The 55,748-nt window shown below is 59.1% G+C and carries 60 protein-coding genes (2 of these 60 running past the window's edge); 25 read left to right on the top strand and 35 right to left on the bottom strand.

Annotated elements, in window-relative coordinates:
- A protein-coding gene (locus tag BMZ42_RS12315; RefSeq protein ID WP_091522783.1) for an NAD-glutamate dehydrogenase crosses the window boundary here: on the bottom strand, positions 1-3,220 show its 5' portion. Its footprint begins 1,547 nt before the window's first position; the window shows 3,220 of its 4,767 coding nt (coding positions 1-3,220); the start codon lies at positions 3,218-3,220; its stop codon lies off the left edge, out of view.
- A gap of 170 nt (positions 3,221-3,390) precedes the next feature.
- Between BMZ42_RS12315 and BMZ42_RS12310 the strand changes: the two genes are divergently transcribed.
- The gene (locus BMZ42_RS12310) at positions 3,391-3,957 is read left to right on the top strand and encodes a peroxidase-related enzyme (protein ID WP_091522780.1); all 567 of its coding nucleotides are present in this window, start codon (positions 3,391-3,393) and stop codon (positions 3,955-3,957) included.
- A gap of 60 nt (positions 3,958-4,017) precedes the next feature.
- Here BMZ42_RS12310 and BMZ42_RS12305 read toward each other — a convergent pair whose 3' ends face one another.
- The 3 genes from BMZ42_RS12305 to BMZ42_RS12295 all read right to left on the bottom strand — a co-directional run bounded on the left by BMZ42_RS12305 (position 4,018) and on the right by BMZ42_RS12295 (position 7,330).
- Positions 4,018-4,413: a VOC family protein gene (locus BMZ42_RS12305; protein WP_091522777.1), complete on the bottom strand. Its 396-nt coding sequence runs from the start codon at positions 4,411-4,413 to the stop codon at positions 4,018-4,020.
- A gap of 90 nt (positions 4,414-4,503) precedes the next feature.
- Complete coding sequence (gene typA / locus BMZ42_RS12300; protein WP_091522776.1) at positions 4,504-6,327, bottom strand: translational GTPase TypA; 1,824 nt, start codon at positions 6,325-6,327, stop codon at positions 4,504-4,506.
- 106 nt (positions 6,328-6,433) lie between these two features.
- Positions 6,434-7,330: a LysR family transcriptional regulator gene (locus tag BMZ42_RS12295; protein WP_091522829.1), complete on the bottom strand. Its 897-nt coding sequence runs from the start codon at positions 7,328-7,330 to the stop codon at positions 6,434-6,436.
- 93 nt (positions 7,331-7,423) lie between these two features.
- Between BMZ42_RS12295 and BMZ42_RS12290 the strand changes: the two genes are divergently transcribed.
- Both BMZ42_RS12290 and BMZ42_RS12285 read left to right on the top strand, forming a co-directional pair.
- The gene (locus tag BMZ42_RS12290; RefSeq protein WP_091522773.1) at positions 7,424-7,918 is read left to right on the top strand and encodes an SRPBCC domain-containing protein; all 495 of its coding nucleotides are present in this window, start codon (positions 7,424-7,426) and stop codon (positions 7,916-7,918) included.
- Positions 7,919-8,312: 394 nt separating this feature from the next.
- Positions 8,313-8,564, top strand: a complete 252-nt coding sequence (locus BMZ42_RS12285; protein WP_091522771.1) for a hypothetical protein — start codon at positions 8,313-8,315, stop codon at positions 8,562-8,564.
- A gap of 154 nt (positions 8,565-8,718) precedes the next feature.
- Here the strand turns inward: BMZ42_RS12285 and BMZ42_RS12280 are convergent, their stop codons facing one another.
- Complete coding sequence (locus tag BMZ42_RS12280) at positions 8,719-10,773, bottom strand: M3 family metallopeptidase (protein WP_091522769.1); 2,055 nt, start codon at positions 10,771-10,773, stop codon at positions 8,719-8,721.
- Positions 10,774-10,904: 131 nt separating this feature from the next.
- Here BMZ42_RS12280 and BMZ42_RS12275 point away from each other — a divergent pair, with 131 nt between their 5' ends.
- Positions 10,905-11,378 (top strand): MarR family winged helix-turn-helix transcriptional regulator, encoded by a 474-nt coding sequence (locus tag BMZ42_RS12275; RefSeq protein WP_091522766.1) that lies wholly within the window; start codon positions 10,905-10,907, stop codon positions 11,376-11,378.
- A complete protein-coding gene (locus tag BMZ42_RS12270) occupies positions 11,375-12,640 on the top strand; it encodes a multidrug effflux MFS transporter (RefSeq protein ID WP_091522763.1) in 1,266 nt (421 codons plus the stop codon). Before BMZ42_RS12275 ends, BMZ42_RS12270 begins: the two co-directional genes overlap by 4 nt.
- Positions 12,641-12,663: 23 nt before the next feature.
- Here BMZ42_RS12270 and BMZ42_RS12265 read toward each other — a convergent pair whose 3' ends face one another.
- From BMZ42_RS12265 to BMZ42_RS12255, 3 genes are all read right to left on the bottom strand, one after another.
- Positions 12,664-13,308, bottom strand: coding sequence for a carbonic anhydrase (locus BMZ42_RS12265; RefSeq protein WP_091522761.1), 645 nt, complete (start codon positions 13,306-13,308; stop codon positions 12,664-12,666).
- A gap of 111 nt (positions 13,309-13,419) precedes the next feature.
- Positions 13,420-14,307, bottom strand: a complete 888-nt coding sequence (gene pdxY / locus BMZ42_RS12260; RefSeq protein ID WP_091522758.1) for a pyridoxal kinase PdxY — start codon at positions 14,305-14,307, stop codon at positions 13,420-13,422.
- 4 nt (positions 14,308-14,311) lie between these two features.
- Positions 14,312-14,698, bottom strand: coding sequence for a hypothetical protein (locus tag BMZ42_RS12255; RefSeq protein ID WP_139207916.1), 387 nt, complete (start codon positions 14,696-14,698; stop codon positions 14,312-14,314).
- Between the two features lie 15 nt (positions 14,699-14,713).
- Between BMZ42_RS12255 and BMZ42_RS12250 the strand changes: the two genes are divergently transcribed.
- Entirely contained in the window at positions 14,714-15,220 is a 507-nt protein-coding gene (locus tag BMZ42_RS12250) for a GNAT family N-acetyltransferase (protein WP_091522753.1), read from the top strand.
- A gap of 92 nt (positions 15,221-15,312) precedes the next feature.
- Positions 15,313-15,840 (top strand): inorganic diphosphatase, encoded by a 528-nt coding sequence (gene ppa / locus BMZ42_RS12245; protein WP_091522751.1) that lies wholly within the window; start codon positions 15,313-15,315, stop codon positions 15,838-15,840.
- 49 nt (positions 15,841-15,889) lie between these two features.
- On the opposite strand, the gene BMZ42_RS12240 is transcribed toward ppa, so the two are convergent.
- The 3 genes from BMZ42_RS12240 to BMZ42_RS12230 all read right to left on the bottom strand — a co-directional run bounded on the left by BMZ42_RS12240 (position 15,890) and on the right by BMZ42_RS12230 (position 17,580).
- Positions 15,890-16,240 (bottom strand): DUF167 family protein, encoded by a 351-nt coding sequence (locus BMZ42_RS12240; protein ID WP_091522748.1) that lies wholly within the window; start codon positions 16,238-16,240, stop codon positions 15,890-15,892.
- Positions 16,240-16,533: a YggT family protein gene (locus BMZ42_RS12235; protein WP_091522745.1), complete on the bottom strand. Its 294-nt coding sequence runs from the start codon at positions 16,531-16,533 to the stop codon at positions 16,240-16,242. Before BMZ42_RS12235 ends, BMZ42_RS12240 begins: the two co-directional genes overlap by 1 nt.
- Before the next feature lie 93 nt (positions 16,534-16,626).
- Complete coding sequence (locus BMZ42_RS12230) at positions 16,627-17,580, bottom strand: nucleoside hydrolase (protein WP_091522744.1); 954 nt, start codon at positions 17,578-17,580, stop codon at positions 16,627-16,629.
- A gap of 144 nt (positions 17,581-17,724) precedes the next feature.
- Here BMZ42_RS12230 and BMZ42_RS12225 point away from each other — a divergent pair, with 144 nt between their 5' ends.
- A complete protein-coding gene (locus BMZ42_RS12225; RefSeq protein ID WP_091522827.1) occupies positions 17,725-19,590 on the top strand; it encodes an adenine deaminase in 1,866 nt (621 codons plus the stop codon).
- Between the two features lie 127 nt (positions 19,591-19,717).
- On the top strand, positions 19,718-20,347 hold the full coding sequence (mobA, locus tag BMZ42_RS12220; RefSeq protein ID WP_091522741.1) for a molybdenum cofactor guanylyltransferase MobA: 630 nt from the start codon (positions 19,718-19,720) through the stop codon (positions 20,345-20,347).
- A 59-nt stretch (positions 20,348-20,406) separates the two neighbouring features.
- Here mobA and BMZ42_RS12215 read toward each other — a convergent pair whose 3' ends face one another.
- From BMZ42_RS12215 to ligM, 4 genes are all read right to left on the bottom strand, one after another.
- Positions 20,407-21,363, bottom strand: a complete 957-nt coding sequence (locus tag BMZ42_RS12215) for a catechol 2,3-dioxygenase (RefSeq protein WP_091522739.1) — start codon at positions 21,361-21,363, stop codon at positions 20,407-20,409.
- 39 nt (positions 21,364-21,402) lie between these two features.
- Positions 21,403-22,287, bottom strand: a complete 885-nt coding sequence (locus BMZ42_RS12210; protein WP_091522737.1) for an NAD(P)-dependent oxidoreductase — start codon at positions 22,285-22,287, stop codon at positions 21,403-21,405.
- A gap of 54 nt (positions 22,288-22,341) precedes the next feature.
- Positions 22,342-23,250, bottom strand: coding sequence for a methylenetetrahydrofolate reductase (locus BMZ42_RS12205; protein ID WP_420492467.1), 909 nt, complete (start codon positions 23,248-23,250; stop codon positions 22,342-22,344).
- Positions 23,251-23,495: 245 nt separating this feature from the next.
- A complete protein-coding gene (ligM, locus tag BMZ42_RS12200; protein WP_091522732.1) occupies positions 23,496-24,902 on the bottom strand; it encodes a vanillate/3-O-methylgallate O-demethylase in 1,407 nt (468 codons plus the stop codon).
- Between the two features lie 494 nt (positions 24,903-25,396).
- Here ligM and BMZ42_RS12195 point away from each other — a divergent pair, with 494 nt between their 5' ends.
- The 5 genes from BMZ42_RS12195 to BMZ42_RS12175 all read left to right on the top strand — a co-directional run bounded on the left by BMZ42_RS12195 (position 25,397) and on the right by BMZ42_RS12175 (position 30,015).
- Positions 25,397-26,563: an ABC transporter substrate-binding protein gene (locus BMZ42_RS12195; protein WP_244523243.1), complete on the top strand. Its 1,167-nt coding sequence runs from the start codon at positions 25,397-25,399 to the stop codon at positions 26,561-26,563.
- A 130-nt stretch (positions 26,564-26,693) separates the two neighbouring features.
- Entirely contained in the window at positions 26,694-27,545 is an 852-nt protein-coding gene (locus BMZ42_RS12190) for a branched-chain amino acid ABC transporter permease (protein ID WP_210185220.1), read from the top strand.
- Positions 27,546-27,553: 8 nt separating this feature from the next.
- On the top strand, positions 27,554-28,555 hold the full coding sequence (locus tag BMZ42_RS12185; RefSeq protein WP_244523242.1) for a branched-chain amino acid ABC transporter permease: 1,002 nt from the start codon (positions 27,554-27,556) through the stop codon (positions 28,553-28,555).
- The gene (locus BMZ42_RS12180; RefSeq protein ID WP_091522728.1) at positions 28,548-29,312 is read left to right on the top strand and encodes an ABC transporter ATP-binding protein; all 765 of its coding nucleotides are present in this window, start codon (positions 28,548-28,550) and stop codon (positions 29,310-29,312) included. The genes BMZ42_RS12185 and BMZ42_RS12180 overlap by 8 nt, the downstream gene beginning before the upstream one ends.
- Positions 29,305-30,015, top strand: coding sequence for an ABC transporter ATP-binding protein (locus tag BMZ42_RS12175; RefSeq protein ID WP_091522726.1), 711 nt, complete (start codon positions 29,305-29,307; stop codon positions 30,013-30,015). Before BMZ42_RS12180 ends, BMZ42_RS12175 begins: the two co-directional genes overlap by 8 nt.
- Positions 30,016-30,017: 2 nt before the next feature.
- Here the strand turns inward: BMZ42_RS12175 and olsB are convergent, their stop codons facing one another.
- The 10 genes from olsB to sppA form a co-directional block, all read right to left on the bottom strand.
- The gene (gene olsB, locus BMZ42_RS12170; protein WP_244523246.1) at positions 30,018-30,824 is read right to left on the bottom strand and encodes a l-ornithine N(alpha)-acyltransferase; all 807 of its coding nucleotides are present in this window, start codon (positions 30,822-30,824) and stop codon (positions 30,018-30,020) included.
- 174 nt (positions 30,825-30,998) lie between these two features.
- Positions 30,999-33,278, bottom strand: a complete 2,280-nt coding sequence (locus tag BMZ42_RS12165) for a response regulator (protein ID WP_244523241.1) — start codon at positions 33,276-33,278, stop codon at positions 30,999-31,001.
- Positions 33,279-33,351: 73 nt separating this feature from the next.
- Entirely contained in the window at positions 33,352-34,344 is a 993-nt protein-coding gene (acuI, locus tag BMZ42_RS12160) for an acrylyl-CoA reductase (NADPH) (RefSeq protein WP_091522719.1), read from the bottom strand.
- A 55-nt stretch (positions 34,345-34,399) separates the two neighbouring features.
- Positions 34,400-34,903 carry a signal peptidase II gene (gene lspA, locus BMZ42_RS12155; RefSeq protein WP_244523240.1) on the bottom strand — a complete coding sequence of 168 codons (504 nt, stop codon included), beginning with the start codon at positions 34,901-34,903 and terminating at the stop codon, positions 34,400-34,402.
- A gap of 1 nt (position 34,904) precedes the next feature.
- Positions 34,905-35,747, bottom strand: a complete 843-nt coding sequence (locus BMZ42_RS12150; RefSeq protein WP_091522716.1) for a TrmH family RNA methyltransferase — start codon at positions 35,745-35,747, stop codon at positions 34,905-34,907.
- Between the two features lie 2 nt (positions 35,748-35,749).
- Positions 35,750-36,745 (bottom strand): class I SAM-dependent rRNA methyltransferase, encoded by a 996-nt coding sequence (locus BMZ42_RS12145; protein WP_091522714.1) that lies wholly within the window; start codon positions 36,743-36,745, stop codon positions 35,750-35,752.
- Between the two features lie 105 nt (positions 36,746-36,850).
- Positions 36,851-37,816, bottom strand: a complete 966-nt coding sequence (lhpI, locus tag BMZ42_RS12140) for a bifunctional Delta(1)-pyrroline-2-carboxylate/Delta(1)-piperideine-2-carboxylate reductase (protein WP_091522712.1) — start codon at positions 37,814-37,816, stop codon at positions 36,851-36,853.
- A gap of 22 nt (positions 37,817-37,838) precedes the next feature.
- Positions 37,839-38,177: a LapA family protein gene (locus BMZ42_RS12135; protein WP_091522709.1), complete on the bottom strand. Its 339-nt coding sequence runs from the start codon at positions 38,175-38,177 to the stop codon at positions 37,839-37,841.
- 28 nt (positions 38,178-38,205) lie between these two features.
- Positions 38,206-38,499 carry an integration host factor subunit beta gene (locus BMZ42_RS12130; RefSeq protein ID WP_091522707.1) on the bottom strand — a complete coding sequence of 98 codons (294 nt, stop codon included), beginning with the start codon at positions 38,497-38,499 and terminating at the stop codon, positions 38,206-38,208.
- Positions 38,500-38,554: 55 nt separating this feature from the next.
- Entirely contained in the window at positions 38,555-39,526 is a 972-nt protein-coding gene (sppA, locus tag BMZ42_RS12125; RefSeq protein WP_091522704.1) for a signal peptide peptidase SppA, read from the bottom strand.
- A gap of 391 nt (positions 39,527-39,917) precedes the next feature.
- On the opposite strand from sppA, the gene lptC reads away from it, so the two are divergent.
- The 6 genes from lptC to ptsN all read left to right on the top strand — a co-directional run bounded on the left by lptC (position 39,918) and on the right by ptsN (position 44,873).
- Positions 39,918-40,511 (top strand): LPS export ABC transporter periplasmic protein LptC, encoded by a 594-nt coding sequence (gene lptC / locus BMZ42_RS12120; RefSeq protein ID WP_175556706.1) that lies wholly within the window; start codon positions 39,918-39,920, stop codon positions 40,509-40,511.
- On the top strand, positions 40,501-41,055 hold the full coding sequence (locus tag BMZ42_RS12115) for an LptA/OstA family protein (protein WP_091522700.1): 555 nt from the start codon (positions 40,501-40,503) through the stop codon (positions 41,053-41,055). Before lptC ends, BMZ42_RS12115 begins: the two co-directional genes overlap by 11 nt.
- A 56-nt stretch (positions 41,056-41,111) precedes the next feature.
- Positions 41,112-41,864, top strand: a complete 753-nt coding sequence (lptB, locus tag BMZ42_RS12110; RefSeq protein ID WP_091522819.1) for an LPS export ABC transporter ATP-binding protein — start codon at positions 41,112-41,114, stop codon at positions 41,862-41,864.
- A 132-nt stretch (positions 41,865-41,996) separates the two neighbouring features.
- Positions 41,997-43,517: an RNA polymerase factor sigma-54 gene (rpoN, locus tag BMZ42_RS12105; protein WP_091522697.1), complete on the top strand. Its 1,521-nt coding sequence runs from the start codon at positions 41,997-41,999 to the stop codon at positions 43,515-43,517.
- A gap of 241 nt (positions 43,518-43,758) precedes the next feature.
- Positions 43,759-44,337: a ribosome hibernation-promoting factor, HPF/YfiA family gene (gene hpf / locus BMZ42_RS12100; RefSeq protein ID WP_091522695.1), complete on the top strand. Its 579-nt coding sequence runs from the start codon at positions 43,759-43,761 to the stop codon at positions 44,335-44,337.
- Between the two features lie 71 nt (positions 44,338-44,408).
- Positions 44,409-44,873 (top strand): PTS IIA-like nitrogen regulatory protein PtsN, encoded by a 465-nt coding sequence (ptsN, locus tag BMZ42_RS12095; RefSeq protein WP_091522692.1) that lies wholly within the window; start codon positions 44,409-44,411, stop codon positions 44,871-44,873.
- A gap of 117 nt (positions 44,874-44,990) precedes the next feature.
- Here the strand turns inward: ptsN and BMZ42_RS12090 are convergent, their stop codons facing one another.
- Together BMZ42_RS12090 and BMZ42_RS12085 are read right to left on the bottom strand one after the other, a co-directional pair.
- Positions 44,991-45,245, bottom strand: coding sequence for a BQ00720 family protein (locus tag BMZ42_RS12090; protein WP_091522689.1), 255 nt, complete (start codon positions 45,243-45,245; stop codon positions 44,991-44,993).
- 81 nt (positions 45,246-45,326) lie between these two features.
- Complete coding sequence (locus tag BMZ42_RS12085) at positions 45,327-45,752, bottom strand: Hsp20 family protein (protein WP_091522687.1); 426 nt, start codon at positions 45,750-45,752, stop codon at positions 45,327-45,329.
- 115 nt (positions 45,753-45,867) lie between these two features.
- Between BMZ42_RS12085 and BMZ42_RS12080 the strand changes: the two genes are divergently transcribed.
- Positions 45,868-46,809, top strand: a complete 942-nt coding sequence (locus BMZ42_RS12080; protein WP_091522684.1) for a nucleoside hydrolase — start codon at positions 45,868-45,870, stop codon at positions 46,807-46,809.
- Here the strand turns inward: BMZ42_RS12080 and BMZ42_RS12075 are convergent, their stop codons facing one another.
- The 4 genes from BMZ42_RS12075 to BMZ42_RS12060 all read right to left on the bottom strand — a co-directional run bounded on the left by BMZ42_RS12075 (position 46,810) and on the right by BMZ42_RS12060 (position 49,631).
- Complete coding sequence (locus tag BMZ42_RS12075) at positions 46,810-47,157, bottom strand: winged helix-turn-helix domain-containing protein (protein WP_091522682.1); 348 nt, start codon at positions 47,155-47,157, stop codon at positions 46,810-46,812.
- 79 nt (positions 47,158-47,236) lie between these two features.
- Positions 47,237-48,139, bottom strand: coding sequence for a ribokinase (locus tag BMZ42_RS12070; RefSeq protein WP_091522679.1), 903 nt, complete (start codon positions 48,137-48,139; stop codon positions 47,237-47,239).
- A 65-nt stretch (positions 48,140-48,204) separates the two neighbouring features.
- Positions 48,205-49,083, bottom strand: coding sequence for a methylated-DNA--[protein]-cysteine S-methyltransferase (locus tag BMZ42_RS12065; RefSeq protein WP_091522677.1), 879 nt, complete (start codon positions 49,081-49,083; stop codon positions 48,205-48,207).
- 62 nt (positions 49,084-49,145) lie between these two features.
- The gene (locus BMZ42_RS12060; RefSeq protein ID WP_091522674.1) at positions 49,146-49,631 is read right to left on the bottom strand and encodes a DUF2244 domain-containing protein; all 486 of its coding nucleotides are present in this window, start codon (positions 49,629-49,631) and stop codon (positions 49,146-49,148) included.
- Between the two features lie 21 nt (positions 49,632-49,652).
- Between BMZ42_RS12060 and nth the strand changes: the two genes are divergently transcribed.
- On the top strand, positions 49,653-50,420 hold the full coding sequence (gene nth, locus BMZ42_RS12055; protein ID WP_091522672.1) for an endonuclease III: 768 nt from the start codon (positions 49,653-49,655) through the stop codon (positions 50,418-50,420).
- 3 nt (positions 50,421-50,423) lie between these two features.
- On the opposite strand, the gene BMZ42_RS12050 is transcribed toward nth, so the two are convergent.
- Positions 50,424-51,131, bottom strand: a complete 708-nt coding sequence (locus BMZ42_RS12050) for a sulfate transporter family protein (protein WP_091522670.1) — start codon at positions 51,129-51,131, stop codon at positions 50,424-50,426.
- 182 nt (positions 51,132-51,313) lie between these two features.
- Here BMZ42_RS12050 and BMZ42_RS12045 point away from each other — a divergent pair, with 182 nt between their 5' ends.
- Complete coding sequence (locus BMZ42_RS12045) at positions 51,314-52,306, top strand: adenosine kinase (RefSeq protein ID WP_091522668.1); 993 nt, start codon at positions 51,314-51,316, stop codon at positions 52,304-52,306.
- A gap of 3 nt (positions 52,307-52,309) precedes the next feature.
- Here the strand turns inward: BMZ42_RS12045 and BMZ42_RS12040 are convergent, their stop codons facing one another.
- Together BMZ42_RS12040 and grpE are read right to left on the bottom strand one after the other, a co-directional pair.
- Positions 52,310-52,942, bottom strand: a complete 633-nt coding sequence (locus BMZ42_RS12040) for a trimeric intracellular cation channel family protein (RefSeq protein ID WP_091522665.1) — start codon at positions 52,940-52,942, stop codon at positions 52,310-52,312.
- 54 nt (positions 52,943-52,996) lie between these two features.
- Positions 52,997-53,668: a nucleotide exchange factor GrpE gene (gene grpE / locus BMZ42_RS12035; protein WP_091522816.1), complete on the bottom strand. Its 672-nt coding sequence runs from the start codon at positions 53,666-53,668 to the stop codon at positions 52,997-52,999.
- A gap of 226 nt (positions 53,669-53,894) precedes the next feature.
- Between grpE and BMZ42_RS18250 the strand changes: the two genes are divergently transcribed.
- Positions 53,895-54,419: a thermonuclease family protein gene (locus BMZ42_RS18250; RefSeq protein ID WP_244523239.1), complete on the top strand. Its 525-nt coding sequence runs from the start codon at positions 53,895-53,897 to the stop codon at positions 54,417-54,419.
- A 3-nt stretch (positions 54,420-54,422) separates the two neighbouring features.
- Here BMZ42_RS18250 and hrcA read toward each other — a convergent pair whose 3' ends face one another.
- Positions 54,423-55,493, bottom strand: a complete 1,071-nt coding sequence (gene hrcA / locus BMZ42_RS12025; protein WP_091522663.1) for a heat-inducible transcriptional repressor HrcA — start codon at positions 55,491-55,493, stop codon at positions 54,423-54,425.
- Positions 55,494-55,646: 153 nt separating this feature from the next.
- Between hrcA and rph the strand changes: the two genes are divergently transcribed.
- Positions 55,647-55,748 carry the 5' portion of a ribonuclease PH gene (rph, locus tag BMZ42_RS12020; RefSeq protein ID WP_091522661.1) on the top strand. The gene runs 615 nt beyond the window's last position, so the window shows 102 of its 717 coding nt (coding positions 1-102); its start codon is at positions 55,647-55,649; its stop codon lies off the right edge, out of view.

Genomic DNA, 55,748 nt, shown 5'->3' with positions numbered 1-55,748 from the left:
GGGCCTTGAGGATGGCGCTCATGATTTGCGCAGGTGACACGGTCAGCTCTGAAAGTCCGATCGCCGCAGCTGCCTGCGCCGAAAGCGTGATGGATTTGGCCGCACGCGATACGACCATGCCGCCTTCGGAAAGAAGCTCCTTGTCGAAATCCTGCCAGGTGAGCTGCGGATTGTCGAACAGGCGCTTGCGCTCGGCAAATGTCGTCACCTCATTGGGGGTCGGGTCGATGAAGATGTCCCGGTGATCAAAAGCAGCGACAAGGCGGATGCAGGGCGACAGCAGCATGCCATTGCCAAACACGTCTCCCGACATGTCACCGACGCCGACCACGGTAAACGGCTCGCGCATGATGTCGCGGTTCATCTCACGGAAGTGGCGCTTTACCGCCTCCCACGCGCCGCGCGCCGTGATTGCCATCTTCTTGTGGTCATAGCCCGCCGAACCGCCCGATGCGAAAGCATCGTCCAGCCAGAAATCGTGGCGCTGGCTGATCGCGTTGGCCGTGTCGGAGAAGGTTGCCGTGCCTTTGTCGGCAGCGACGACGAAATATGGATCATCGCCATCATGCCGCTTCACATCGGCCGGGTGCAGGACCCTGTCACCGTCAAGATTATCGGTGATCGAGAGCATGGACGATATGAAATTGATATAGGCCGCGCGACCAGCCTCGAAAATCTCAGCACGCCCCCCACCTGGCGGCAAGCGTCGTGGAAAGAAGCCCCCCTTCGCCCCGACCGGTACGATCACGGCATTCTTGACCTGCTGCGCTTTCACGAGGCCGAGCACTTCGGTGCGGTAGTCTTGCGCCCGGTCCGACCAGCGCAGTCCGCCGCGCGCCACCGCGCCAAAGCGTAGATGAACGCCTTCAACCTGCGGGCCATAGACGAAAATCTCGCGCCAAGGACGCGGCTCGGGAAGCCAGCTGATTGCGTGCGACTCAAACTTGAGCGCGAGCGAACGCGGCTCTTCAGCGGACACGGCATAGTAGTTGGTTCGCAATGTCGCTTCGATCAGGTTTTCGAAGCGCCGCAATATGGTGTCCTCATCGAGATTGGGCACACCATCCAGCGCATCCTTGATCGAAGCCTTGATATGACGTGCCGTGACCGCATCGTCCTCCGTCATCGCGGGATCAAAACGCGCTGCGAACAGGTCGAACAGCGCACGCGCGATCATGGCGTGCTTGTTCAGAACCCCGGCAATGAAATCCTGACTCTGCGGGATACCAGCCTGCTGCAGATAGCGACCATAGGCCCGCAAGAGCTGAATTTCCTGCGGGCGCAGAAACGCACTTTGGACCAGAGCAGCATACCCGTCGTTGTCCGTTTCGCCTCTCCATATCGACAGGAAAACGTCCCGTACCAGCGCGCCGCCGTCAGACAGGTCGATTGGTTTTCCAAGGCCGCTTTCCAGTTCCATGTCATGGATGAACACGGAGCCGTTCTCGTCCAGACCTGGAATCTCGAAGGTGCGCTCGCTGATCACCTTGAAACCCATATTTTCCAGAAGCGGCACCCGCCGGGAAAGAGCCACCGGCTCGCCATAATGGTAGATCTTCAGTGAAGCGGAGGTGCCGTCCTGGCCCGCATCGAAATAGAAGTCCACAGCAATCGGATTTGTGGAGCCGATGGTGACAATATTCCCGGCATCGGCAAGCCCGGTCTGCGGCGTAAACGAGTTCTGATAGCTCTTGGGCAAACGACTGGCGATCGCGACCAGAGCCCCGCTCGCCTGCGCATCCGCCGCCGCCTCGCGCAACTCATCTTCCCATGTGCGCACAAGCGCGCGCAAATTGGTCTCGATCTCGCTGACATCGACTTTGGGCGTCGGACCACCGGAGCGGCCAATGATGAAATGCACCCGTGCAAGTGAGCCTTCGGGATATGCCGGGTAGTAAGCCGACAAACGACCGTCGAATATCTGCTTCAGATAGACACCGATTTTCTCGCGCACGACTGAATCGTAATTGTCCTTTGGCACGAACACGATCACCGACACGAAACGGTCGAACTGGTCGACGCGTACAAGGGCACGCACCCGTGGGCGCTCACCAAGAGCGAGAATCGCTTCAGCGTGCTTGCGCAAGGTCGGTACGCTGATCTGGAACAACTCATCCCGGGGATAAGATTCCAGCACATTGATCAGCGCCTTGCCGGAGTGGTCATGCGGATCAAAACCGGAGGTCGCGAACACCGCCTCCACCTTCGATCGAAGATACGGAATCTCCATCACCGACTCGGTGTAGGCTGTCATAGTGAACAGCCCGACGATCCGCAGTTCGCCTGTCAGCTGTCCTGCATCATCAAAAGTCTTGACGCCGATATAGTCCAGATAGATCCGACGGTGCACCACCGACTTGGCGTTTGCCTTGGTGACGAGCAAGAGGTCCGGCCCATGCAGAAACGCTCTCAACTCTGGGCTCGTCGCCACTCCTGGCTCGTTGTCCCGCCGTAAAACACGCACGTTGGCATCTGCGAGAATTCCAATACCTGGCTTGTCCGCTCGCTCCAGTCCGCCAGTTTCCTCGCCACCGACATATCTGAATTCACGCATGCCAAGAAATGTGAAATTGTCGTCGCGAAGCCAGTCGAGGAACGCAACTGCCTCGGTGATGGTCTTTTCGTCGAACGGCACGGGTTTGGTGCGCAGATCCTGAATTGCCCCGTCAAGCCGTGCGAGCATCGGCTTCCAGTCGGATACCGCCGCTCGAACCTGGGCCACCACGCTCTGAAGCCGAGCCTTCAATGCCTCCACCGCCTGTTCACCCAGGCGGCCAACATGAACATGGATGAGGCTGATCTTGTCCGCGTTGGCTTCGCCCTCACCAGGCACGCTTTCACCGATCAGTTCGACCACGCCGTTTTCATCGTGTCGGACAAGCAAAACCGGATGCAAAACAAGAGATGCTTCTCCAACCGCATCGCTGATCTCTCCGGTGATGGAATCGAAGAGAAAAGGCATGTTGTCATTGACGATCGTGATCGCCGTAACGGCCTTTCCCGCGCGCTGCAAAAGAGGATCATGATCGATCGAAACAAGTGCAGTGCCGCGACGATGCTGCTTCAGCGCCCGCAGGGCCAAAGCCGCCGAACGCTGCATAACATCGGGGGCGTAATGGACAAGATCTTCGGCCGGAGCCCGCTTCGTAAAAAAGGACGCAACTTTTTTCACATCAGCCGCATCCTGCGACGATGTCGAAATACCAATACCCGTGGCCATGTGCCGTCCTTCCAAAGTCCAGTCAGATTCTCCCAGTCTAACAGACCCTTGCACTTTTTCGAGACAGTCAATTGAGGTGCACGTCCTGCCTGACCCATTCATCCTGGAAGCAGCAATCTGGACGCAAGGATTGCTTGCGTTATGCTCACAACGACGATTGGAGATGAGCAATGACACAACAACCGACAGCATTGGTGCTTGAGCAGGAAGGTGAGCTTTCCGACGCCACAAGGGCCTATTTCGACAAGTGCCAGGAAAAACTGGGAATGGTGCCCAACGTTCTGAAGGCCTACGCCTTCAACGAGAAAAAGCTGCGCGCGTTCACGGAGATGTATAACGACCTGATGCTCGGCGATTCCGGATTGAGCAAACTGGAGCGCGAGATGATCGCGGTCGCCGTCTCGTCAGTGAACCATTGTTACTACTGCCTCACTGCACACGGAGCCGCGGTCAGGCAATTGTCAGGTAGCCCAGAGCTTGGCGAACAAATGGTCATGAATTATCGCGCCGCCGATCTCACGCCGAAGCAGAAAGCGATGCTGGACTTTGCCGTGCTTTTGACGGAGCGCCCCGACGTGATCGAGGAAAGCGATCGCGAGACGTTGAGGGAAGTCGGCTTCAGCGACCGCGACATCTGGGATATCGCCTCGACCGCAGCTTTCTTCAATATGTCGAACCGTGTCGCAGCAGCCGTCGATATGCGACCGAACCCGGAATATCACGCACAAGCGCGCTGATCGCCGACGTTCCATGGTCCAGGCCCGGCGCTGCTGCCGGGCCTTCCGCCCATGCTCGATCTAGACGTAGCGCCCCGCACGCTGCAGGACCTCGATCTCGTATCCATCCGGGTCCTGCACGAAGAAAAAGCGCGCAATGACCTCGCCCGCGGGAGCGAAGTCGACCAGCTTGCGTGGATTCAACCCCGCCTCGACAAAGCGTGCATGCTCCGCACTGACGTCCTCTACCGTCACCGCCAGATGGCCATATCCCTGGCCGAGTTCGTAAGGCTCCTGGCGGTCCTTGTTGATCGTCAGCTCAAGCTCGAACCCCGTTTCCGCATTGGACAGGTAGACAAGCGTGAAGGTGGGAAAGTCGAGTCGTTCCGCAACCTCAAGCCCAAATGCGCTGTTGTAGAAAGCGACCGAGCGCTCCTCATTCAACACGCGGATCATCGAGTGAACCATCTTGGCCATGTGCTATCTCCGTTGACGAATATGAACCAATAGCAAAACGGCGGCCCGATGGCCGCCGCTTCACGAAACAATTTCCTGTGCCGCAGGGGATCAGGCGACGCCAGCCTTCTGCTTCTCATAGCGCTTGCGATCATTCGGATCGAGGTGAAGCTTGCGCAGGCGGATCGACTTGGGAGTGACTTCCACCAGTTCGTCGTCCTGAATCCACGACAAGGCGCGCTCAAGCGTCATGCGGATGGGAGGCGTCAGCTTCACCGCCTCATCCTTGCCGGAAGCACGGATGTTGGTGAGCTTCTTGCCTTTCAGAACGTTTACTTCGAGGTCGTTGTCACGCGAGTGAATGCCGATCAGCATCCCCTGGTAAACCTTGACGCCCGGATCGATAATCATCGGTCCGCGGTCCTCAAGATTGAATAATGCGTAGGCAACGGCTTCACCCTGGTCGTTCGAAATCAAAACGCCGTTGGTGCGGCCTGGCAGCTCACCCTTGTAAGGCTCATAAGCATGAAACAGCCGGTTCATCACCGCTGTACCACGCGTGTCGGTGAGCAGCTCCGACTGGTAGCCAATGAGACCACGGGTCGGCGCGTGGAAGACCAGACGCTGACGATTGCCGCCCGAAGGACGCAATTCGATCATCTCGGCCTTGCGCTCGCTCATCTTCTGAACGACGACACCTGCATGCTCCTCGTCGACGTCGATGACGACTTCTTCAACGGGCTCGAGGGTCTGGCCATTCTCGTCTTTTTGCATGACGACGCGCGGACGCGAAACGGCAAGCTCAAAGCCTTCGCGGCGCATCGTCTCGATCAGCACCGAGAGCTGCAACTCGCCGCGACCCGATACGTAGAACGAGTCCTTGTCCGGCGATTCCTCGATCTGCAGCGCGACGCTGCCTTCTGCTTCTTTCAGAAGACGATCGCGGATGACGCGGCTCGTGACCTTGTCGCCTTCCGTACCCGCCAGCGGCGAGTCGTTGACGATGAACGACATCGTCACGGTTGGCGGATCGATTGGCTGCGCCTGCATCGGCGTGTTGATCGACGGGTCACAGAACGTGTCGGCGACAGTGCCTTTGGAAAGGCCTGCAATCGCGACGATATCACCTGCCTGCGCTTCCTCGATCGGCTGCCGCTCGATACCGCGAAATGCGAGAATCTTGGAAATGCGGCCGTTTTCCAGCACTGTACCGTCGTGATGAAGGACTTTTACAGCCTGGTTCGGCTTCACCGATCCGGATTCGATACGGCCCGTGATAATGCGCCCCAGAAACGGGTTCGCTTCAAGGATCGTTCCGATCATGCGGAACGGCCCCTCGTGAACGGTCGGCTCCGGAACATGACGCAAAACGACCTCGAACAACGGCGCAAGGCCTTCGTCCTTCGGACCCTCTGGCGAGGCAGCCATCCACCCGTCACGACCCGAACCGTAAAGGATCGGGAAATCCAGCTGCTCGTCGGTAGCATCAAGAGCCGCAAACAGGTCGAAGACCTCGTTGATGACTTCGACATGGCGCGCATCCGGGCGGTCGATCTTGTTGATCGCCACGATCGGCTTGAGGCCGACCTTAAGCGCCTTGCCGACGACGAATTTTGTCTGCGGCATCGGCCCTTCGGCCGCGTCCACCAGGACGATGACGCCATCGACCATATTCAGGATGCGCTCGACCTCTCCACCGAAGTCGGCGTGGCCTGGCGTATCGACAATGTTGATGCGCGTGTCTTTCCACTCCACCGAGGTGGCCTTGGCAAGAATGGTGATGCCGCGTTCTTTTTCGATGTCGCCGGAATCCATCACGCGTTCTGCAACACGCTGGTTGTCACGGACGGTACCGGAATGTTTCAGGAGCGCGTCGACTAGCGTGGTCTTTCCATGGTCGACATGCGCGATGATCGCGATGTTTCGAAGCTTCATATATCCTCGGAGGCATTGGTGCGCGCGACTGGGCACGCGAGCGTGTTCGATGCGCGCTCATACCGCTTTTTTCGCATTTGCGAAAGTGCAGTCGCCCGAAAAACGATTAACGCCCGTTCACGTAGGCCGAAAGAGCGCCGACAAGATGATCGAATACAAGACGAACGCGCCGCGTATCCTGCAGATCTTCATGCATCGCGACCCACATCTCATAGCCGAACTCAATTGTCTCCGGTAGAACTCGCACCAGATCGGGATCTTGTGCCGCAAGCACAAGATGACAACCGCCGATGCCCAGTCCCGCCTTCAGCGCCATCATCTGCGCTGCGTCACTGTCACAGCGCAGGGCAAACATGTCACGGGCTAGGTTTCGACCACCAACCTTGATGCCGGCAAGCAGCGCTTCATCCTTGTCGATACCGATGGTGGAATGCTCGAACAGTTCGTCAGCGTTCTGAGGCACACCGTAAAGCTGCGTGTAGCTGCGGTGGGCGAAAAGGCCGACCCGAACGGTGCCGACATGTCGCGCGACAATCGCCTCCTGCTCCGGACGCACCATACGCACGGCGATATCCGCCTCGCCGCGCAAAAGATTGTCGTTACGGTTGGAAAGAGCGAGTTCGAACTCTATCGCAGGGTGACGATGGCGGAGCGACACCAGTTCAGCTGGCAGCACGAATGTCCCAACCATTTCACTTGCAGCGATGCGCACGGTGCCACGTGCCTGACCTTGCTCCCCCGATGCAGTGCGCACCAGTTTGGCAGCAGCGAGCGCCATCGTTTCGGCATGTGGCACAAGTGTTTCTGCCAAAGCCGTCGGAAGCAGGCCATCGCGGGATCGCGTAAACAGCTTGACCCCGATGGCAGTTTCCAGCGCGTCGATGTGGCGGCCGGCTGTCGGCTGGGTCATTCCGAGCATGCGCGCGGCTCCCGACAAGCTACCCTCGCGGACCACAGCCAGAAACGTCCGCCACAGCTCCCACTGATCCGCCAGATTCTTCATGCAAAAATGCATAGCACGGCAACATAAATAGTCAATTTTCGTATATCATGACAAGATGTAGGTGACGGGGACCATCAACGGAGTTCTCGACAGATGCTGATTTCCATCATCGCCCTGATAGCTGCGATCCTCGCAGGCCTTTTCATCTTCGCGCCGAAAGCGGAACTGGAAACCTCGATCCAGATCGACGCGCCGCCCGCATTGGTTTGGGACATACTCAGCGACGTCGACGGCCACGCCGACTGGAATCCATTTCTCGTGTCGATGAGCGGTCAATTGCAAGAAGGAGAACGATTGACCAACGTCATGCGCCCGTCCAAAGGGAAAGAGATGACATTTCGTCCGGTTGTGGTTTCGGTCCAGCCAGAACGGGAACTGCGCTGGCTGGGACGTTTGTTTCTTCCACGCCTATTCGATGGTGAGCACACATTTCTGCTCGCCCCCCAAAATGGCGGCACACATTTCATCCAGAAGGAATCGTTTCGCGGGATCGGTCTGTGGTTCATCAACATTGAGCAGTTCCGGCAGGACTTCGAAGCCTTGAACCGCGCTCTGAAGCAAAGAGCGGAAGCTGCTCGCGCCACATGACTGTCTACAAACAGTGAACAGTCTGTTCCCAGTTTTAATCACAATGCCCTCTATATTAGTGTCGACGGCATCTGCATTATGCCGCCTTCTTTCAAGCATTGTATTCAGGATGTACTCTACTGAGATTTGCTTGACGGGTTGGGCTTCAGCGCTCTTTGGCTATAGTCAAAGGAGCTGCAGCCCTCTGCCTTTGGGCAGGCTGATGGATGTGAATCGCGCGCGCGTTGGTGCTGGGGGGCGACGTCGCCGCGCGGAACGGCTCCGGATCTGCTGATGCTCCGGGGCCGCTCTCATCCTTGATGAATTGTTAACATCTGCTCGCTAATTTTAGTACTCGGAGCGCCGGTGCTAAAATTCAGGGCATCGTTTCGGCGATCCCGAATGAGGCTTGACGATGCAGTTGCCCGCGTGGACTCTCAAATTTCTGGCCGCCAGCGTCGTGCCTGCGCTGATCGGTGTCAGCGTGGCGATATCTGCCCCTTCGGGCTCGACAATCAGTAGCGAAGTCCTTTCAGACGCCCACTTCACCATTGGTGCAGACGGCGTCGATTTCACCATGATTACCGGACCACGCAGCTCCGGCATCGCGAATTCCGTGCCAGCTTGTGCTGACCCTGCACGGCGCGGGATCCTGCGCCCCTGCTAAAGAAGTCGCGATCTTTCGGCTTCGCTCACTCGCTTTATGCTCCGGTATTCGCGCACACTCTTATGGCGACGTAACTTTGTGGCCGACAAACCTCGGTATCGGCCCCCAATTACCTAGCTTGAGGGCCGCTATCGGCAATTTACGTCAGTTTGGCTCAGGAAAGCCCGCGCTTTTCCATCATCGCCACCGGCGATGGCATCTTTCCCCTGAAGGCCAAATATAGTTCTTGCGGATCGCGCGTCCCGCCAGCAGCATAAATGTACTCGCGCAATTTTTTCGCTGTCGCGGCATCGAACACGTCACCGGTTTCCTCAAAGGCTGAGAACGCGTCCGCATCCAGCACCTCCGACCACATATAGGAATAGTAGCCGGCAGAGTATCCATCGCCAGAGAACACATGGAGAAAGTGCGGCGTGCGGTGGCGCATGACGATTTCGGCTGGCATCGACAAATCTGCCAGCGTGCTAGCCTCGAACTCCAGCGGATGTTCGGGTGCCTCTTCTTTCGCATGGTACGCCATATCGATAAGCGCGGATGCCGTGAACTCGACGGTCGCGAAGCCCGCATTGAACGTGCGAGCGGCCAGCATCTTGTCGAGAAGTGCAGCAGGCATCGGCTCGCCCGTGCGATAGTGCCGCGCATGCTTTTGCAGAATTTCAGGCACGGTCAACCAGTGCTCGTAAAGCTGCGAGGGCAATTCGACAAAATCGCGAGAGACTGCCGTACCCGACACAGAAGGCCATCTTGCTTCGGTCAACATGCCGTGGAGCGCATGGCCGAACTCATGGAACAAGGTGCGCGCATCATCAATGGAGAGAAGCGCGGGCCGCCCCTCGGACGGCTTGGCGAAATTCATGACGTTGTAGATGATCGGCGCCGCGCCCTTGCCCAGCTTGTAGCCGCTCTGCAACGCGCTCATCCACGCTCCAGACCGCTTTGATGGTCGATTGAAATAGTCGGCAAGAAAAGTTGCGCGGTGCGATCCGTCAGCGTTCCGAACCTCAAAGACCCGCACGTCCTCATGCCACCCAGACACGCCTTCCAGCTCCTCGAACCGCAAGTCGAACAACCGCTCTGCGACATCGAAGCAAGCTGCGATCATGTTGTCCAACTGCAGGTACGGCTTGAGCTCAGCCTCATCAAAGGTGTATTTTTCAGCCCGCAGCTTTTCCTGCCAATAACGCCAGTCCGCAGCTGCAATGGGGCCGTTGCTACCCGAGTGCTGCGCCAGGCGCTGCAATTGAGCCTTGTCAGCTTCAGCCTTGGCCAAAGCGCTTTTCCACACAGGCAGCAACAGATCCATAACGGCGGAAGGCGTCTTGGCCATCGTGTCGTCGAGTTTGAAAGCAGCAAAACTGTCATATCCGAGCAGACGCGCCTTTTCCGCGCGCAATTCCAGCGTCTCGCGTACGATCGACGTGTTGTCGGTCTCTCCACCCATTTCCCCCCGTTTGACAAAGGCGTCAAAAACCTTCGCCCGCAGGTCGGCTCTGGCAGAAAAAGTCAGGAAAGGCTCGACGATCGAGCGAGAAAGTGTGACCGCATATCGCCCCTTCTGGTGACGAGACGTGGCCGCTTCAGCCATCGCATCGCGGAGAAATTCCGGCAACCCGGCAAGATCTTCTCCCTCATCGAGAAACAAAGCCCACCCTGCCTCATCGGCCAGCACGTTCTGGCCGAACTCAGCGCCAAGCGTAGCCAACCTCTCTCCAATGCCGGAAAGGCGTTTCTTTTCGGCCGCTCCCAGCCGCGCACCGGCTTTAACGAAACGCTTCCAGGTTTTCTCGAGAACCCTGCCCGTTTCCACATCCAGCCCCAGCGCTTCGCGTTGGCCATAAAGCGTATCGATGCGTGAAAACAAAGCATCGTTCATGTAAACAGCGGAGAAGTGGCGCGACATTCTGGGAGCGATCTCTCGCTCAAGCGCCTGCAATTGCGGATTGGTATGCGCGCCCGCACGGCACCAGAAAATCGCAGAAACGCGACCAAGCGCCTCGCCAGCCAATTCGAGTGCCTCAAGCAGATTAGCAATCGTCGGAGCGTCGACATTGTTGGCAATCGCCGCAATCTCGCGCTCATGGGCTGCCAGCGCCGCATTGAACACGGGGCCAAACTGGTCGTCCGAAATCGCGTTAAAATCCGGCAGACCGAGCGGTCCGCGCCAATCGGTCAATGGATCGCTGGCAAGATCAACAACAACTTCCGACATGCTTATCTCCTGAAATCCGCAATGGCGATCTTGCTGACTTATGCGCACACAACCGCGCCTGCAACCCACCGCGCCGCTTGACCGGTCATCCCATCAATAGTAAGCAACGCTTATTATAAGAGTGGATTACAATGCCCCCGGAAATTTATCACAACACGATCAGCTTTGTGATCACCGATGTCGCACGCCTGATGCGTGCGGAATTCGACAGGCGCACAAGCGGCGTTGGAATTGGCCTCACCCCCGGCGAGGCGCGCGTTCTTTTCAGCGTCTCGAAGGCCGGCCCCGTACGCCAGGCGGTTCTTGCCGAACGCATGGGGCTGGAGGCCATGACCTTGTCAACCTATCTTGACCGCCTCGAGGAGCGCGGACTCCTCAGCCGCACTGCCGACCCTTCGGACCGACGAGCCAAGCTTGTCAGCGTAAGACCGGAGGCGGAACCGATCATACAGGAAATCCTCAGGATCGGGGCACAATTACGCGCGGACATGTCCGCTACAATCGACCCTCAGAAGATGGAACAGCTACGTCAGAGCCTTATGCAGATGCGTAACTGCCTCATTGAAATGCGCCCGGAATGCCCCAAAGGAACGTCAAAAGCATGAATGCATATTCCAAGCCTCTCGCTCCGGCAATGAGTGAACGCCGGGTGAGCCTTCTCGGAGCCTTGATGGTCGCCGTCGGCCCAATTTCGCTCGCCTTGTTCACGCCCGCAATGCCGGAGATCGTCCATGTCTTCGGTACGACGCACTCGACCGTCAAGCTGACATTGTCGATGTATTTTGCCGGCTTTGCTCTGGCGCAGCTGATTTGCGGGCCACTTTCGGATGGCTTCGGCCGCCGGCCAATCATCATGGCATTCATGTCTATCTATCTGGCAGCCAGTGTCCTTGCACTTTTTGCGCCCTCCATTGAGTGGCTGATTGCGGCACGCTTTCTGCAAGGAATTGGCGGGGCAGCGGGTGTAGCGGTTTCGCGCGCCATCGTGCGGGATCTCTTCACCAACGAAAGCTCCGCCAGGATCATGAACCTGATCGGACTGATCCTTGGAATTGGCCCGGCTTTCGCCCCCTCACTCGGCGGCGTGACAATGCAGCTTTTCGGGTGGCAATCGATTTTCGTCTTGATGGTGATCTTTGGTGTTGCGGTGATTATTGTCATGCATCGCGGGCTTGCGGAAACCGTCAGTCGGGACCTTTCCCGCATTCGTCCAAAAGCACTCGGACGATCCTATCTGCAGTTACTGAGTAGTGGGTACTTTATGTCATCCGCGCTGGTACTCGGCGGCTCGATTGGCGCATTCTACACACTTGCGGTCGTGCTGCCATTCATCATGATGGAACGCGTCGGCCTTTCACCGACAGCATTCGGCTTCAGCATGCTTGGACAATCGGGGGCGTTTTTTGTCGGCTCTCTGGTTGTCCGGCGGGCGATGCGCCGCTACGGCGGCGTGGCCATCATGCCCTTCGGCCTTGTCGCCATTGCGATCGGCAGCATTGCTCTTGCCGTCGTGCTGCGGGTCACAGAGCCAACCGTACTGACAGTGATGGGCCCGGTAGCCATCTACGCTTTCGGTACGGCGTTCCTGATGCCCGGAATGTCGACAGCCTCACTTGCACCATTCCCTCACATTGCAGGGGCTGCTGCAGCGCTGGGCGGCTTCATGCAAATGGGCGGAGGACTTGTCGGAGGGTTGTTGTCAGGGCTGTTTTCCGACCCTGTGACCGCTTTGGCAACCGTCGTGCCAGGCCTGGGCTTCACTGCAATCGGATGCTGGGTCTGGTGGCGCTCCTTGCCCGAGCCTGCAATGGCGAACATGGTTCTGACACGCAGCCCTGACGGCAGTTCCGCGCCGCCCGCCCAATAGGCGGACGGCGTACCGAAAGAATATCAATCAACGTCGGGACGTTCGAAGTCACCAGTGTCGTGGTTCATCGCCCACAATTCGCCGGTCGAGATGTCGAACCACGCACCATGGAGGCTGAGGCCTCCATTCTGCTCACGCTCAGCGATATAGGGGAATGTACGCAGATTACCGATCGAAAACCGGATCGAAATGCGCTCCAGCGCCGTCTGGCGTTCACCGCTGGTCATCATGGTATTTCCCGAAACCGCGTCTGCCGCTGGTGATACCAGCCCCATCCACTGTCCGATGAAATCGCCCGGCGCCAGCGGCTCTGCCGCCGGGTTGAGCGCCGCGCCAATACCGCCGCAACGGCCATGCCCCAGCACGACGATGTGCTTCACCTTGAGGCTTTGGACGGCATATTCGAGCGCAGCCGAGGTAGCGTGATGGCGGCCATCAGGCTCATAAGGTGGCACGAGATTTGCCACATTACGCATCACGAACAATTCGCCGGGCCCACAATCAAAGATGGTTTCAGGGGCAGCGCGGGAATCGCAGCATGCGATCACCATCGTCTGCGGCTCCTGACCTTCCTTCGCCAGCGCGCGGTATCGATCGCTCTCGGACGCATAGCGACCACCCATAAAGGCGTGGTATCCATCCAGCAGTCTGTCGGGCAAATGTTTCATCGGGGCACCTTGGCTCTGTTTTCTTAACATCCCGATACAAGATGTGAGGCTGGAGAAAAAGACAAAATCGAACAATCCGTGCGTGTGATGCTCGCAGTCGTTCACAAACGCTCAGGCGCGCCGGCCCCCACCAGAGGTCATCAGTCGCCTTGTCTGGACCATCGCCATTGGGTGCACCAGCGCATGGGCATCGGTCTGAAGCATCAGCTGATCGGCTCCGCGCTTGACTGCTCGCGCGGCCATCTCAAACACCGATGCGGCAGTCATCTGCAACGCCTTTTCGGCTTTCAGCCCTTCCATCATATGTCCAAGAAAAAGCGCTGCAGCCAAGTCTCCTGTACCGCTGGGAACATCTGAAATTGCGCGGTGCTCGGCCAGCAGCACTTCCTTGTGCGACACCAGCAAATTGCCAATCGAACCCGCCATCAATCCATGCGATGACGTGACCAGGGTTTTCTCGACCCCCAGCTCAAGGGCCGCCTCTGCAAGCGCTTGATTGGAAGGCAATTCCTTGCCGCCGCAGAGCCACTGCAATTCAAAGCGGTTGGGCGTGGCGATATCCGCCAGCGGCAACAAACGATCGCGCATTGCTTTGGCCGTTGCATCCGGGACATAGAGGCCACCGACATCTCCGCAAACCGGATCGCACATGTAAATCGCATTCGGATTGCGGCGCTTCACTGCCTCCACCAGCCCGGCTACCGCGCTCGCCTGCGCAGCATCTCCGAGATAGCCCGACAGAACCGCTCCAATCTCCCCCAGCCATGGAGCTGTCTGCAAGTCATGCATGAGCGCGTCGAACTCGGCAGCTGGCGCGACGATCCGCGTTCCTCGTCCATGGCCGGGGTGCCAGGGCAGCACCACAGTCGGAACCGCCCAGACGGGAAAGCCCAACTGCTCCAGCGCAAAGACCGCTGCACGGTTACCTACCGATCCACGCACCACATGGCTGGAAATGACAATGACGGCGCGAGGTAGATCTTCAATGTCCCGAGCCATTGCCCTACCCCGCATCAATCATGAACTGGATCAGCCACCAGATGAGATAAATCAAGAGGATCACCCCAAGCCAACGACCGATCCGCGTTCCCCAGACTTCCGCCCAGTCATTCTGGTCGGCGTCGTGACCACCCAGATGGTTTGTTACCCGGCGCGCCATCGTCGCTTCGCTCTCGACATCAACGCGGCGAATGATTCGGCGTGATTCCGCCTCGTTCCCCTTGTCGCGATCCATCTTCGGCTTCTCCGATACCGCAATTTCAATCATCCGGCCGGCCAGCGAAATCATCATCATGCCTTGCCACGCCTGAACTCCAGCACAGCTACGCAACGTTTGAAGACGCAACCGTTTTCGTCCGTCTGTTTTGCTTGCGAGCCAGCGGAAGTTCATTATGATTAACAAATCATGAATACGTTGACGATCGACATCAGACGGGCAGAGCCACAGGATGCAACTTCCATCGCGGATGTGCATCATGAATCGTGGAAAGGTGCCTATGCTGGAATCATTCCGCACAAGGCGCTCAGCTCAATGCTCAGTCGCCGCGGCTCACGATGGTGGGCCGACGCGATTCGTCGTGCCGCCAGCGTTCTCGTCATCGAGATTGGCGGCGAGGTGGTCGGCTACGCGACCTTGGGTCGCAACCGTGCCCGCGAATTGCCGCAAGAGGGCGAGATCTACGAACTCTATGTCCGCCCCGAGTATCAGGGTATCGGTCTGGGCACCCGCCTGTTTGCCGCTGCGCGGGAGAAGCTTGCAGCCCATGGGCTTGCTGGGCTTGTTGTGTGGGCGCTTGAGGAAAACGACAACGCCGTCGACTTCTACGCGCGTGCCGGTGGCCGCGATATTGCGGAAGGCGTCGAAGTTTTTGACGCCAAGGCTTTGCGCAAGGTTGCGTTCGTCTGGGAATAGTCTGAGCGGGTGATCTGGCTGCTGCATTGCAATATTCGCGCTGGCGGTATATCCGCAGCGCAACAAACGCAGCAAGATCAGGACCTCAGTCTATGCGCATTGATGCCATCTCCATCGGCAAGAACCCCCCTGAAGACGTAAACGTCATTATCGAAGTGCCTGTCGGCGGCCAGCCGATCAAGTACGAGATGGACAAGGACGCCGGCGTTCTCGTCGTCGACCGCTTCCTTTACACACCGATGACCTATCCAGGAAATTACGGCTTCGTGCCGCACACGCTGTCAGATGACGGCGACCCGATCGACGTGCTGGTGTGCAACACCCGCCCGCTGATGCCAGGTTCGGTGATCAATGTTCGCCCGATCGGCGTCCTGATCATGGAAGACGATGGCGGCAAGGACGAGAAGATCATCGCGGTTCCGTCGCCCAAGCTGACGCGCCGCTACGAAAACATTCACAACCACACCGACCTGCCGGAAATCACCCTCAAGCAGATCGAGCATTTCTTTGAGCACTACAAGGATCTGGAGCCCGGCAAGTGGGTAAAGATCGGCGGCTGGCGCGATGCAAACGTTGCGCGTCAGATGATCGTGGAAGCGATCGAGCGCGCCAAGGCCTGACCCAACAGGTTTGCAATCTTGATAAAAGCCGCTCAACAGGGCGGCTTTTTTATTGCCGGCTTAATGCCTGCTCAGCAGCAGAAGAGAGTTCTTGTAGCGCCGCGATGAGCACGTCCGGATTGCCAGCAATCCGCAACGTCTTCAAACGTGCAGTGTCGCCCGATACGATCTCAACAGTGCTTGCCGGCACGCCTAATGCTTTCGCAACAAGCTTGACCAGGGCCTGATTGGCCTTGCCCTTTTCCGGCACGGCACGAACCCGCGCCTTCAGATGCGCGCGCCCATCATCAGCCACCTCAACACCTTCAACCGCATCTCGCGCCGACTTCGGCGTCAAGCGCACGAAAACGTCGACGCCACCATCATGCACGCGGTAGGGTTTGGGCGCACCCTCACCCATCAGGACAGAAGCAGCGGCGCAACCGTTGTGAGGACCAGTTGGCGCACGAAGAACAGCAGCAGAAGCAGGATGATCGGCGAGATGTCGATGCCACCCAGATCCGGCATGATCCTGCGGATAGGCCGCAATGCCGGCTCAGTCGCCCGAAACAGGAAATTGCCGATCGTGTTCACGAACTGATTGCGTGAGTTGATCACGTTGAAGGCATAGAGCCACGAGAAGATCGCCGAGGCGATGATGATCCACCAGTAGAGATCGAGCGCGAGCACGATGGTCTGGATAAGCGCGAGCATGCGTGGTCTCCCTAACAACACGCGAGATGTAAACAGTGTGAGCCAGGCGGGCAAGGGCCGTTCGCCTGTTCACTGTCACTCACTTTTTTACGACTACGCCTGGGGCGCCAAAGTGTGATCGATCAGCTCAAGCACCTTCTTGACCTCGATACCGACACAGGCCAGCTGACTGGGGTGATTATCCCAAGGACTCGGGGGAAAGAAGCGGTCGTCCGGCTTCTGGATTGTCTGACCAATAGCGATCCCGTCAGTCACGACCCGCATCGCTCCGCTACGCGTCTGGAACAGTTCCGGCGCCACAAGATAAACGCAGGCGCAACTGTCGTGGATCACCATCGCATTGTCGACGAACCGGGAATAGAAATCGATATAGAAGTCCGAGATCGCGGCCAGCAATTCGACGCGACGACCACCACGCGCCGCAAGCCCAGCCAGATGCGAACGGCTCATGGCGGTCTGCATCGTCACATCAAGACCGACGACAACGAGTTTCCACGGCGCAGTGAAAACAGCGTCAGCGGCCTCCGGATCCCCCCAGATATTTGCTTCCGCAACAGGCGTGACATTGCCCGGTACGGTAAAGGCGCCCCCCATGATGATGACCTGCTTGACCAGGCCGGCGATGCCCGGATCTTCCCGCAGCGCCAGCGCCAGATTTGTCATCCGCCCGACAGCGATGATCGTGATCTCGCCTGGATCTGCGCGCACCATGTCGATGATGAAACGATGTGCAGAGCGTCCATCCGGCTGCGAAAGCGTTGCCTCGGGCACCTCGACGTTGCCGAGTGCGTTGTCGCCGTGAACCATACGTGGCGGCTCACCCGCCGGCCTCTGCGGGTTCAATGTCACGCCGGCACCCTTGGCGACAGGCGCGGAAATATTCCACACGTCTTTCAGATAGAGCGCGTTGTGGGTCGTCGTGTCGATGGTGCCGTTTCCGAACACCGTGGTGATCCCGACGAGGTCCACCTGCGGGTGCTGGTGCAGGAACAGAAGCGCCATCGCATCATCAATGCCCGGATCTGTATCGAATATGACCTTGTGCAACGTGCTGCTCCTGATTTCGCCTCGTTATTGATCAGATACTTGCCGCAGCGGCGATCGGCAACACCACTTCCCTTCCCGCAGCAAGGTGACGGCGACCAAGAACAGCGCTAAATGACCCGCAATCCCCTGAACGATGAGCATGCAATGACGAAACTTCCTGATGACATTTCACTCGACGCCGGTGTTGAAATCGCGATCCGTCAGGATCTAACGCTCGTCGCGCTGGGCAAGCGTCCTGCGGATGTCGCATTGCGCGTCGGCCGGCTTCTCGACGTGGCAACCCGAACATGGAAAAGCGACCAGGAGATCGTCATCAAGGGTCGACGCATTGCCTATATTGGCGACGCGGGCAGCTATCCCGGTGAAGTCGCGCAACGCGTCCATGAGCCAGACCTCGCTGCCGTGCCCGGCCTTGGCGAAGTCCACAAGCACATCGAAAGTTCACACCTGACACCAGAGTGGGAAGCAGCCCTGGTCCTGCCGCGCGGCAACACCTGGACCTGCGAAGCAAGCCATGAATTTTCGAACGTCAACGGCGCCAAGACGCTTGAATTCTGGCTCAAGGCGCGTGCCGCCGGCTCGCCTCTGAAGATCTTTCCGCTTCCAGGCTCTGCTGTACCGCCCACCGGCTATGAGCATGGCGGCGGCTGGTTGGGCTATGACGAGCAGCGCGACTTCCTGCGTCAGAGCCTGATGACAGCGGGACTGGACGAGGTGATGGACTGGCCGGCTGTCTGGAACCCTGCAAATCCGTCCTATGACAGGCTCTGGGGCATGATCCGCGCCACCTTCGAGCAGCGCGGGGTGGTGGAAGGACATGCCGCTGGCATCCGAGACCTGCCTTCGATCAACGCCTTCGCCGCAGCCGGTCTTGCATCCGATCACGAGGCCTACACGGTCGAGGAGTTCTGGGACAAGCTGACCCATGGCCTGTTCATGGAGTTGCGACCGCACAATCTGGCTGAGGTTGTCACGGGATTGCTTGAGCGCGGCCTTAAAGACTGGTCGCAAATTGCGCTGACAACCGACGATCGCAGCGCTTCCGATACGCTGAAACTCGGCGCGACAGACTACAATGTGCGGCTCGCCATCGAAGCGGGTCTCGCGCCCGAGATCGCCATCCAGTGCGTAACGATCAACCCGGCGCGTCACATGCGGCTGACGCCCTGGGTCGGCTCGATCGCGCCGGGTCGTTACGCGGACATCGTGCTGTTGTCGGATGTCGAAAGCTTCCGGATTGCGAAGGTCTGGGCGGATGGCAAACAGGTCAGCGATGGCACGAAATATCTTCCGAAAGTGCCGAAGATCGACTGGCCCGAATGGGCAACGAAGACCATCAATATCGGCCGCGATCTGACTGCAGACGATTTTGCCATCCCTGCAGAACCCGGCCGCGAGACGATGAATGCTGCCGTTCTTCGACCTTTCCACTGGGCAGACGATTTCCTGACCTTCGAACTTCCGGTCGTGAACGGGCTGGTTCAACGCGACGAAAACCGAAACATCACCAAGTTTTCGATCATCGACCGCTTCTCCGGCCAGGGCGCTGTCTCGAAAATGTTCTGGCTTGGCTGCGGTCCTCGCACCCCGGAAACGGCGCTTGCCTGCTCGATGGCGCATGACAAGCACAATATCTGGTGCGTGGGTTCATCAGACGCTGCCATGGCCAAAGCGGTCAATGCGGTTGCGGCCAATGATGGCGGTTGGGCTTTGGTGCATGATGGCGAGGTGGTGGCAACCGTGCGCTATGAAGTTGCGGGGTTGATGTCGTGCCGTCCTGCCGAAGCGCTGCACGACGAAATGCAGCAGCTTTATGCGGCGGGTGAGAAGGTCGACTGGATGTATGAGCCGACCTTCCAGGCGCGCTGGTCGCCCGGTTTTCCCGAACGCCTCGCCTTTGCAACGCTTACCTGCGCACCCTGGCGTTGGGTGCTGGTCGCACCAAGCGACTATGCACCGCAAGGCTTCGTCAACGTCCAGACCGGCGAGACACACCCGGTCGTGTTCTGATCTACACAAGACGGGAGCGCTCGATGGCAATCGTGCGCTCGCTTGCGCAGGCTAAACCATTGCAAATTGTTGCCAGCGCTCTGGTTGGCACATGGACAAAGCCTCGCCAGTGCCGCACCCTTGCCTCATGACGCATAGCATCTTCAAAAACACCGCCGGCGTGATATTGGCCGGCGGACTGGCCACCCGCATGGGCGGCATCGACAAGGCGCTGCTTCGTCTTGGCGACACAACATTGCTGGAACTGGTAATCGAACGTCTTGCGCCCCAGTGCCGGGAGCTTGCGATCAACGTCAACGGCAATGCCAACCGCTTCTCAGCCTTCGGATTACCGGTAATACCCGACTCGCTTCCCGGCCATCAGGGGCCGCTCGCTGGAATACTTGCAGGGTTGGATTGGGGTGCCGAAATCGGCGTCGATGCAATTGTAACCGTTGCGACCGATACGCCTTTCCTGCCGCATGATCTGGTTGTGAGACTAGCCGATGCGTCAACCCACGCGGCGGCGCCAATAGCATTGGCGGCCTCGCCTGACGGCACCGGGACAATGCGTCCTCATCCAACATTCGGGTTGTGGCCGGTCGAGCTGCGCGAAGAGCTACGCCAATCTCTTCATTCAGGAACCCGCAAGGTTTCACAATGGGCGCATGGGCATGGAGCAACCCTCGCTGAGTTCAACAGCAGCCCCTTTGACCCATTCATCAACATCAATACCCCCGAAGACCTCGCTGCCGCGCGGAGCTTGATTGCTCGCTAAATTCCGCTGGCTCACAAACTGGAGCAAAAGCGACGAAAGTCTCAGCGGACGCAATTCGGTTACTTTTCCACTGGCGGCGTGCCGTGGGAATGGAAGCTTTCAATCGTCTTCAGGCCCCAGGCCTGGCCCTTCTTGCGCTCATTTTCGGTCCAGGTGACCGTGGGCCAGTCGGGGCGCAGGATCAGGCGCGCACCGGCATTGGCAACTTCCACGCGATTTCCGGCAGGCTCGTAGACATAGAGGAAAAACGTGCCCTGGATTGCATGCTTGTGCGGGCCGGTCTCGATAAAGACGCCGTTTTCGAGGAAAATATCCGCAGCGCGTAAAATGTCTTCACGCTGATCGACAGCATAGGTGATGTGGTGAAACCGACCGCTGGCTCCGGTGTGGTCTTCGCTGAATGCAATATCGTAGGTCTTGTTGTTGACCGTGAACCAGCAGCCGCCCAAACGGCCATTGTCGAGCTGGATCTGTTCGGTGACGCGGCTTCCCAACGCCTTGGTCATGAAGTCGCGGATTGCCGACACGTCTTTGGCCAACAAATTCAGGTGGTCGAGACGGCGCACCGCCGCGCCCCGGCCATGATAGCGCTGGGCGATGTTCTTCAGCGCCGGGCGCTCGCTTTCCGGTGCGACATACACGTTGGTGTCGTAATACAGCTCGAAGATGTGACCGTCCGGGTCGCGGAATTGATAGGCGCGGCCATGACCGAGATCGCCATCGCTCCAGCCGATGCCGCAGCCCATCTCCTCGATCACCTTGACCCGGCGCTCGAGCGCCGCCTGCGAAGAGGTGCGATAGCCGACATGGCCAACACCAGTATTGTCTGACGCCGTCAGTTTCAGCGTATGAAACTCATAGTCATCGAACGCGCGCAGATAGACCGAGTCGCCGTCGCGGCCACTCTCCGTAAGGCCGTAAATATTGACGAAGAAGTCGAGGCTTTCCTCCGGTTTGTTGGTGAAAAGCTCGACATGTCCGAGATGGGCGACATCAAAGCACGGCTCATTGTTCATAAAATCACTCTCCTCCGGTCGCCGCGCAACCGCTTTCCATCAATCGGCGCAAAACCGCGTCAGCAAGTTTTCGTACAGCGCCGACACTTCGCCCGTTTCATTGACATCATGACCAAGCTCACCGATTTCCGCCTGGAAATCGGCGATTGCGGTGGCGAGATCATGCCCCGGCCCGAAACCGAGCTCTTTCAGTGTCGCCGCCGATTCACGCATTTCGGCGGCGCGGCGCACACCGTGACGCGCGACGCGCTCCAGCTGGTAGGTGGGATAGTCCGGCCAGCCCAGCTGCGGAAACGACGCCGCCAGCGAGCCGTAAACCTCATCGAAGCGCCCTGCCGCCTTGGCGGCCAGTAATGTCTGCACGGTGATCGCTTCCATGCCTTTGACGAATAGCGAGCGCAGCATCTTGATCGAGGTCGCCGCCCCGATCTCGTCGCCGACAATCGAGAAGTCGAATTCCAGCGTGGTGAACTGCGCCGACAGTGCCCGGCAGGCGGGCCCAGCCAGCAGCGCAGGCGTGCGATGGCCGCGCGGATGCACTGGCGCCATCACCGCCATGTCGACATAGGCCGCACCGTTGACACCGACCAGCGCGGCGGTGTCCTGCTTGCGTCCGCCGGAGACGGAATTGATGTCGATGAACACCTGATCTGCGTTCAGATGGTCAGCCACCGACTGCGCCGCGTCGAGGCTGTCAGCTGCCGTGACCGCCGAAATCACCCAGTCGGCGTCGAAAATGGCATGGACGGCATCCTCTGCCAGTTCGACGTTCAATTGCGCCGCTGCGGCGCGAAGCGCGTTTTCCGATGATGTGCCCGTCCCCAGCAGCCTGTCAAAAGCGCAAAAGCTCAGCCCGTCTTGCTGGCGCAACGTCGATACGAATGCGCGCGCGGCTTCGCCAAAACCGATGAATGCGATCCGCATCCGAAACCTCCCTGCTCCGCCCGCCGATCAGGTGACGCAACATTACTGACAGCGTCAAGCGACAGCAGTCTTTTCAGTCGCCCACTCAGCGTTGGTGCGAATGCCTCCAAGCGGGAAAAAATGCACATTCTCGATCAGATTGCCCGGATGTTCCGATGACCATGCCGCAAGCTGAGCAATGACGTCTGTCGGCTCGTAGGGCAGCATCAGTTTGGTCAGGTCCATCGCACGCTTCTGCAACACTTTCAGCGACGGCCCAACGCCACAGCTGATGGCATATTTGATCAGCGTCTGCAGTTTTGCTGGCCCCGCAATGCCGACATGGATCGGCAGCGTGATTCCAGCCATGCGCAGACGCTCTGCCCACTCGATGATCGGCTTGGCATCAAAGGCGAACTGGGTGACGATCGCCATATCGACACCGGTTTCGCGTGCAAAAGCCTGCTTCCACGCCAGCGCTGCATCGGCGATTGCCGAGCCGCCATCCGCATCGATATCCTTGTTGCCTTCCGGGTGCCCCGCAATGTGCAGACGCTTGAAGCCGTGCTTCTGGAAAAGGCTGGTTTCCATCATCTGCATCGAACTGTCGAAGGCGCCATGCGGTTGCGCGACACCGCCCGCGAGCAGCAGGGCCTGATCGACGCCGGCCTCCTCGACATAGCGTGTGAGCCAGTCATCAAGCTGCGCCGCATCGGAAATGATCCGCGCCGGCAGATGCGGCATCGGCGCAAACCCCTCGTCCCGCAAACGCTTGGCGGTTGCGACCATCTCTTCGATCGGGGTGCCTTCGATATGTGCAATGTACACACGCGTGCCCAGCGGCAGCAAGGCGGCAAAGTCTTCGACCTTAGCAGCGGTACGCGGCATGACTTCGATCGAATACCCCTGCAGGAACGCAGCGATCCCGGCCTCATCGGGGGCGACAGATGCCCCGCGTCCTTTGAGCAAGTTCAGCAAAGTCACTCCTCCCGTGCCGTGCGTGATATGCATGATGTATACATTATGGTGATCTTGATCGCAATCCAATCATTCGCCCGCAGCAAGGGCTACAATCAAGCAACCGCACGTTTCAAAGCAAATTACCCGGCTGCGAATGGGGCCGCTGTCGAAATTGCGACACGCACTGGCGTGAGCTGCTTCTTGCGATTGGATACAGAAAGGGCCGCGGCGAAAGCCGCAGCCCCTTCCTTTCACGTGTGCCCGACAGATCAGGCCTGCTTGGTGCGCCAGCTGTCGGCGTAGCTCTCACGCGCCTCACGCGCATAAGGCGTCGGCGACACGCGAACCTTGATTTCCGTCTGCTTGTGATGCTCGGTCGATGTCTTGCCCGTCGGCTCCGGCTCGCCCCACAGCATCGTCAGCACGTCGCCTTCCTGGACGTCGGCATCAACGACACCAAGCGACAGGACACAGCGCTCGTTGAACGAGTAGCCATTGAACATCGACATGCCGACCATCTTGCCATCCTTCATAACCATGTCGGCCGAGGAAGACGCGTAGTTGGGCTGCGGGAAGTCGATCCACTTGTAAGGAGTGCCCTCGTCGAACGCCGAAGCGATGACCTTCAGAACATCGTCGCGGTTCCACTCGAAGGTGACCTTCTTGCGGTTCTTCTGGCCCTTCATCTTGAGGAGCGCGTCCTTGCCAATGAAGTCGTCCTTCTTCCAGCCAATGTAGAAATCGTAGCCGAGTTCGAACGGATTGACGTAATAGTCCTCGATATTGCCGGAGACGAAGCTGCCGCCGATGGCGCCGCTTGCCTCGTAGCTGTCAGCACCGAGCCACTCGCGATACGCCTTCAGCATGCCATCGCCGGTATAGATGCCCGGCAGAGGCGACGGAATCCAGCCTGATTCCAATGTGTTGGTCGAATAGGCACGACTTCCGCAACGCACCAGATCGACGCCAGCATCCTTCGCGGCCTGCAGGATGCAAGCCAGAATATAGCTCTTGTCTTCATACGGCCCCCAGATCTCCAGTCCCGGAGCGCCAGACATTCCGTGGCGCAGCGCCTGAACCTTCTTGGAACCGATATTGATCCAGTCGACGTGGAAGAACTTGATGTCCTGAACCGGGCCGCCATTCATCTTTTCGAAGATCTTCGGGGCATCCGGTCCCTGGATCTGGTAGCGATAATGGGTGCGCAGCACGCGCTCGCCCTCGGGGCGCGACGGCGACCGCGGGTCGTGCTTGATGCGCACATTCCACTTGCCGTAGGCGGCGCAGAACATCAGCCAGTTGGATGTCGGCGCACGACCGACCAGGATGAACTTGTCTTCGCGCTCGCGGAAGATGATGTGGTCACCGATGACATGCCCATTCGGCGTGACCGGGACATAATGCTTGGCACGGTTGAGATCAAAATTCGAGAACGAGTTGATGCCGTGATAAGCGAGGAATTTCTCGGCATCCGGACCTTCGACGATCAGCTCGTCCATATGGTGTGACTGATCGAACAGAACTGCCGAATTGCGCCATGCCCACTGCTCGTTGCGCCAGTTCGAGAACTCAGGCGCGACGACGGGGTATACATACATGCCGGTTTTCGAGTTGCGCAGCATCTCGACAGCATTCCCGCTGCCCTGCAAAACGGCTTCCAGACTGGATTTGGTCACTGTAGCTCCTCCACGAAAATAAATACCTGTATACAATCTCGCTGAAGGTAAGAGGAATTGCAAGAAGGTTCCGCCATTTCCCGATCGAAAAACCGAGCCACGCGCGAGCCCTCGCCACGGCTCACGAACACAATCAGGCAGACTTCCGAAAAATGATGTCCTGATTCGGCCCCATCCTGACTTGGACGGCCACCCGGCTCTATTCAGTATACATTTGGGACAAATAACTGCACAGACGGGCCGAACCGCAGAAGATGAAAGCTGCCCGACCGTTCACAGGACGCCGCGCTCGGCAACCGGCGGCGGAACAATGCTGGGCCAGCAACGCCGCACATTACACTGACACGCCACTTCGGACAGCTACAAAGAATGGCGCGTTTATTCACTTGGCGATCCGGCATTCGATGTATACATTCGATTGCTGGAGGAGCCATGCTAAACACTGCGCGAACTGTCATTGATCCCGCAGCCAGCATAAAGGGAGGAATTTCACCTTGAAGACGAAGAAGATTATCGCCTTGTTGGGCGCGAGCCTTGCCTGGACCACAGCCGGCTATGCGCAGGAAACCGTTAAGATCGGTGTGATCCTGCCATATTCCGGGCCCTTTGCCGACGCCGCAAATCAATTGCAGGCCGGTATCGATCTGTACATCGCCAAACATGGCGACACGGTCGCAGGCAAGAAAATCGAACTGATCAAGAAGGACACCGGCGGACCTGCTGCCGACGTCGCCCAGCGCATGGCACAGGAACTCGTCGTCCGTGACGGTGCCGACATCATTGCTGGTTTCGCGCTGACACCAGAAGCGCTCGGTGCGGCCCCCGTCGCCGAAGAAGCACAAAAACTGATGGTGGTGATGAACGCTGCCACCTCGATGGTGACCGAGCAGTCGGAATATATCGTGCGCACTTCCGTTACGATTCCGCAGGTCAACTATGCTCTTGGAAAGTGGGCATTCGAGGATGGCGGCGTCACGCAGGCCTACACTCTGGTTTCCGACTACGGTCCGGGGCACGACGCCGAGAAGTCTTTTTCTGCAGGCTTTACGGAAGCAGGTGGCAAGATTCTGGGCTCCGACCGCACGCCTGTCGCGAATCCGGATTTCTCCGCCTTCGTCCAGCGGGTGAAAGATGCCAATCCTGAAGCCGTCTACATCTTCGTGCCGGGGGGCGCCCAGCCAGCAGCCATCGGAAAGGCGTTGGTCGATCGCGGACTGGCTCCACCGGCGACCAAAATCCTGGCGCAGGGCGAGCTTACCCATCCGGAAGCATTGGCGAGCATGGGAGAGACTGCGCGCGGCATCATCACCACGTTCCATTACACGCTCGAGCGCGACGATCCGCTGAACAAGGAATATGTCGAAGGCTACACGGCTGCCAACAATGGCCGCGAGCCCGACCTGTTCTCCATTGGTGGCTATGACGGCATGCACCTCATCTACGAGGCGCTGAAAAAGACCAATGGCGACACGTCCGGCGATGCGCTGATTGCCGCTGCCAAGGGTATGTCGTGGCAGAGCCCGCGCGGACCGATGTCGATCGATCCGGAGACACGCGATGTCGTCCAGACCGTCTACATTCGCGAAGTTCAGGAAGTCGACGGCAAGTTGCAGAACGTCATCATCCATGAAATCCCGGATGTGAAGGATCCGCTTCACTGATAAGGTTCGGCGCAGGGAAACCTGCGCCAATGTCTTCCTGTGCAAGCAGCGTGAGTGCGAAATCGTTTTCCGCGCTCGCGCTGCCTCCAGGTCGAGATCTGGCTATGCACAACGGGCCGCAATGAGCAGTATTGTCATCGTACTTTTCGACGGATTCGCTTTCGGGATGCTCCTGTTCGTCCTGTCGGTCGGCTTGTCCGTCACGCTGGGGTTGATGAATTTCATCAACCTTGCCCACGGAGCCTTTGGAATGCTGGGCGGCTATGCCGCGGTCACAGCCATGCGACTGCTTGGCTTTCCATTCCTGCTGGCACTACCGACGGCCTTTCTCGCAGCCGCACTCCTGAGCATCGTCCTCGAGCGAACTCTGTTTCGCCGACTGTATGGCGCGCCTGAACTCAATCAGGTTCTGCTGACCATCGGCATGGTGTTCGTCGCTGCAGCTATCGCCACCTATCTGTTTGGCACCGTGCAGCAGGTCATCATCCTGCCGTCATGGCTGCGCGGATCGGTCGAGATCGCCGGCATGCGCTTCGGCGTCTATCGTATTTTCCTTATTGGCATCGCCCTGATCGTGACGGCGCTGCTCGTATTCGGCCTGGAACGGACACGTCTTGGCGCACAGATTCGCGCTGCCGTAGACAATCAGCGCGTGGCTAAAGGGCTTGGCCTGGATGTCGAGAAAATATTCGGCATCACCTTTGCCCTCGGCAGCGGTCTTGCAGGGCTCGGCGGCGCGCTTGCCGTTGAGATCGTCGGGCTTGACCCGTCGTTCGGCTTCCACTTCCTCGTCTACGTGCTGATCGTCGTGTCGGTCGGCGGACTTGGCTCGATCACCGGCTCTTTTGTCGGAGCCGCGCTCCTCGGCATCTTCGACGTAGCGGGGAAATATTTCTGGCCAGAGATCGGCTCCTTCCTGATCTATCTGCTGCTTGTGGCCATCCTTTTTGTGCGCCCTCTTGGCCTGTTCGGAAAAAGGTGAGCGCGACCATGAACCAGGCAATGTCTGCTAACGCGAACGTCGACACGGCGCGGCAGTGGCTGAAGCGCCAATCGCGCTGGAGCCCGTTCGAAATCGTCTTCTGGCTGGCATTATTGCTGCCGTTCTTCCTGTTTCCGACTTACTTGCCATTGGCAAGCCAGATCGCCATCGCCGCTTTATTTGCGCTCTCTGTCGATCTGATCCTCGGCTATGCCGGCATCATCACTCTGGGTCACGCGATGTTCTTCGGGCTCGGCGCCTACGCAGCCGCCCTGCTGGCAAAAGCGGGCTGGAGCGAGCCGCTGACCGGGCTATTGTTTGCTGGCGTGTTCGCGGGCCTGATCGGCTTCATTACCAGCTTCATGATCGTGCGCGTCCAGCATCTGGCGTTGCTGATGATCACGCTCGGTCTCGGTGTGCTCACGCTCGAACTTGCCAACGCAATGTCGTGGCTGACCGGCGGCACAGACGGCCTTCGCGTGCCGCGGACATGGCCGATCTTCAACTATTTTCGCTTCGATCTGTGGGGCTATACGAGCTACGGCTATACGCTGGCTGTGTTGTTCATCTGCTTCCTGCTAAGCCGCCTGCTGGTGAACTCCTCGTTTGGCTTGGCGTTGCGCGGGATACGTGAAAACGTCAAGCGCATGCCGGCCATTGGATCCGACCACCACCGCCATCTCCAGAAGATTTATACTATTTCCGCTGCCATGGCAGGTCTTGCCGGAGCGTTGCTGGCCCAGACCACGAGTACGGTCGCGCTTGATGTCTTGAGCTTCACGCGCTCTGCCGACGTGATTGTCATGCTCGTGCTTGGCGGCACCGGACGGCTTTACGGAGCCATCGTCGGTGCGATCATCTTCCTCGTTGCGCGCGACCAGCTTGCCGGCATCAATCCACAATACTGGTACTTCTGGATCGGTCTTCTATTGATGGTCGTAGTTCTGTTCATGCCAAAAGGCATTCTCGGATTTCTTTCGCGGCTAGCCGGGAGGCGCGACAATGACTGACCAGAAGGAGATCGTGCTGCGCACGGACTCACTGTCGAAGAAGTTCGGCGCGCTTCAGGTCACCAACGCGGTGAGGCTGGCGTTGCCACGCGGCTGTCGCTACGCACTGATCGGCCCGAATGGCGCTGGCAAGACGACGTTGATCAATCTCATTACCGGCCAGCTGAAACCGGATTCCGGCAGCATCTTCCTCGGTGGTGATGACATCACCGGCAAGTCGGTGAGCGCTCGTGTGCGCGCCGGTCTGACGCGCACATTCCAGATCAACACGTTGTTTCCCGATCTGACCCCACTTGAGGCGGTCACACTGGCGGTCTGTGAGCGCGAGGGCAAGGCAGGCCAGTTCTGGCAGCCGCTGAGCGCGCATGGCGCAGCCATCGACGAAGCTTTCGAGACACTGAAGAGCATTGGCCTCGCCGCCGCAGCAACCCGGCCGACACGCACCCTTCCCTATGGCCAGCAACGTCTGCTTGAGATTGCATTGGCACTGGCCACCAAGCCGCGCGTTCTTTTGCTCGATGAACCCGCAGCAGGCGTCCCGAAGGATGAAAGTGCTGCATTGTTCGAAGTCATTGCGGCGCTTCCGTCCGATATCTCCGTTCTCTTCATCGAGCATGACATGGATATCGTGTTCAAATTCGCCTCGCGCATCATCGTACTTGTCGCCGGAGGGGTGCTGCTCGAAGCAGATCCCGAAGAAGTGCGTACCGACCAGCGCGTTCGCGAAGTCTATCTCGGCAAGGGACACCATGTCTGATTCACTTCTCGAATTTCGCGATGTACGCTCCGGCTATGGCGAAGCCGTCGTCCTTGATGGCGTCTCGTTCGAGCTTAAGGAGGGCAGCAGCCTTGCCCTGCTCGGTCGCAATGGTGTCGGCAAATCGACGCTTCTTTTGACCGTGATGGGATTTGTGAATGTCGCGCGCGGCGCAATCTTCTGGCGCGGTCAGGATATTTCCCGCATGGCCCCGTACAAGCGCTCGCGAGCTGGCATCGGCTGGGTGCCGCAGGAGCGTGAGATCTTCCCTTCCCTATCGATCGAGGAAAACCTCACCGTTGCAGCACGAGCTGGTCGTTGGGATCTGGCATCTGTCTACCGGCTGTTTCCTCGCCTGAAGGAACGCCGCGCCAACATGGGCAACCAATTGTCCGGTGGCGAGCAGCAGATGCTCACAATCGCCCGCACATTGATGACAAACCCAGCAGTGCTGCTGCTTGATGAACCGCTCGAAGGCCTTGCGCCAATCATCGTCGAGGAGCTCACGGAAGCGATCGCCCAGATGTCTCAGCAAGACGGCATGGCGCTTGTACTGGTCGAGCAATTTGCCGAAGTCGCACTTGGACTGACCCAAGACGCGCTCATCATCGAACGCGGCATGATCGCTCATAAGGCACCCTCGGCCACCTTGATGCAGGATCCTGACACGCTGGAGCGCTATCTGGGTCTCAAGCTGGGCTAAGGTCAGGCCGCAAAACGCTGTGCGTCAGCGCCGTAATAATTGATATAGCGGGAAGCGATCTCGCGAACCTGCAGGACGACAAACACATCGGTAGTGGCAAAGTCGTGATCGATCACACAGCCATCACCGATCTTGGCGCCGACGCGCAGGTAACCCTTGATCAACGGGGGGAGCGCGGCAAGCGCCGAGCGCACATTGACGGCCTCCGGCGGCATCAGATCCATTGAGTGATAGCGTGCTGGCACGGCCGCCACGTCCCAGGCTCCTTGCGCGCGTGCATTGTGTGCAAGATAGGAGAGCGCTTCGGCGTGTGCAGCCGGAACGGCTCCATGAAACGAAGCGCATCCGGCCATGACGTCAATCTGATAGTGATTCACGTAGGCCCATATTCCCTGCCACAGCAGTTCAATGGACCGGCGGGAGCGATATTGCGGCAGGACGCATGATCGTCCCAATTCAAGAAATCGCAGATTGGGATGGCGCCGCACCAGCTTTTCGAACTCGAACTCATCGCTGGAATAGAACCCGCCAGCAGACTCTGCCGCATCCTGGCGCAACATCCGGTAGGTGCCGACAATCTGTTCGGTCGCGGGCGCGTCGACAGATGTGTCGAACACCAGCAAATGGTCACACACATCATCGAACCGGTCGGCATCGCGCCTTTCCTGCATTCCGGCTGAATGGGCCTGCGCTCCCAATTCTTCATGGAAGACGCGATAGCGCACCCTTTGGGCCGCCTCGATCTCATCCGCATCGCGCGCCAGACGGACCTCAAGGGTACCAATACGACCCAACAGTTTTCCGCCCATCAATCTTGTGGCGCGGACGATGGGTAGAGACGTTGTGTGAGGGGAATCTTCGATCATGACTTCGCGCATGACTGATTCTCCTTTCTGCGGCTATCCTCGAAGGCGCTTGTAATCACGGACTGCAACAGGAATGTGAAGATCGTGCCATGAACGGACCCAGCATTCAACCGGGCATCAGGCGTAACTGTGGCGCTCGACCGTATCAATCATCGCCTGCGGGTCAATTGGTTTGGTCAGGAACCCGCTCGCGCCACGCGCAATCACATTGTGACGGGTCTTTTCCTGGCTGTCGGCAGACAAGACCAGTATCGGTATGGGCCGGACACCCATTCCTTCCTCATGTTTTCGGATCAACGCGATGGCATCCAGCCCATCCATGACCGGCATGTGAAGGTCCATGAGGATCAGATCGTGGCGGTGTGGACCGCCTGCCCCGCTTATCGCTTCGACAGCAGCCCTACCATTTCCGACGACATCCACTGTGTGCCCCGCCTTTTCCAGCGCCGAACATGCCAGAAGCGCGTTGATCTGATTGTCTTCAGCCAGAAGAATTTTCAGACCTCGGTGTCCGACGTTGCGCATCTTCGTGATCGGGCGCACCGATGTAATGCCCGTCTCCGCTTCAAGCTGCGGTCCCGTCTGAAGCAATCGCAACAGCGTGTCTCCGCGAACCGGCCGCGCAAGAAACCCCGTATAGCCGTGGGAGCGATAGGCAGCCAGGAGGGCTCGATCGGTCGGCGCAATCAAGGTGATCGCCGCAGTGCCGGCATGACCGGCAGCGCGCAGCGATCGCAGCGCAAGACCATTCGTCTGGTCCAATTGTGCGTCGACAAGCACGGTGTCGTAAGGCTTCCGTTTCGTCACAAGCGCTTCTTCGACCGTTCGGGCAATATCTGCATGTCCACCATGTGCCGCGACAGTGCGGGCCAGCGCCTCTGCTTCCATCAGATTTTGCGATAGAATCAGAACCTCGCGCCCCTCCAACGTCTTCGCCGCCAGCGCGTTCGATTCGGCAGCGCCGACGACGGGAATTCGTATCAGGAATTCAGCACCACGGGCCTGATCGCAACTTGCCTCTATTGTCCCGCCCATCGCGTGAACGATGCGCCGCGATATCGCCAGTCCGAGACCTGCGCCGCCATGTCGCCGCGTCGACGTACCATCGGCCTGCTCGAACTCCTCGAAAATCCGCTCCAAATCGTGTTTCATCAAGCCTGGGCCGGTATCCGAGACACGCATGCAGATCACAGCTTGCGGACCCTCGTCGCCTAATGTCACATCAAGCAGAACGCCGCCGATCTCGGTGAACTTGACGGCGTTGCCGACGACATTGAGCAGAACCTGACGCAGCCGACCAGGATCCGCCATCATGCGCGTCGGAACCTCAGGTGCAACATGGCACCCAAGTCCAATATGCTTTGCGTAAGCGCGCGGTGCGAGCAACTCGACAACATTCTCGATCAGTTCACGGACGTTGACAATTTGGGGCTCAAGCTCGAAGCGTCCGACCTCGATTTTCGAGTAGTCCAGGAGGTCTTCGATCAGTGCCAGCAGAGCGGCTGCGGATGTCGATATTGCACCGACATAAGTGTGCTGCTCCGCCGTCAGCCTGGTATCTGCCAGCAAAGTGGCCATGCCCATGATACCGTTCATCGGAGTTCGGATTTCATGGCTGACCGTCGCCAAAAATTGTGACTTGGCTCGATTGGCGGTTTCTGCGCGTTCACGTGCGCCAATCAGCGCCATCTCCGCCTGCTTTCGGCCTGTAATATCTCGTGCAATGGCGCGGTGAGAGACGCCGTTGCCGTGCTTGTCACGCACGGAAAGCTCGATCCACGAAAACCAGCGAACGCCATGCTCCGTCTGGAACGATACATCGGTCGAGGAGAGGCATTCGCCTGTCGAAAAAGCACTATCCGGGACGACGCTTACATCGATTCCCAGATCAACCAGCTTTCGTCCCACCAGCGCCTGCGCGTCGCATCCGAGAAGCTCCGCCAGTACATGATTGACATAGATGATCCGGCCATCGCGATCGCGGTGAACAACGAGGTCGCCAAGGGCATCGGTCAACCCGCGGAAATGCTCCTCGCTTTCCTCGAGTTCCCACATCCGGTCGGCAAATTGTTCAATCTGGTCGCGCCCGTCGCGCAACGCTGGCTCGGACCGGATGGCCGTCCGCAATTGCCGGCGTTCCGTCCAGAAGTCGTTCGCGATGACCGCACCGGCCATAAGTCCCAGCGCAGCAGTCAACAGGATGCTCGCTCCTGTCAGGTAGGCCGACGCGCACAAAACCATGAGCGCCACCACGAGAGCCACGCGAGCGATGCTGCGCGGCCGTCTCGCAGCCAGATCGAGCGGCACGAGCGGCGGTGCAGCGACGCGCAGGCGCGCCGCCGCGGAAGGCGGCCGCTTTGCCACGTCTGCAGCGGTATCAAGTGTGTCACGATCCATCGTCATGACGACAGATTAGCTGGAAGCGCTTAGCGAACGTTTGGAGTCGTGTTGGAAATTGCGCCGATTGCGGTTACGCCATGTTCACCACAAGTCTGCCGCGCACCTTGCCATCCAGAATATCCCGCGCAGCCGAAATGATCTGGTCAAAGCCGATATCAGTGGTGAGAGACGCGAGTTTGTCGCGATTGAGATCGCTGGCGATCCGTCGCCACGCTTCCAGCCGGATTTCTCGCGGAGCCATCACTGAATCAATGCCAAGCAACGAGACGCCCCGCAGGATGAAGGGCGCAACGCTGGACGGAAGGTCCATGCCCCCTGCGAGGCCGCAAGCGGCCACCGCGCCACCATAGGCCGTCATCGCAAGTGCGTTGGCGAGCGTATGGCTGCCAACCGTGTCGATCGCGCCAGCCCAGCGCTCCTTGCCAAGAGGCTTGCCCGGCTGCTCCAGCTCGCTGCGTTCAATGATTTCCGTCGCGCCCAGCTGGTGCAGAAACTCCGCCTCGTCCGGACGACCGGTCGAAGCGATCACGTGATATCCCAGATCTGACAGGAGCGAGATCGCAATCGTGCCGACACCACCTGCAGCACCCGTCACGAGGACGGGACCGCGCTCCGGCTCGATGCCATGCCGCTCCAAAGCCAGAACGCACAACATTGCCGTATAGCCAGCTGTGCCGACCGCCATGGCATCGCGCGACGTCAACGAGGCGGGCATCGGCACCAGCCAGTCGCCCTTGACCCGCGCGCGCTGCGCATAGGCGCCATGATGCGCTTCGCCGACACCCCAGCCGTTGAGAATCACCCCATCACCAATTTGCCACGACGGATTGTCGGAAGAGATGACGGTTCCTGCCAGATCGATGCCGGGCACCAGCGGCCACCGGCGCACGACAGGCGCCTTGCCCGTGATCGCCAATCCGTCCTTGTAGTTTACCGTGGTCGCCTCCACGGCAACCATGACGTCACCGTCCATCAAGTCGGCGTCGGTCAGCTCAACGATCCCAGCGGACTGGTTCTTGTCGGCGTCGCGCGACACCAGAATTGCCTTGAAACTGTCTGCCACGCAAAATCTCCTGACCGGTTTTCAGACGCAAGTCTGGAGTGGTGAGATCGCGCGGTCAACCGTTCAGCTGGTCGTCGCGCGTCGCTTTGCGCCCCCGCCACCAGACAAGGATCTCGTCCAGAATCACCATCGCAGCACCTACCGAAATGAAAGCGTCGGCGAGGTTGAAGACGGCAAACGACCATGTCGGCAAGTGGAACAGTATGTAGTCGACTACATAGCCCAGCCATGTCCGGTCAATCAGATTGCCGATCGCGCCACCGATGATCAGCGCGAACCCAAAGCGCGCCAGAACCTGGCTCTTGTCGCTGCGTATCGCGATCCACGCCACGAAGGCGATCACCAGCAACGTCAACACCACCAGAGGAATGCTGCCAAGATTGGAGAACATCGAGAATGCAATGCCGGTATTGTGGGTACGAAACAGCGACAAAAACGGCAGAATTTCTATCGCCGAATGCATTTCCATGCGGGTTTCGACGAGATATTTGATCCACTGATCGAGCGCGACCGCTCCGGCAATCACCGCCCCGTAAAAACCCAAACCAGCGCGCGTCACTCTAGCTCCTCCCGACATCTGGCAGCGCATGGCGCCGGATTTCGTAGAGCGCCACACCTGTGGCCACTGCAAGGTTCAGCGAGTCAGCACGGCCAGCCTGTGGAATGCGGATCAGAGTATCGCAGGCCGCAGCCAGATCGTCGGGGAGCCCTTGCTGTTCATTGCCCATCAGCAAAATTGTGGCGTCCTTTGAATAATCCACCGTTCGGTAGTCGACGGAACCCTTCAGATGTGTGCCGACGATCTTGGCCTTGAGCCCCCTGCGCCAGGACATGAACGCCTCCGGCGACGCTTTGACGACCGGGATGGCAAACACGGAGCCCATCGTCGCGCGCACTGTTTCCAGCGAGAACGGGTCAGTGGTTTCACCCACGAGAATGACGCCCTTGGCGCCAACGGCGTCCGCAGTGCGGATGATGGTGCCAAGATTGCCGGGATCACGCACGCGATCGAGCGCAATCCATACCTCGCCCTGGGCCGGACGCACGTCCTTGAGCGGCAGCCATTTCTGTTCGAACACGCCGACGACCATCTGCGGATTGTCACGACGGGTAATCGCGCCCAGCACCTTTTCGGACACTTCCAGCACCAGCGCGCCAGCCGCCTTGGCCCGTGCGGCAACACTTTCGACCGTCTGGTTTCCGAGCTGGGTCTTGGCAAATATCAGCGTCTTGATCGTCCAGCCCAGATCCAGCGCATCGATCACCAGCTTGAGGCCTTCCGCCATGAATGCGTTCTGCTGGTCGCGAAACTTCTTCAACGCCAGTGCTTTGACGTCCTTCACGATCGGATTGGAGAGGCTAGTGACCTCCTTCACCTGCCCCACGCGCTTGTTGTCGCTCATGTTCATGCCGCCACCCAACGCGAGAAAAGAGAAGTGGAGAGCGCCCGGCCCGCCGACTTTTCGCGAATCACCAGCTCCCCGGATTCCACCCGGCCGCCCATCCCGGCAAATCTGTCACGCATCAGCGCATGGATTGCAAAGAACGAGGCACGGATCGAATAGGCCGTCAGAACGACGGCCAGCGGCTTGGGCGTCAAGATATCGCGGCAAATATCGGCCATGGCGGGCAAATGTTCGAACAATTGCCAGACTTCGCCCTTTGGTCCACGCCCGAAGGCTGGCGGATCGAGCAGAATAATGTCGTAGCGACTGCCCCGACGCGCCTCTCGCTCGACGAATTTCATCGCGTCCTCGCAGATCCAGCGGATCGGCTTGTCGTTCAGCCGCGCCAGATCCTGATTTTCGCGCGCCCAACCGATCGCCTTTTTTGAAGCGTCGACATGTGTGACTTCCGCTCCCGCCCGCGCTGCCACCAGCGAAGCGACCCCGGTATAACCGAACAGGTTGAGGACCCGCACCGGGCGCTTTGCCTCGCGAATGAGTGTCTCCATATGGCTCCAGTGCGAGCCTTGCTCCGGGAACACGCCGACATGCCGGAACGAAGTGAAGCGCCCAAGATAGTCGATGCCGTCATGTTTCATCGGCCAGGTTTCGCCAAGCGGGGTACGTGGAAAACGCCAGCGACCCATGCCCTCTTCATCGGTATCGCCCGTGAAGATCGCGTCAGCCTTCGCCCACTCGCTCTGCGGCAGCGCAGGCAGCCAGATCGCCTGTCCCTCGGGGCGCTCGATGCGATAGGGTCCGTATTGCTCCAGCTTGCGGCCATTGCCCGAATCGAGCAGCGCGTAATCGGCATTCGGCGCAACCTCAAGGATCACCGGCACCGCCTCGCCCGGAAGAGGTCCGTCCCTGCGTGTCAGAACACGTCGCGTTGCGATCGGTTCATTCAGCGCCGGACGCGCCTCCCGTTCAGGGGTTCTGTTCCGCGGCGGTTTCAATAGTCAGCTCCACTCGAATTTCGTGCGCGCTTTTGCCATAGCATCGGCAGTGCCGCAACAACGCGCTCACCGCATTCCGGAGCAGGCCGAAACCTGAGGATCGGCTCAGCCGGTCATCGCCTTGTAAACCGCAATTCCGGCAGCAAGATCTTCCAGCGCCGCACCGACCGATTTGAACAAGGTGATTTCGTCCGCATTGCGACGACCCTGTTTTTCACCTCGCGCCAGCTCATAAAGATCCCCGACAATTCCGTCGCGTGTCAAAGCGCCCGACGCGAGTGCCTGCACGATGTCGCCGGCTTCCTTGGTCGCACCCTCTCGCGTATCGACATAGACACGTGCCTTTTTGATCGCCTCGTCGTCGCTCTCGCGCAATTCCGGCGTGAAAGCACCCACGAGATCGACATGCGTACTAGGCTTCAGGCGTGCGCCTTTGACCAGCGGCTCAGCCGAAATAGTCGCCGACGAGATGATGTCTGCCCATCCCAGCGCTCCATCGAGATCGTCGGTCGCAATGACGTCAAGGCCTTCTGCACGCAGCGTTGCGGCAAGTTTCTCTGCGTTTGCCTGTGTGCGGTTCCAGATGCGAATCTGGCGGATAGGGCGCACTGCGCAATGCGCCCGCACAAGGAACGGCGCCATGGCACCTGCGCCAATAATCAGGAGACGCGATGAGTCTTCGCGCGATAGCCAGCGTGAAGCCAGCGCCGATGCACATGCCGTGCGCCATGTTGTCAGTCGCGGACCGTCAATCAGCGCGACAGGCTCGCCGGTCTTTCCATTCAGGAGCAAGAACAGCCCCACGACCGCAGGCTTACCGATTGAATTATTGTCCGGCGACACGGTGACTATCTTGACGCCGATGAAGCCGCCTTCCGAAGTTCCCGCAGCTTCGAAATCATTCCAGGCAGGCATCAGAAGCAATGTCGACGCCGCACCGTCAGGGCGTTCAACCGCGTGGTGATGGCGCACCGGCTGGACCATGCCATCGCGAAATGCGACCTGCAAAGCATCGACCAACATCGTTTCAGTCAGAGCGCGGTCTACGTCCTGCGCCGAAATCGTCAGCATCGCTGCAGCACCTCCGACTGGATCATACAGATGGCTTTGGCAGCGCAGGACCGGCGCCCGGCTCGCCCGTTGCGGCTGGCTTGTCGGAGGGATGGTATGCGATCCGGTCCGCCTCCCGCTTGCGGGCCATCTTGCGGTACCTGCCCTGTCGCAACCAGGTCGCGACGCTGCCAATGACAAGGCCCACCAGCAATGCCGCGAACAGATACACAAACAGCGGTAGCGTCGTCGTCAATCCAGGATTGCCCGGGTTGAACGGATCAAGTGTGAACGCGACCGGTGTGCGGTTGGCGACCGCCAGCGCGACCAGCACGATCGCCAGCGGGATGAAGATTGCAACGGTCAAAAAACGGTTCAGCATAGGCGCTTCGATGCGGCGGAGGCCGCCCTCAATCGTTTTCGTCTTCGGCGTTCAACCGTTCACGCAGTTCCTTGCCGGTCTTGAAGAACGGCACCCACTTCTCCTCGACCTCAACGGATTCTCCAGTGCGCGGGTTACGTCCCACCCGCGCCGGTCGGTTCTTTACCGAGAACGCGCCGAATCCACGCAACTCGACGCGGTTGCCCGCCGCCAGCGCCTCGGTGATCTCGTCAAAGATCGCGTTGACGATGTTTTCGACGTCACGCAGGAAAAGATGCGGATTGCGATTGGCGATGCTCTGCACCAGCTCGGACTTGATCATCGGGTAGCTCCCCCGTTAACGGCGTTCGGATATGCTCGTGTTTTTGCTTGCTTTTTCAGTCAGACAGGATGCTTGGGTCAGGGTGCCAGAGCGACAGCAAGCCGTCAAGGAACAAGCGGTTGGCGCCCAATCGCTCCGTCAGATCGGGGCTGAGCCGATCCAGTCCCAATACAGCTCCCACTATTTGCGTCAGAGGCACCACCCCAAACACACTGCTACTCGGCTTTTTCCACTCGATCACCGCCAGACTTTTGTCGACGCCCTTGCTCGCCAGCCACTCGATTGCCGTTTCCTCGCCCCCCAGCGCGTCAATCAGCTTGCGTTGCAGCGCCTGCCGGCCCGTGAAGATCGAACCGTCTGCCACTTCCAGCACCTGCGCGCGAGACAGCGGACGGCGCTCCTCCACGAGGCCGACAAACCAGTCGTAGCTATCCATCACCATTGCGCGCAACATGGCGCGTTCTTCATCCGTCGTCGGCGAAAATGGCGACGGCTCTGCCTTGAGCGGCGACGACTTCACCCCTTCAAGCTTGACGCCGATTTTATCCATCAAGCCAGTGATGTCCGGGAACTGCACCAAAACGCCAATTGAGCCAACGATTGAAGACTGGCGCGCCACAATATGGTCCGAGGCTGTCGCAATCATGTAGCCGGCGGACGCGGCGAGGGTGCCGACCTGCGCCACCACCGGCTTTTCCGCAGCAAGACGGCGAACAGCATCATAGATAGCTTCGCCCCCTGCCGTAGTGCCACCGGGCGAATCGATCGAAAGGATGACGCCTTTCACATATTCCGCCTTGGCCGCGCGATCGAGACGCTCCAGAAGCTCGTCGTCTTCGGTGATGGTGCCTTCAATCCTGATCTTGGCGATCTGGCTGAAACCCGTCCCGCCGATACGATCGCGGAACAGCCAGGAAGATGCCGCCGCGACTGCAAGAACAACCACCCCGAGGGCGACGATGCGCCAGAATGTGAGTTTGCGACGCAATCTGCGTCGATCGATGATGTCGTCTGCCCGATCTGCCATAATAGCCTCTTCACCGATGCTGCCCGCCAACACCTTCCCACGGTTTTAATCCAGCAGAAGGTGCGCTTGAAAGGGGCTGAGGGAACTCGCATGCATTTTTCAGCGGATCTTATACGCCACCAGGCTTTTTCTTCATCCCAAAATCACCATATTAGCGTGCGCATTGCAGCCTTTAGGCCTATAGGCAGTAAAGATCGCCCGTTCGTCGCCAGGCAAGTTCACCCCTCTGGTGATAATACTTGTTTCACAGCATAAGAGACCGATGAATCAATCGCCCACATACACGCCACTGCATACAAGCCCCGAAAGGACCGATGTTGCGTCTGCAAGGTCCGCGCGGGTGGAGGCGGCATTTCACAGCGCGCACCGGCATTCGGCGCGCGTGCGGCGGTTGAAATTTCTGCTGCCGGCAGCTGTTTTGGCCATGGTTGCGCTGTTTGCCGCGAAATCCCTGATCGCGGTGCCAGAAGGCCTGTCGATCGATTTGAGCGGCACCGCTATTGAAGGTGGCCGACTGGTAATGTCTTCCCCCAAACTGGACGGTTTCACGCAGGACAATCGCGCTTACTCGATGACCGCCAAACGCGCAGTTCAGGACATCGGCGACACAAGTCGTATCGATCTTGAAGGCATCGACGCGCGCCTTCCGTTCGAAACGAGCAATTGGATCACGGTCGCAGCGCGCACCGGAGCCTATGATCGCGCTGCCAATACGCTGAAATTGGGTGAGGATGTCGTCGTCACCACGGACACGGGAGTGAAGGCAAAGCTTCGGTCGGCCAATGTCGATATTGCTTCGGGCAGCATCAATACGACTGATCCGGTCGATATTACTCTTGACGGTGCCAAGCTTCAGGCGGAAACCATGACCATCCGCGAAAATGGCGCGGTCCTGATTTTCGACAAACGCGTCCGCATGGAAATCGTGCGTGATCGCTTGCAGGCTGCCGCCGCGGGCAGCAGGGGGGACACCGATGCGAACTGACAGCCGCATGACGGCACTGGCGACGACGCTGCTCCTCGGCCTGACGATGAATGCAGCCTTGGCACAGCAGAACAACAGCCGCATGACCGGGCTCAAGCTTGAGGGCAATGAACCGATCCAGATCGAGAGCGACAATCTGGAAGTGCGGGAGAATGATGGCGTCGCAATCTTCACCGGCAACGTTTCCGTCGTGCAGGGACCGACGCTGCTCCGCTCCGGCAAGATGACGGTTTACTATGCCACCGATGGTGGATCAGCCACGACCGGCTCTGCCGACATTGACCGCCTCGAAGTTGAGGGCAAGGTCTATGTCCGTTCAAACACTCAGGTCGCAACCGGCGAGCGCGGCAGCTTCGACATGAAAAAGGAAGTGCTCACCCTGACCGGAAAGGAAGTGGTTTTGTCAGAAGGCGACAATGTGGTCGTCGGCTGCAAGCTAACCGTTCAGATGGCAACGGGCTTGGCGCAACTCGAAGGCTGTGGGAACACGTCCGGCGGAACCCGCGTCAAGATGCTGTTGAAACCGGGTTCACAGGCTCAATAGTGCGCATACCGTCGCTTTTCAAAAGCCGCGCCGAGCGCAGCAATACAAATGCGTCGATGCCGGGCCAGCCTGAGCTGGAGCGCTTCAAGGGCACAATGATCGCGCGCGGCCTGACCAAGTCCTACAAGGGCAGGCAAGTCGTCAGCGGTGCATCCTTTGGCGTGCGCGCCGGCGAAGCCGTGGGGCTGCTTGGACCCAACGGTGCGGGCAAGACCACCAGTTTCTACATGGTCACTGGTCTGGTTCCGGTCGACAGCGGCACCATTGAAATTGACGGCTATGACGTCACCAGCATGCCAATGTATCGCCGCGCTCGGCTCGGGATCGGTTATCTTCCGCAGGAAGCCTCGATCTTCCGCGGCCTGTCGGTCGAAAACAATATCCGCGCCATCCTTGAGGTCGTCGAGAAAAGCCGCAAGGAGCGGGAGCGACGGCTGGACGAACTTCTCGAAGAATTTCACATCTCGCATTTGCGAAAATCGCCCTCGATCGCTCTGTCCGGCGGTGAGCGGCGACGGCTTGAAATTGCCCGCGCGCTCGCCTCCAACCCGGCCTTCATGCTGCTCGATGAGCCGTTTGCCGGCGTCGACCCCATCGCGGTCGCCGATATCCAGCAGCTTGTGCGCCATCTGACCAAGCGTGGCATTGGCGTCCTGATCACAGACCATAATGTGCGCGAGACGCTGGGGCTAGTTGAACGCGCGTACATCATTCACGCAGGTCAGGTGCTCACGCACGGCCTGCCGTCAGAGATCGTCCAGAACCCGGACGTACGGCGGCTCTATCTTGGCGAACAATTCACCCTTTAGCGCGATTGTCGCCCGATCAATGCGTTCCAACCCGACGCCTTCGCTTGACAAGCAAAAGGCGGGCCAGTCTTGATCACCTTGCGGATGTTTCGGTCTCGCCTCCCGGCAAGACCTCTTCGGGGTTGAATTTCGATGGCCTTGAGCGCCAAACTCCAGTTGCGTCAGTCGCAATCACTGGTGATGACGCCACAACTCATGCAGTCGATTCGTCTGCTGCAGATGACGCACCTGGAACTTGCGCGTTTCATTGACGAAGAGTTCGAAAAGAACCCGCTGCTTGAACGGCAACCGACAGACGCGGACACAGGCGATTTTCTTCAGCCTTCAGAACTGCTGCCGGAAGATGCTGGCCTCGACAAGATCTTCGCGTCCGACGACGCCAGCGCCGAAACGATGGCCGAACGTCTCGACGCGTCGATGGAAAATGTCTTTCCAGATGACCCAGGCATGGCAGACCAGCGCGCACCTGATCTGGCTGCGCAATGGAAACCATCCGCGTCCTCCAACCTGCCTTCCGCAGAGGCTTTCAACATCGAAGATTTCGCTGCATCGCGCGTCACGCTTTACGAGCACGTGCGCGAGCAGATCGCCTTTTCCTTCACCGATCCCCTTGACCGTGCAATTGCCTATGCGCTGGGCGATGCCATCGATGAAACGGGCTATCTGAGCACGGAAATCGCCGACATCAGCTACCGTCTCGGCGTCAATGAGGCGCATGTACTGAAGGTTCTTGGTATCTGCCAGACCTTTGATCCCGAAGGGATTTTTGCACGCGACCTGTCCGAATGCCTTGCAATCCAGCTGAAGGCGCGTGATCGCCTCGATCCGGCGATGCAAGCTATGCTTGCGCATCTGGACCTTCTGGCACGCCGCGACTTTTCTCAGCTCAAGCGTCTTTGCGGTGTCGACAGCGATGATCTTTTGTCGATGCTGGCGGAGATCCGCACACTCGATCCCAAGCCAGGGCTTGCATTTTCGACCAGCGGCGCCGAGCCGATCACGCCTGACGTGCTGGTCCAGCCGGCAGCCGATGGCACGTGGACCGTCGAGATCAATCCGGAAACGTTACCGCGCATCCTCGTCAACAATGAATATTTCAACGAGGTTTCACAGTATGTGAAAAACACGCAGGAACGCGACTTTCTTAGCGAATGCCTACAGAACGCTAATTGGCTCACCCGCAGTCTGGACCAGCGCGTGCGCACCATCCTCAAGGTTGCAACGGAAATCGTGCGCCAGCAGGATGCTTTTCTGGCGCATGGCGTACGTCATCTTCGTCCACTCACACTGCGCACCGTAGCTGACGCCATCGGGATGCATGAATCGACGGTCAGCCGCGTGACCGCCAACAAATACATGATGACGCCACGCGGCGTGTTTGAGCTGCGATACTTTTTTTCCGTTGCGCTTGCATCGGCGGAGGGAGGCGAAGCTCATGCCTCGGAAGCCGTGCGCGATCACATTCGCAAGCTTGTCGACGCAGAAGAGCCACTGGAGGTTCTCTCCGACGACACAATCGTCCTGATGCTGAAGGAAGCGGGCATCGACGTTGCCCGGCGGACGGTCGCCAAATACCGCGAGAAAATGAACATTCCCTCATCAGTGCAACGACGACGCGAAAAGCGCGCTGCCCTGTCCTTGCGTCCGCGATAGGACAAACGCAGCATCAGGCACCCGAAACCGTGCTTGATTGACAAGCTGCCTGTAAGTGACTAGAAGCGCGCCCGCAGTGCTAAGGCTTTCCTTGGCTGGGTGCGGGAAAGACTTCGATACCAGAGACGCGTTCAGTCTTGTGAGCGTAAAACCGGCTGGGGTGCCGTTAAACCTTGTGCGCACGGACCACGGGTATAAACTCATACCCGTCAGAATCTGCATAGAGAAGGTCAGTGTCATCATGAACCTGCGTATCTCAGGTAAGCAAATGGAAATCGGCGACGCCTTCCGGGAAAAGATCCAGGGGCGTATTGGCGAGGCTATCGAGAAGTATTTCGATGGCGGCTTTTCAGGCCACGTCACCGTCGAAAAATCCGGCTCGCGCTTTGGCGCCGATTGCCTCATCCGCCTCGACAGTGGCATGTCACTGCAGGCTGCCGGCCAGGCACAAGATCCTCAACTCGCGTTTGACGCAGCGGCCGAGCGCATCGAAAAGCGACTGCGCCGATACAAACGGCGCCTGAAGACACATCCAACGGCGGCTCCAGCAGTCGACCTCGACTACCGTGTCATGGCGTCATTGCCGGAGGACGACGAGCTTGAGCTGGCCGATGATTATGCGCCCGCAATCGTCGCCGAGACCACCGTCGAGCTTCGCACCATGTCTGTCGCGGCGGCTGTGGTGGAACTCGACATCAAGGACAGCCCGGTGTTTGTTTTCCGTAATGCGGGAAACAATCACGTCAGCATCGTCTATCGACGCCCAGACGGGAACATCGGCTGGATCGACACATCTTCGGCAGCAGCTGCAAAGCTCTAGCCGTAAAATAAATCAGCCAAGCCGCAAGCCAGGTATCCAAGGCGGAAACAGGCGAGCAAGAGGAATTTATCATGGATCTCAGCGACCTGATCGAGGTTTCGGCAGTCATGCCGGCCTTGAAGGCCAATTCCAAAAAGCAGTTGCTACAGCTGCTTTCGGAAAAAGCGGCTGCGGTCACAGGCCTCCCCGAGCGGGAGGTCTTTGATACAATTCTGCAGCGCGAGCGGCTTGGCTCGACCGGCGTCGGCAACGGCATTGCCATTCCCCACGGCAAGTTGCCTGGGGTCTCGGCCATTACCGGCATATTTGCCCGGCTCGAATCGCCAGTCGATTTCGAGTCGCTCGATGATCAGCCCGTGGATCTGGTATTTCTGTTGCTGGCCCCGGAAGGAGCTGGCGCCGATCACCTCAAGGCATTGTCGCGGATTGCGCGTGTCCTTCGCGATCCGGACATTGTCGCCAAGATTCGTGGCACCACGGATGCTGCGGCAATCCACACTTTCCTGTCTCAGACACCGGCTACTACGCCCGTCTGACCAGAAGAGTTCAAAGCATGTCTCCCGAAAGGGGACCGGTTTCGAAAAAGGCGGCTGCACGACAGCCGCCTTTATTCTTGCCCGATGTCGCAGCGCATTGCGCCGCACTGGCTCAGGTCAGTGCAGGCTGACGGGCGTCAAATCATTCTGAAGCACGCCGGCAAGGGCCGCGTCACGTGCATCGGTCAGCATGATCGGTCGACCGTTCGCCGCAAAAACGGCCCAGAGCCGGGTTCCTGGCTCAATATCAGGCATGCCAGGAAATTTTCCGCGCAGTTCCGCGCTATCGATTTCCTTGAAGTAGGCGACAGAGCCTTCGCCAATCATGGCAAGCTCGTTGTCCGTCAGAAGGTTCTTCTCAGTCATAGTCATTTTACAGCCTCCTACGCATGAGCGGGGCGTCGCTTTGACCAACCCGCAGCAGAGCCGATGAGTTCCGTTACGGGCAGAAACTCAGTCTTTCACCGATATGTTTATTTTTCGTACCAGTCTTTCCGCCTCCGGCCGGTCGAGATCCACCGCGAGTAGCCCGTTCTTCAACTCGGCGCCGATCACCTTCATGCCGTCCGCCAGCACAAACACCCGCTGAAACTGCCTCGCTGCGATGCCGCGATGCAGATATTCACGCTCGGCGTCATCGGTCTGCCTGCCGCGAACTGTCAGTTCGTTGTCCTCGACCGTCACTTCCAGATCCGCTTCCGCAAACCCTGCAACAGCCAGAGTGATACGCAGCCTGTCGCCGAGCCCGTCATGGCCACGGATACGCTCGATATTATAGGGCGGGTAGCCATCGCCGCTTTTTGCAACCCGTTCGAGCGTCTTCTCGATGGAATCGAAGCCAAGCAACAATGGGCTCGAAAATGGCGTCATGCGTGTCATGTCATGTCCTCAAAGAGCGACGTTGAAAGGCAAAAACCCGGATGGCATCCTTGCCCGTATCCCTGATATGGTCTGCAAACTTTTCGAGTTCAAGAAGTAAAGCGTGAGGACAGCCATGACCGAGCCGCGCAAGATCATCATCGACACGGACCCCGGCCAGGACGACGCGGTTGCGATCCTGCTCGCTTTTGCCAGCCCCGAGCTGGAAGTGTTGGGGTTGACCGCTGTTGCCGGCAACGTGCCCCTCGCCTTGACCGAGAAGAATGCACGCAAGATATGCGAACTCGCTGGGCACACACACACAGCCGTCTATGCCGGAGCGTCACGTCCATTGATGCGCTCGCTCGTGACTGCCGAACATGTTCATGGCCGGACCGGGCTGGACGGACCAGACCTTCCCGAACCGTCAATGGGGTTGCAGGACGCCAACGCGGTCGACTTCATCATCGACACAATCATGCGCGAGAAGGCTGGACAGGTCACGCTATGCGCGCTTGGGCCGCTCACCAACATTGCGCTCGCAATCATCCGCGAACCTGCGATCGTGCCGCGCATCCGCGAAATTGTGCTGATGGGCGGCGGTTATTTCGAGCAGGGCAACATTACCCCGTCTGCCGAATTCAACATCTATGTCGACCCGCATGCCGCCGATGTGGTGTTCAGAAGCGGCGCTCCAATTGTGATGATGCCGCTGGACGTCACGCACAAGGTGCTAACCACCCGCAAGCGCGTCGACGCGTTCCGTTCTATGGAAACCCCGGTCGGCGATGCGACGGTGCAGTTGCTCGACTTCTTCGAGCGCTTCGATGAGGAAAAATACGGCACCGATGGTGGTCCCCTACACGATCCGTGTGTGATTGCCTATCTGCTGCGCCCGGAGTTGTTTTCCGGGCGTCACTGCAATGTCACGGTCGAGACCGCCTCAGAACTGACGCTTGGCGCGACAGTCGTCGACTGGTGGGGCGTTACTGAACGGCATAAAAATGCTCTGGTCATGCGCGATGTCGATGCGGACGGGTTCTTCGCGCTTCTGACTGAGAGACTCGCTCGGCTCTGATCAGCCTGAACTGTCGTTCATTTCAGCCTGTAGCCCCGCCATATGCGGCTCTGCGACCGCAAGTGCAGCACGCTCGACGGCACGAAAACGACTGACGACGGCGAGCCCGATCTGCGTCAATTGAGCTCCGCCGCCCTTTCGTCCACCCTTTTGCGTGTCCAATACCGGTTTGCCAAACAGCGCATTCATTTCCTCGATGAGATCCCAGGCGCGCTTGTAGGACATGCCCATCTGTCGCGCGCCGGCCGAGATCGAGCCGAACGCAGCGATCTGCTCGAGCAGTTCGACTTTTCCCGGCCCGATGTGACCTTTAGGGCCGAACTTGATGCGAATGCTCAGAGTTGGCACGGCAGGCCCCTATCGAAAAATCTGTCACCATCATGGTATCGTACTGTCTGCAAACGCTCTTGCCACGCCTGTCGGCCGATCAAGCCGAAGCAAGAGCGGCGTCGACTTCCTCTGCCGTGGGGATTGAAGGCTGCGCGCCCGGCTTGAGACAGGCGAGCGAACCAGCAACGGCCGCACGGCGCAACGCAGTCGGCAAATCTAGCCCCGCCTCCAGACTTGCAGCAAGATAGCCACAGAAGGTGTCGCCTGCTCCGACGGTATCGACAGGCGTAATCTTCAAGCCAAGAGCGCGATGGAATTCACCCTTCGACGCGGCAACCACACCATCAGCACCCAGCGTCACAACAATGGCGCGACCGGTTCTGGCGGCAAAGTCGCGAATCCGCTCCTCACGATCATGGCCGCTCAGTGCGAGCGCTTCCGCATAAAGGTCGAATTCGGTTTCGTTTGCGATCACATAGTCGGCAAGCGCGAGAAACTCGGCAGCTTCCTTGCGAAACGGCGCGGTGTTGAGGAGCGACACCGCTCCTGCCGCCTGCGTCGCCTCAAGCGAGGCCTTTACCGTCTCCATCGGGATTTCCAGCTGCAGTACGACGTGATCGCCTTTCGCCACGGCAGCGCGCGCTACATCTTCCTGTGCGACATCACCATTGCCGCCTGGAATGATGGCGATCACGTTCTCTCCGGCTTTTTCGACCAAGATGACGGCAATACCCGTCGACTCTCCGGAAGCGCGCACGGCAGTGAGGTCAACGCCACCCTCATCGAGCAGCGCCGTCGCCTGCCCCGCGAATGCGTCAGTACCCACGGCACCAATCATCTTGACGCGCGCGCCGGCGCGTCGTGCCGCCAGTGCCTGATTTGCCCCTTTGCCGCCAGGCGCAGTGGTAAAGCCGTCACCCGGCACTGTTTCGCCGGGGCGGGGCAGACGTCCCACCGTCGCAATGAGATCCAGATTGATGGAACCGATAACCGTGATCATGGCAGGCCTTTGCGGAAATTTGCTTCCCGCAAGCTCTACTCAAATTGACGCGCCACGTTAAGGGCTTACCCGCCAATCTGCCCGGCTTCCCAGCCAAGTATTGCCCTCTTGCGTGTCAAACCCCAGTGATATCCGGTCAAAGCGCCAGTCTTGCCAAGGGCGCGATGGCAAGGCACCACGAACGAGACCGGGTTGGCGCCAACAGCAGCCCCGACGGCGCGGCTGGCAGATGGGTTGCCGATCTGCGCCGCAATCGAAGAGTAGGTTCGCGCCCGATTCATCGGGATCTTGAGCAATGCTTCCCACACGCGGATCTGGAAATCAGACCCGATGAAAACCACCCGAAGCGGCTCGTCCGGTCGCCAGCGTTCAGGGTTGAACACGCGTCCGGCATAGGGAGCCGTGGCGGCGCTGTCTTCGATATAGGTGGCATTGCGCCAGCGCCCGGTCATGTCCGCGAAAGCCGCGCTCTCGTCACCCTCATCGCAGAAGGCCAGACCCGCCAGGCCACGATCCGTCACCATCACCAGCGCGGTGCCAAAGGGCGATGGATGGTAGCCGAACCGAATGGTCAGTCCCTGCCCGCGTGTCTTGTAGGCACCCGGTGAAATTGCTTCATGGCTGACGAACAAATCATGTAGTCGGCCAGGGCCCGACATGCCGACCTCCAGCGCCGTGTCGAGGAGCGGCAACCCCTCATCAAGCAGGCGCCGCGCATGATTGAGCGTCACCGCCTGCAGGAAGCCCTTGGGAGTCAGGCCGGCCCAGCGGGTGAACAATTTCTGCAATCCACCCGGCGTTTCGCCGACCTCAAGCGCCAGTTGTTCCAGCGATGGTTGCTCGCGATAATCGAGGCTGATCTTTTCGATTGCCTGGCGGACAATGTCGTAGTCGCTCCCGACGGGTGTCACGTCATGTTGCAGGACGGCGGTTCGCACGTTCATGGTCGTATCTCCTTGAGGACCACTATTGTCCGCCGATGCAGCCGACACCACCCGTTTCCCGCCTATCCGGCTCTCGCAGCCGAAAGAGCTCGACCGAAAGCCGTTGCAAAACTTTCCCGATCATCCGGGTTGAGAAAGGCGCCAATTGGTACGATCTGCCCCCCGGCCTCGACCGCCATGCCGGTAATCCCGATCTCGTCGTGGCGTGCGACCCTGAACCGCGCCCAGAAAGGATTGAAACGATGGACCTCACTGCGCCCTGAGGGCGCGATCTTGACGATGTCGACGGCCAGTCGCGACACGGACACTTCCTCGCGGGCCCGCGCGGCACGGTAGTTCATCTTGAACGCAATATAGACCGCCAGCATATCGAGGCCAAAGAACCCCAATACCGGCCAGGCCCCCACTGACAGGAAGAACAGTCCCGCCACCAGCCAGACGAAACCGATAATTCCCATCACGACGATAAAGCCGGTACGCCCCATCGAGCGGTGCGGCAACAGCAGCGCACTGAAGATTGGTTCATCGGCGGGTTTCAAGTTCGACATGGCTCGCAGTATAGAGGGCTTATGGAAAAGCCAAAAATCAAAAAAACTTCGCCTGCCATCAAGGCAGCCAAGCCTTCGACAAGACGCAGACGTCTGACGGCCTATTCGCCGGCGGAGATTGAAGAAATCTTCCGGCGCTTTTCAGTGCAGCGGCCAGCGCCGGAAGGCGAGCTTGAACACGTCAATGTCTTTACCCTGCTGGTGGCCGTCGTCCTGTCGGCGCAAGCGACTGACGCTGGTGTCAACAAGGCGACCCGTGCGCTGTTTGCCATCGCCGACACACCGGAAAAGATGCTAGCGCTCGGTGAAGAGGAAGTCGGCAATCACATCCGCACCATTGGCCTGTGGCGTAACAAGGCCAAGAACGTCATCCTGCTTTCAAAGGCGTTGATCGACAATTTCGGCAGCCAGGTGCCCTCCACGCGTGAGGAACTGGTGACGCTGCCGGGAGTTGGGCGAAAAACTGCGAATGTCGTACTCAACATGGCATTTGGCCAACATACGATGGCGGTCGACACCCACATCATACGCATCGGCAACCGGATCGGATTGGCTCCTGGCAAGACGCCGGACCAGATCGAGGATATTCTGGTCCGTATCATTCCGGACCACTATATGCGCCACGCCCATCACTGGTTGATTCTGCATGGTCGCTATGTCTGCAAGGCGCGCAAACCCGACTGCGTCGCCTGCGTGATCGCCGACATCTGCAAGTCACTGGAAAAGACCACGGCAATCGCCGCTCCGCTGGTGCCTCTGACGCAACCTGCGCTGGAAGCCATCGGTTGAAACTCAGACCCGCTCATCGCGCAGCGAGATCATCTTGTGCAGGTGAACCATCATGGCGGCCGCAAACAGCGGTGTGAGAAGATTGACAACCGGAATCGCCAGAACTCCGGCAATCACCAGCCCCGCGAGAAACACCGTGCCCGCATGGCGACGCCGCAGCGCTTTTGCGTCCGCTTCGCTGCGAAATCGCATGGCCGCAAACTCGAAGAATTCCCGCCCCAACAGATAACCGTTGACGACAAAGAAGGCGGCAATATTCACGCCCGGAATCAGCAACAAGAACAGCGCAAACAGGTTGGCAACCACGACCAGCGCGAGGAATTTTACCGATACCAACGCCGCCGCCATCATTGGCAATGCGCGGCCGGGCGGGTCTTGCGGATAATCTTCGCGTTCAACAATCTCCGCCACGTCGTCGAGGAAGAACCCGGCGATCACCGCTGTGATCGGCGCAATCAGCAACCCCAGCCCCAATGCAAGCGCGAGCCCTGCAAGGACAGCCGCGGCAAAGCCGAACCAGCTCACCCACCCCGGCAGTTCCGGCATCATTTCCAGAAGCGGCGGCAGCGCGAACCAGTCGACCAGACCCGTGATCGCAAACCACAGGCCGATCAGCGCCAGGATGGTCAATCCCAGCGACTTGAACAGCACAGCGCGAAATTCGCGCGTGAGTACCCGGCCCGCCGCAGCGGCAGCAGCTTCAAGGATCATGGCCTCTCCTGTGTCACCACCTGAGATAGGAGGACCATCCCGGCCGCGCAAGACAATGCGCTCATGTCGGAGCATCCATCCTATGCATGTTGTTTTGCGGCTTGGCAGCGTCTAAGACGTGCATTTTTACGGCTGGGCCAGCTCACCAAAGTGCCACCAACCGGCAATAGCGGGGATTTCATATGAGCCAGTACGACGTGCTCTGCATCGGAAATGCGATCGTCGACATCATCGCGCGATGTGATGAGGCATTCCTGAGCGAGAACGCCATCATCAAGGGCGCGATGAACCTGATCGGGGCAGAACGCGCCGAGCAACTTTACAGCCGGATGGGCCCCGCAATCGAAGCGTCGGGCGGCAGCGCCGGCAACACTGCGGCGGGAGTTGCCAGTTTTGGCGGCAAGGTCGCATTCTTTGGCAAGGTCGCCAAAGACCATCTCGGCGGGATTTACACCCACGACATCCGTTCGCTCGGCGTGGCGTTCGACACCAAGCCGCTCGACATCGCCCCACCCACAGCCCGGTCGATGATTTTCGTCACGCCCGACGGCGAGCGCTCAATGAACACCTATCTGGGTGCCTGCGTTGAACTGGGCCCCGAAGACGTCGAGGAACACAAGGCGAAGGGCGCCAAAGTCACTTATTTCGAAGGTTATCTGTGGGATCCGCCGCAGGCCAAAGACGCAATCCGTCTGACTGCGGAGCACGCCCATGCGGCAGGACGCGAAGTGGCAATGACATTGTCCGATTCGTTCTGCGTCGACCGCTATCGCGACGAATTCCTCGACTTGATGCGCACAGGCACTGTCGACATCGTTTTTGCGAACGAAAGCGAACTGAAAGCGCTTTATCAGACATCTTCTTTCGAGACGGGCCTTGATGCCATCCGCAAGGATTGCAAACTGGCTGCCGTCACGCGTTCCGAGCAGGGGTCCGTTGCGGTACGCGGCGATGAAACAGTCATCATCGACGCAATCGAGATCGCGGATCTGGTCGACACGACCGGCGCGGGGGATCTTTACGCCGCCGGCTTCCTTTACGGCTACACGAGCGGTCGCAGTCTCATCGATTGCGGTGCGCTCGGATCGCTGGCAGCCGGCCTTGTGATCCAGCAGGTCGGACCACGACCACGCCAGAACTTGCGCGAGGAAGCGCAGCAGCGCGGCTTGATCTGACCGTCAGGGGATGTCTTCCGGTCTCCTGCCGGGCCTCGCCTTGTAGGCGGGAAGCGACCAGCCATAGCGGATCGCACCGCCACGGATTGCCAGAGCGACGAGGAAACCGGAAAGAGCGGCCACCAGCAGAGGCAGTTGAGCGATATAGATCACTGTAAACATCACGGCTCCAGCCATCGCAGCCGTGATGTACACCTCGCGCCGCATCAACACCGAAGGTTCCCCGGCAATCTGGTCGCGCAGGATACCGCCAAACGTCGCGGTCAGAATTCCCATGACAACCGCGACCAGCCCCGAGCCCGTTACGACCAGACCTTTCCACGCGCCGAATACGCTGTAGGCCGCAAGCCCTATGGCATCCAGCCACAGCAAGAGCTTGTAACGCGATTCCACGAGATGGGACGTGAAATAGACAAGCACCGCAACGGCGCAGCAAACGATCAGATAGTCGTGGTTCTGAATCCAGAACACCGGCACGCCGAGGATCAGATCGCGCAATGTGCCGCCGCCGACGCCCGTCAGGCCGGCAAAAAACAGAAAGCCGATAATGTCGATCTGTTTGCGTGACGCAGCAAGGGCACCTGTTGCGGCGAAAACCGCGATACCCGCATAGTCAAAGAAGATGATCTGGTCCATCGTCGCCTCCCCTGGCAGATGTAGCGGAAGGCGACGAAGGGAGAAAGAGCACGATCAGGCGTCTTTTTCTGCCTGTTCATTGGGCGGTCCCGGCTCGACCGGCGTCGAGGGCTCGGCCACCTGCTTGGGTCCACCTTTGGAAACACCAACCATCGCCGGACGCAGCACCCGGTCGCCGATGACGAAACCGGTCTGCACGACCTGGACGACCGTGCCGCTTGCAATGTCGGGATTTGGTACCTCGAACATTGCCTGGTGGAAATTCGGGTCGAATTTCTCACCTTCCGGATCGAGCTTCTTGACGCCGTGGCGCTCCAGCGCGGACAGCATCGAGCGCCCTGTCAGTTCGACCCCTTCGATCAGGGCCTTGAAACCGGCGTCGCCGCTTTCCTTCGCTTCCGCTGGAATAGCATCGAGCGCTCGTGTCAGATTGTCAGAGACCTGCAGCATCTCACGGGCGAAATTCGCAATCGCATAGGCGCGCGCATCCTGCACATCGCGCGCAGTGCGCCGACGCAGATTCTCCATCTCGGCTGCCAAACGCAGCGCGCGATCCTTGTATTCCTCGTTTTCCTTGACGAGCCGCACCACTGCTTCATAGTCGGCTGTCTGGCTGTGTGCATCTATTTCAGCCTGAAAGGCTTCGCCAGTTGCCGCCGTCTGAGCATATTCGCTTTCAGCTGCAGTCTGCTCGGGTGCACGTTCGTCTTTGGGCTGTTCGCTCATCGATGACCCCATTTGCAATGGTTCTTGAAGTTGCGCCCGATATCGAGGTTTGACGCTCGAAAATCAAGGGAAGAAAGCGAAATCGGCCACTCCTGCCGGTCGTGCATGCCCAAAGTGCTAAGTCTTTCGAAACCTCGCCCTGTTACCCGAACCTTTCCGATCAGGGTACGCGGCAGGACAGATGATGAAGCGCAGACCTTCAAGGCGTCGCAGGCAACGCTCCCCATTGCGGGCTTTTCGTACCGCGGGGCTGTTCGGCGCACTCGCCATCGCTGCCGCCATCGGTCTTGAACCTGCACGATTTGAATCGATCCTGCCAGGGATCGTCTCTTCACTTCCATCTTCGGTCAGGGAGATGCTGCCCGCGACCGCGAAAAATGATGTACCCCGCCCGGTCGCACTGGTCGGCATGGTCCGCCCGATGCCGCTATGCGGCAGCGGCAGACGCATCTCCTGCGTCGTTGACGGAGACACGTTCTGGGTGTCCGGCGAAAAAATACGTCTCGAGGGTATCGACGCGCCGGAGATCAAGGGCGCCTGCGCCTATGAACGTGATCTGGCACAGCGCGCAACGCGCCGTCTCAGCGAACTTCTGTCGGGGCAGAATTTTGCACTCCAGCGCCGTGGCACGGACCGGTATGGTCGCACGCTGGCGCGGGCGGTAACGCCGATCGGCGAGGCCGGCGACATCCTCGTTCGCGAAGGACTGGCGCGTCCATGGCGCGGACGCAAGGAGCAATGGTGCAGCTGAGGCTCAGCGCAGCAAACGGCTGATGATCTGCGCCGTGTAGTCGACCATCGGCACGATTCGCGCATAATTGAGCCTCGTGGGTCCGATCACCCCCAGCGCCCCGACGACCCGCGAATCCTTGTCACGATAGGGCGCGACCACCAATGATGACCCCGACAGCGAAAACAGCTTGTTTTCCGAGCCGATGAAGATGCGCACGCCATGTCCCTCTTCGGCCAGATCAAGCAATTGCATCATGCCATCCTTGGTCTCAAGATCATCAAACAGGTGACGCAACAACTCGATGTCGCCCTGCGCGGTCACATTTTCGAGCAAATTGGCCCGCCCCCTCACGATCAGACGCGACGGTAAGCCACTCTCGGTGCCGGCCCAGACGGCAAGCCCGCGCTCGACGAGATCCTGCGACAAGGCATCGAGCGCCGCGCGGGTTTCCTCTTTCAAACGCCCGATCTCGCTGCGCGCTTCCGCCAATGTGCGCCCACGGATATGAGCATTGAGAAAATTCGACGCTTCGTGGAGTTGCGACGTCGTGACCCCGACGGGCAGGTCCACCACCCGGTTTTCGACGTCGCCATTTTGTGACACCAGCACGGTCAGTGCCTTTGTCGGCTCCAGCTGGATGAATTCGATGTGCTTGAGCGGCACTTCGCTTTTTGTGGTGAGAACGACCCCGGCCCCGCGCGACATGCCCGACAGCATCTGGCTCGCCTCGGTCAGCATATGCTCCAGCGTTGCGCCGCTGCCGGATGCCTTGACCTGTGTCTCGATACCTCTGCGCTCGTCGTCGGAAAGGTCACCCAGCTCCATGAATGCATCGACGAAAAAACGCAGGCCGGCCTGTGTCGGCAAGCGTCCGGCAGACACATGCGGCGCATAGATCAAACCCAGATGTTCGAGATCGCTCATCACGTTGCGGATCGTCGCCGGGGACAGTGTCTGAGGCAGCAGACGCGACAGGCTGCGCGAGCCCACGGGCTCGCCATCGCGAAGATAATTGTCGACGATGATCCTGAAAATATCGCGTGAGCGCGAATCGAGTGACTGCAGCTGCTGCTCCAACAGAGGCCTTGTCATCGTTTGTCTCGCTTCCTTCATCATCGAAGATATAATCCCTTACCATCACGACGCAAAGGCTGCCAAACTTCTGTCAAAGCCCTTTTCCTTTGCGTCGCGGGCCGAACTGGGGCTACAAGCCCCTCAAATCGTAAAGGATCGGAAGAGACCAATATGCGGCCATCCAAGCGCCAGCCCGACGAGATGCGGGCAATTTCCTTCGAGCGCGGCGTGTCGAAACATGCCGAGGGCTCTTGCCTCGTCAAATTCGGCGAC

Origin of the sequence: Aquamicrobium aerolatum DSM 21857, assembly GCF_900113935.1 — a bacterium.
GTDB lineage: Bacteria > Pseudomonadota > Alphaproteobacteria > Rhizobiales > Rhizobiaceae > Aerobium > Aerobium aerolatum.
This window is presented reverse-complemented; position numbering and strand designations above follow the sequence as displayed.

Excerpts from the sequence above, each read along its gene's own strand:
- BMZ42_RS12310 (WP_091522780.1), top strand. The coding sequence starts at position 3,391 with ATGACACAACAACCGACAGCATTGGTGCTTGAGCAGGAAGGTGAGCTT.
- BMZ42_RS12305 (WP_091522777.1), bottom strand. The coding sequence starts at position 4,413 with ATGGCCAAGATGGTTCACTCGATGATCCGCGTGTTGAATGAGGAGCGC.
- typA (WP_091522776.1), bottom strand. The coding sequence starts at position 6,327 with ATGAAGCTTCGAAACATCGCGATCATCGCGCATGTCGACCATGGAAAG.
- BMZ42_RS12295 (WP_091522829.1), bottom strand. The coding sequence starts at position 7,330 with ATGAAGAATCTGGCGGATCAGTGGGAGCTGTGGCGGACGTTTCTGGCT.
- BMZ42_RS12290 (WP_091522773.1), top strand. The coding sequence starts at position 7,424 with ATGCTGATTTCCATCATCGCCCTGATAGCTGCGATCCTCGCAGGCCTT.
- BMZ42_RS12285 (WP_091522771.1), top strand. The coding sequence starts at position 8,313 with ATGCAGTTGCCCGCGTGGACTCTCAAATTTCTGGCCGCCAGCGTCGTG.
- BMZ42_RS12280 (WP_091522769.1), bottom strand. The coding sequence starts at position 10,773 with ATGTCGGAAGTTGTTGTTGATCTTGCCAGCGATCCATTGACCGATTGG.
- BMZ42_RS12275 (WP_091522766.1), top strand. The coding sequence starts at position 10,905 with ATGCCCCCGGAAATTTATCACAACACGATCAGCTTTGTGATCACCGAT.
- BMZ42_RS12270 (WP_091522763.1), top strand. The coding sequence starts at position 11,375 with ATGAATGCATATTCCAAGCCTCTCGCTCCGGCAATGAGTGAACGCCGG.
- BMZ42_RS12265 (WP_091522761.1), bottom strand. The coding sequence starts at position 13,308 with ATGAAACATTTGCCCGACAGACTGCTGGATGGATACCACGCCTTTATG.
- pdxY (WP_091522758.1), bottom strand. The coding sequence starts at position 14,307 with ATGGCTCGGGACATTGAAGATCTACCTCGCGCCGTCATTGTCATTTCC.
- BMZ42_RS12255 (WP_139207916.1), bottom strand. The coding sequence starts at position 14,698 with ATGAACTTCCGCTGGCTCGCAAGCAAAACAGACGGACGAAAACGGTTG.
- BMZ42_RS12250 (WP_091522753.1), top strand. The coding sequence starts at position 14,714 with ATGAATACGTTGACGATCGACATCAGACGGGCAGAGCCACAGGATGCA.
- ppa (WP_091522751.1), top strand. The coding sequence starts at position 15,313 with ATGCGCATTGATGCCATCTCCATCGGCAAGAACCCCCCTGAAGACGTA.
- BMZ42_RS12240 (WP_091522748.1), bottom strand. The coding sequence starts at position 16,240 with ATGGGTGAGGGTGCGCCCAAACCCTACCGCGTGCATGATGGTGGCGTC.
- BMZ42_RS12235 (WP_091522745.1), bottom strand. The coding sequence starts at position 16,533 with ATGCTCGCGCTTATCCAGACCATCGTGCTCGCGCTCGATCTCTACTGG.
- BMZ42_RS12225 (WP_091522827.1), top strand. The coding sequence starts at position 17,725 with ATGACGAAACTTCCTGATGACATTTCACTCGACGCCGGTGTTGAAATC.
- mobA (WP_091522741.1), top strand. The coding sequence starts at position 19,718 with ATGACGCATAGCATCTTCAAAAACACCGCCGGCGTGATATTGGCCGGC.
- BMZ42_RS12215 (WP_091522739.1), bottom strand. The coding sequence starts at position 21,363 with ATGAACAATGAGCCGTGCTTTGATGTCGCCCATCTCGGACATGTCGAG.
- BMZ42_RS12210 (WP_091522737.1), bottom strand. The coding sequence starts at position 22,287 with ATGCGGATCGCATTCATCGGTTTTGGCGAAGCCGCGCGCGCATTCGTA.
- BMZ42_RS12185 (WP_244523242.1), top strand. The coding sequence starts at position 27,554 with ATGAACCAGGCAATGTCTGCTAACGCGAACGTCGACACGGCGCGGCAG.
- BMZ42_RS12180 (WP_091522728.1), top strand. The coding sequence starts at position 28,548 with ATGACTGACCAGAAGGAGATCGTGCTGCGCACGGACTCACTGTCGAAG.
- BMZ42_RS12175 (WP_091522726.1), top strand. The coding sequence starts at position 29,305 with ATGTCTGATTCACTTCTCGAATTTCGCGATGTACGCTCCGGCTATGGC.
- olsB (WP_244523246.1), bottom strand. The coding sequence starts at position 30,824 with ATGGGCGGAAAACTGTTGGGTCGTATTGGTACCCTTGAGGTCCGTCTG.
- BMZ42_RS12165 (WP_244523241.1), bottom strand. The coding sequence starts at position 33,278 with ATGGATCGTGACACACTTGATACCGCTGCAGACGTGGCAAAGCGGCCG.
- BMZ42_RS12150 (WP_091522716.1), bottom strand. The coding sequence starts at position 35,747 with ATGAGCGACAACAAGCGCGTGGGGCAGGTGAAGGAGGTCACTAGCCTC.
- lhpI (WP_091522712.1), bottom strand. The coding sequence starts at position 37,816 with ATGCTGACGATTTCGGCGCAGGACGTAGACCGCGCTCTGACTGAAACG.
- BMZ42_RS12135 (WP_091522709.1), bottom strand. The coding sequence starts at position 38,177 with ATGCTGAACCGTTTTTTGACCGTTGCAATCTTCATCCCGCTGGCGATC.
- BMZ42_RS12130 (WP_091522707.1), bottom strand. The coding sequence starts at position 38,499 with ATGATCAAGTCCGAGCTGGTGCAGAGCATCGCCAATCGCAATCCGCAT.
- sppA (WP_091522704.1), bottom strand. The coding sequence starts at position 39,526 with ATGGCAGATCGGGCAGACGACATCATCGATCGACGCAGATTGCGTCGC.
- BMZ42_RS12115 (WP_091522700.1), top strand. The coding sequence starts at position 40,501 with ATGCGAACTGACAGCCGCATGACGGCACTGGCGACGACGCTGCTCCTC.
- lptB (WP_091522819.1), top strand. The coding sequence starts at position 41,112 with ATGCCGGGCCAGCCTGAGCTGGAGCGCTTCAAGGGCACAATGATCGCG.
- rpoN (WP_091522697.1), top strand. The coding sequence starts at position 41,997 with ATGGCCTTGAGCGCCAAACTCCAGTTGCGTCAGTCGCAATCACTGGTG.
- hpf (WP_091522695.1), top strand. The coding sequence starts at position 43,759 with ATGAACCTGCGTATCTCAGGTAAGCAAATGGAAATCGGCGACGCCTTC.
- ptsN (WP_091522692.1), top strand. The coding sequence starts at position 44,409 with ATGGATCTCAGCGACCTGATCGAGGTTTCGGCAGTCATGCCGGCCTTG.
- BMZ42_RS12090 (WP_091522689.1), bottom strand. The coding sequence starts at position 45,245 with ATGACTATGACTGAGAAGAACCTTCTGACGGACAACGAGCTTGCCATG.
- BMZ42_RS12085 (WP_091522687.1), bottom strand. The coding sequence starts at position 45,752 with ATGACACGCATGACGCCATTTTCGAGCCCATTGTTGCTTGGCTTCGAT.
- BMZ42_RS12080 (WP_091522684.1), top strand. The coding sequence starts at position 45,868 with ATGACCGAGCCGCGCAAGATCATCATCGACACGGACCCCGGCCAGGAC.
- BMZ42_RS12070 (WP_091522679.1), bottom strand. The coding sequence starts at position 48,139 with ATGATCACGGTTATCGGTTCCATCAATCTGGATCTCATTGCGACGGTG.
- BMZ42_RS12065 (WP_091522677.1), bottom strand. The coding sequence starts at position 49,083 with ATGAACGTGCGAACCGCCGTCCTGCAACATGACGTGACACCCGTCGGG.
- BMZ42_RS12060 (WP_091522674.1), bottom strand. The coding sequence starts at position 49,631 with ATGTCGAACTTGAAACCCGCCGATGAACCAATCTTCAGTGCGCTGCTG.
- nth (WP_091522672.1), top strand. The coding sequence starts at position 49,653 with ATGGAAAAGCCAAAAATCAAAAAAACTTCGCCTGCCATCAAGGCAGCC.
- BMZ42_RS12050 (WP_091522670.1), bottom strand. The coding sequence starts at position 51,131 with ATGATCCTTGAAGCTGCTGCCGCTGCGGCGGGCCGGGTACTCACGCGC.
- BMZ42_RS12045 (WP_091522668.1), top strand. The coding sequence starts at position 51,314 with ATGAGCCAGTACGACGTGCTCTGCATCGGAAATGCGATCGTCGACATC.
- BMZ42_RS12040 (WP_091522665.1), bottom strand. The coding sequence starts at position 52,942 with ATGGACCAGATCATCTTCTTTGACTATGCGGGTATCGCGGTTTTCGCC.
- grpE (WP_091522816.1), bottom strand. The coding sequence starts at position 53,668 with ATGAGCGAACAGCCCAAAGACGAACGTGCACCCGAGCAGACTGCAGCT.
- hrcA (WP_091522663.1), bottom strand. The coding sequence starts at position 55,493 with ATGACAAGGCCTCTGTTGGAGCAGCAGCTGCAGTCACTCGATTCGCGC.